At 46.1% G+C, this 57671-nt stretch carries 46 protein-coding genes (1 of these 46 running past the window's edge); 20 read left to right on the forward strand and 26 right to left on the reverse strand.

Annotated features, from left to right (window positions below):
• The 9 genes from AQUSIP_RS00005 to grxD form a co-directional block, all read left to right on the forward strand.
• On the forward strand, positions 1 to 420 hold a 420-nt coding region (locus tag AQUSIP_RS00005), incomplete at its 5' end, for an SUF system Fe-S cluster assembly regulator (RefSeq protein WP_148326067.1).
• On the forward strand, positions 413 to 1855 hold the full coding sequence (gene sufB / locus AQUSIP_RS00010; protein WP_114834973.1) for a Fe-S cluster assembly protein SufB: 1443 nt from the start codon (positions 413 to 415) through the stop codon (positions 1853 to 1855). The genes AQUSIP_RS00005 and sufB, both read left to right, overlap by 8 nt.
• A gap of 54 nt (positions 1856 to 1909) precedes the next feature.
• A complete protein-coding gene (sufC, locus tag AQUSIP_RS00015) occupies positions 1910 to 2677 on the forward strand; it encodes a Fe-S cluster assembly ATPase SufC (RefSeq protein ID WP_114834972.1) in 768 nt (255 codons plus the stop codon).
• Positions 2674 to 3966, forward strand: a complete 1293-nt coding sequence (sufD, locus tag AQUSIP_RS00020; RefSeq protein WP_114834971.1) for a Fe-S cluster assembly protein SufD — start codon at positions 2674 to 2676, stop codon at positions 3964 to 3966. Before sufC ends, sufD begins: the two co-directional genes overlap by 4 nt.
• Positions 3967 to 3969: 3 nt before the next feature.
• Positions 3970 to 5226 (forward strand): cysteine desulfurase, encoded by a 1257-nt coding sequence (locus AQUSIP_RS00025; RefSeq protein WP_114834970.1) that lies wholly within the window; start codon positions 3970 to 3972, stop codon positions 5224 to 5226.
• Positions 5226 to 5666 (forward strand): Fe-S cluster assembly sulfur transfer protein SufU, encoded by a 441-nt coding sequence (gene sufU / locus AQUSIP_RS00030; RefSeq protein ID WP_197737795.1) that lies wholly within the window; start codon positions 5226 to 5228, stop codon positions 5664 to 5666. The genes AQUSIP_RS00025 and sufU overlap by 1 nt, the downstream gene beginning before the upstream one ends.
• A gap of 11 nt (positions 5667 to 5677) precedes the next feature.
• Positions 5678 to 6019 carry a HesB/IscA family protein gene (locus tag AQUSIP_RS00035; protein WP_114834968.1) on the forward strand — a complete coding sequence of 114 codons (342 nt, stop codon included), beginning with the start codon at positions 5678 to 5680 and terminating at the stop codon, positions 6017 to 6019.
• Between the two features lie 8 nt (positions 6020 to 6027).
• A complete protein-coding gene (gene sufT / locus AQUSIP_RS00040; RefSeq protein ID WP_114834967.1) occupies positions 6028 to 6567 on the forward strand; it encodes a putative Fe-S cluster assembly protein SufT in 540 nt (179 codons plus the stop codon).
• Between the two features lie 57 nt (positions 6568 to 6624).
• Positions 6625 to 6939, forward strand: coding sequence for a Grx4 family monothiol glutaredoxin (gene grxD / locus AQUSIP_RS00045; RefSeq protein WP_114834966.1), 315 nt, complete (start codon positions 6625 to 6627; stop codon positions 6937 to 6939).
• Positions 6940 to 7088: 149 nt separating this feature from the next.
• On the opposite strand, the gene AQUSIP_RS00050 is transcribed toward grxD, so the two are convergent.
• The 8 genes from AQUSIP_RS00050 to AQUSIP_RS00085 all read right to left on the reverse strand — a co-directional run bounded on the left by AQUSIP_RS00050 (position 7089) and on the right by AQUSIP_RS00085 (position 14819).
• Complete coding sequence (locus tag AQUSIP_RS00050; RefSeq protein ID WP_114834965.1) at positions 7089 to 7727, reverse strand: hypothetical protein; 639 nt, start codon at positions 7725 to 7727, stop codon at positions 7089 to 7091.
• Between the two features lie 84 nt (positions 7728 to 7811).
• Positions 7812 to 8249 (reverse strand): MgtC/SapB family protein, encoded by a 438-nt coding sequence (locus tag AQUSIP_RS00055; protein ID WP_197737797.1) that lies wholly within the window; start codon positions 8247 to 8249, stop codon positions 7812 to 7814.
• A gap of 126 nt (positions 8250 to 8375) precedes the next feature.
• Complete coding sequence (locus AQUSIP_RS00060; protein ID WP_114834964.1) at positions 8376 to 9044, reverse strand: R-SNARE family protein; 669 nt, start codon at positions 9042 to 9044, stop codon at positions 8376 to 8378.
• A 63-nt stretch (positions 9045 to 9107) separates the two neighbouring features.
• A complete protein-coding gene (gene tgt / locus AQUSIP_RS00065) occupies positions 9108 to 10265 on the reverse strand; it encodes a tRNA guanosine(34) transglycosylase Tgt (RefSeq protein ID WP_114834963.1) in 1158 nt (385 codons plus the stop codon).
• Positions 10266 to 10275: 10 nt separating this feature from the next.
• Positions 10276 to 11334: an agmatinase family protein gene (locus AQUSIP_RS00070; RefSeq protein WP_114834962.1), complete on the reverse strand. Its 1059-nt coding sequence runs from the start codon at positions 11332 to 11334 to the stop codon at positions 10276 to 10278.
• 3 nt (positions 11335 to 11337) lie between these two features.
• A complete protein-coding gene (gene speA, locus AQUSIP_RS00075) occupies positions 11338 to 13227 on the reverse strand; it encodes a biosynthetic arginine decarboxylase (protein WP_114834961.1) in 1890 nt (629 codons plus the stop codon).
• Positions 13228 to 13380: 153 nt separating this feature from the next.
• Positions 13381 to 14424 (reverse strand): 1,9-bis(guanidino)-5-aza-nonane synthase, encoded by a 1044-nt coding sequence (locus AQUSIP_RS00080; protein WP_114834960.1) that lies wholly within the window; start codon positions 14422 to 14424, stop codon positions 13381 to 13383.
• Between the two features lie 146 nt (positions 14425 to 14570).
• Positions 14571 to 14819, reverse strand: coding sequence for a hypothetical protein (locus AQUSIP_RS00085; RefSeq protein WP_147277500.1), 249 nt, complete (start codon positions 14817 to 14819; stop codon positions 14571 to 14573).
• On the opposite strand from AQUSIP_RS00085, the gene coq7 reads away from it, so the two are divergent.
• The gene (coq7, locus tag AQUSIP_RS00090) at positions 14810 to 15457 is read left to right on the forward strand and encodes a 2-polyprenyl-3-methyl-6-methoxy-1,4-benzoquinone monooxygenase (RefSeq protein ID WP_114834959.1); all 648 of its coding nucleotides are present in this window, start codon (positions 14810 to 14812) and stop codon (positions 15455 to 15457) included. The genes AQUSIP_RS00085 and coq7 overlap by 10 nt on opposite strands.
• 34 nt (positions 15458 to 15491) lie before the next feature.
• Here coq7 and AQUSIP_RS00095 read toward each other — a convergent pair whose 3' ends face one another.
• From AQUSIP_RS00095 to proC, 9 genes are all read right to left on the reverse strand, one after another.
• Positions 15492 to 16043: a hypothetical protein gene (locus tag AQUSIP_RS00095; protein WP_114834958.1), complete on the reverse strand. Its 552-nt coding sequence runs from the start codon at positions 16041 to 16043 to the stop codon at positions 15492 to 15494.
• A gap of 166 nt (positions 16044 to 16209) precedes the next feature.
• Positions 16210 to 16527: a hypothetical protein gene (locus AQUSIP_RS00100; RefSeq protein WP_114834957.1), complete on the reverse strand. Its 318-nt coding sequence runs from the start codon at positions 16525 to 16527 to the stop codon at positions 16210 to 16212.
• 65 nt (positions 16528 to 16592) lie between these two features.
• Positions 16593 to 17378 carry an ABC transporter permease gene (locus tag AQUSIP_RS00105; protein ID WP_114834956.1) on the reverse strand — a complete coding sequence of 262 codons (786 nt, stop codon included), beginning with the start codon at positions 17376 to 17378 and terminating at the stop codon, positions 16593 to 16595.
• A gap of 2 nt (positions 17379 to 17380) precedes the next feature.
• Positions 17381 to 18301, reverse strand: a complete 921-nt coding sequence (locus AQUSIP_RS00110) for an ABC transporter ATP-binding protein (RefSeq protein ID WP_114834955.1) — start codon at positions 18299 to 18301, stop codon at positions 17381 to 17383.
• On the reverse strand, positions 18282 to 18893 hold the full coding sequence (locus tag AQUSIP_RS00115) for an XTP/dITP diphosphatase (RefSeq protein WP_114834954.1): 612 nt from the start codon (positions 18891 to 18893) through the stop codon (positions 18282 to 18284). Before AQUSIP_RS00115 ends, AQUSIP_RS00110 begins: the two co-directional genes overlap by 20 nt.
• A gap of 97 nt (positions 18894 to 18990) precedes the next feature.
• Positions 18991 to 19821 carry a helix-turn-helix transcriptional regulator gene (locus tag AQUSIP_RS00120; RefSeq protein ID WP_170131854.1) on the reverse strand — a complete coding sequence of 277 codons (831 nt, stop codon included), beginning with the start codon at positions 19819 to 19821 and terminating at the stop codon, positions 18991 to 18993.
• A gap of 80 nt (positions 19822 to 19901) precedes the next feature.
• Positions 19902 to 20195 carry a DUF167 domain-containing protein gene (locus tag AQUSIP_RS00125; RefSeq protein ID WP_114834980.1) on the reverse strand — a complete coding sequence of 98 codons (294 nt, stop codon included), beginning with the start codon at positions 20193 to 20195 and terminating at the stop codon, positions 19902 to 19904.
• A complete protein-coding gene (locus tag AQUSIP_RS00130) occupies positions 20188 to 20760 on the reverse strand; it encodes a YggT family protein (RefSeq protein WP_114834952.1) in 573 nt (190 codons plus the stop codon). Before AQUSIP_RS00130 ends, AQUSIP_RS00125 begins: the two co-directional genes overlap by 8 nt.
• Positions 20761 to 20763: 3 nt before the next feature.
• On the reverse strand, positions 20764 to 21591 hold the full coding sequence (proC, locus tag AQUSIP_RS00135) for a pyrroline-5-carboxylate reductase (protein WP_114834951.1): 828 nt from the start codon (positions 21589 to 21591) through the stop codon (positions 20764 to 20766).
• A 479-nt stretch (positions 21592 to 22070) separates the two neighbouring features.
• On the opposite strand from proC, the gene AQUSIP_RS00140 reads away from it, so the two are divergent.
• Positions 22071 to 24323 carry a chitinase gene (locus AQUSIP_RS00140; RefSeq protein WP_114834950.1) on the forward strand — a complete coding sequence of 751 codons (2253 nt, stop codon included), beginning with the start codon at positions 22071 to 22073 and terminating at the stop codon, positions 24321 to 24323.
• 80 nt (positions 24324 to 24403) lie between these two features.
• Here AQUSIP_RS00140 and AQUSIP_RS00145 read toward each other — a convergent pair whose 3' ends face one another.
• Both AQUSIP_RS00145 and AQUSIP_RS00150 read right to left on the reverse strand, forming a co-directional pair.
• Positions 24404 to 25291 (reverse strand): putative glycoside hydrolase, encoded by an 888-nt coding sequence (locus AQUSIP_RS00145; RefSeq protein ID WP_114834949.1) that lies wholly within the window; start codon positions 25289 to 25291, stop codon positions 24404 to 24406.
• A 106-nt stretch (positions 25292 to 25397) separates the two neighbouring features.
• Entirely contained in the window at positions 25398 to 26102 is a 705-nt protein-coding gene (locus AQUSIP_RS00150) for a YggS family pyridoxal phosphate-dependent enzyme (RefSeq protein WP_232058669.1), read from the reverse strand.
• Positions 26103 to 26165: 63 nt separating this feature from the next.
• On the opposite strand from AQUSIP_RS00150, the gene AQUSIP_RS00155 reads away from it, so the two are divergent.
• A complete protein-coding gene (locus tag AQUSIP_RS00155) occupies positions 26166 to 26681 on the forward strand; it encodes a hypothetical protein (protein ID WP_114834948.1) in 516 nt (171 codons plus the stop codon).
• Positions 26682 to 26725: 44 nt separating this feature from the next.
• Here the strand turns inward: AQUSIP_RS00155 and AQUSIP_RS00160 are convergent, their stop codons facing one another.
• Complete coding sequence (locus AQUSIP_RS00160; RefSeq protein WP_114834947.1) at positions 26726 to 28300, reverse strand: phosphoenolpyruvate carboxykinase; 1575 nt, start codon at positions 28298 to 28300, stop codon at positions 26726 to 26728.
• A gap of 470 nt (positions 28301 to 28770) precedes the next feature.
• Here AQUSIP_RS00160 and AQUSIP_RS00165 point away from each other — a divergent pair, with 470 nt between their 5' ends.
• Positions 28771 to 30549, forward strand: a complete 1779-nt coding sequence (locus AQUSIP_RS00165) for a M4 family metallopeptidase (RefSeq protein ID WP_114834946.1) — start codon at positions 28771 to 28773, stop codon at positions 30547 to 30549.
• 97 nt (positions 30550 to 30646) lie between these two features.
• Here the strand turns inward: AQUSIP_RS00165 and pyrF are convergent, their stop codons facing one another.
• Positions 30647 to 31423, reverse strand: a complete 777-nt coding sequence (pyrF, locus tag AQUSIP_RS00170) for an orotidine-5'-phosphate decarboxylase (RefSeq protein WP_114834945.1) — start codon at positions 31421 to 31423, stop codon at positions 30647 to 30649.
• A complete protein-coding gene (locus AQUSIP_RS00175; protein ID WP_114834944.1) occupies positions 31424 to 32020 on the reverse strand; it encodes an orotate phosphoribosyltransferase in 597 nt (198 codons plus the stop codon).
• A gap of 168 nt (positions 32021 to 32188) precedes the next feature.
• Between AQUSIP_RS00175 and carA the strand changes: the two genes are divergently transcribed.
• The 5 genes from carA (at position 32189) to AQUSIP_RS00200 (ending at position 39294) form a co-directional block, all read left to right on the forward strand.
• Entirely contained in the window at positions 32189 to 33238 is a 1050-nt protein-coding gene (carA, locus tag AQUSIP_RS00180; RefSeq protein WP_114834943.1) for a glutamine-hydrolyzing carbamoyl-phosphate synthase small subunit, read from the forward strand.
• A gap of 213 nt (positions 33239 to 33451) precedes the next feature.
• Positions 33452 to 36670 (forward strand): carbamoyl-phosphate synthase (glutamine-hydrolyzing) large subunit, encoded by a 3219-nt coding sequence (gene carB, locus AQUSIP_RS00185; RefSeq protein WP_114834942.1) that lies wholly within the window; start codon positions 33452 to 33454, stop codon positions 36668 to 36670.
• Complete coding sequence (pyrB, locus tag AQUSIP_RS00190; protein WP_114834941.1) at positions 36670 to 37602, forward strand: aspartate carbamoyltransferase; 933 nt, start codon at positions 36670 to 36672, stop codon at positions 37600 to 37602. The genes carB and pyrB overlap by 1 nt, the downstream gene beginning before the upstream one ends.
• Positions 37599 to 38057: an aspartate carbamoyltransferase regulatory subunit gene (gene pyrI, locus AQUSIP_RS00195; RefSeq protein WP_114834940.1), complete on the forward strand. Its 459-nt coding sequence runs from the start codon at positions 37599 to 37601 to the stop codon at positions 38055 to 38057. Before pyrB ends, pyrI begins: the two co-directional genes overlap by 4 nt.
• 22 nt (positions 38058 to 38079) lie before the next feature.
• On the forward strand, positions 38080 to 39294 hold the full coding sequence (locus AQUSIP_RS00200) for a dihydroorotase (protein ID WP_114834939.1): 1215 nt from the start codon (positions 38080 to 38082) through the stop codon (positions 39292 to 39294).
• 133 nt (positions 39295 to 39427) lie between these two features.
• Here AQUSIP_RS00200 and AQUSIP_RS00205 read toward each other — a convergent pair whose 3' ends face one another.
• Positions 39428 to 41230, reverse strand: coding sequence for an aminotransferase class V-fold PLP-dependent enzyme (locus AQUSIP_RS00205; RefSeq protein WP_114834938.1), 1803 nt, complete (start codon positions 41228 to 41230; stop codon positions 39428 to 39430).
• Positions 41231 to 41358: 128 nt separating this feature from the next.
• Here AQUSIP_RS00205 and AQUSIP_RS00210 point away from each other — a divergent pair, with 128 nt between their 5' ends.
• Complete coding sequence (locus AQUSIP_RS00210) at positions 41359 to 42144, forward strand: FecR family protein (protein WP_114834937.1); 786 nt, start codon at positions 41359 to 41361, stop codon at positions 42142 to 42144.
• A 2-nt stretch (positions 42145 to 42146) separates the two neighbouring features.
• On the opposite strand, the gene AQUSIP_RS00215 is transcribed toward AQUSIP_RS00210, so the two are convergent.
• Together AQUSIP_RS00215 and AQUSIP_RS00220 are read right to left on the reverse strand one after the other, a co-directional pair.
• Positions 42147 to 44348 (reverse strand): CHASE2 domain-containing protein, encoded by a 2202-nt coding sequence (locus AQUSIP_RS00215; RefSeq protein ID WP_170131853.1) that lies wholly within the window; start codon positions 44346 to 44348, stop codon positions 42147 to 42149.
• 69 nt (positions 44349 to 44417) lie between these two features.
• Positions 44418 to 53936 (reverse strand): autotransporter-associated beta strand repeat-containing protein, encoded by a 9519-nt coding sequence (locus AQUSIP_RS00220; protein WP_148326068.1) that lies wholly within the window; start codon positions 53934 to 53936, stop codon positions 44418 to 44420.
• A gap of 285 nt (positions 53937 to 54221) precedes the next feature.
• On the opposite strand from AQUSIP_RS00220, the gene AQUSIP_RS00225 reads away from it, so the two are divergent.
• On the forward strand, positions 54222 to 55943 hold the full coding sequence (locus tag AQUSIP_RS00225) for a ShlB/FhaC/HecB family hemolysin secretion/activation protein (RefSeq protein ID WP_114835119.1): 1722 nt from the start codon (positions 54222 to 54224) through the stop codon (positions 55941 to 55943).
• Positions 55944 to 56011: 68 nt separating this feature from the next.
• On the opposite strand, the gene AQUSIP_RS00230 is transcribed toward AQUSIP_RS00225, so the two are convergent.
• On the reverse strand, positions 56012 to 57671 hold the 3' portion of the coding sequence (locus tag AQUSIP_RS00230) for a KAP family P-loop NTPase fold protein (RefSeq protein ID WP_114835120.1). Its footprint extends 515 nt past the window's final position; only the last 1660 of its 2175 coding nucleotides appear in the window; the start codon falls outside the window, past its right edge — the gene reads right to left on this strand; its stop codon occupies positions 56012 to 56014.

The following is a 57671-nucleotide window of genomic DNA, read 5'->3' on the forward strand; positions in this document are numbered from 1 at the left end:
ATAGGCAAATTAACCGATTACGCCATGCTCATTCTGAGCCAGATGGCAAGAGAGCCTCATTTAATTATGAGCGCAACGTTTCTTGCAGAAGCACTGCATCTGACTGCGCCGACAGTAAGCAAGGTGCTTAAAATGCTCTCGGAAGCAGGCCTTGTTAATTCCATACGAGGTGCGGAAGGAGGGTATCGTCTCGCGCGTGCTGGCACGGAAATTACCGTGGCCGATGTCATCGTGGCGATGGAGGGCGGCCTTGCCATGACCGAATGCTGCGAAAATACGAATCTCTGCGCCATCACCACCGCCTGCGCAATGCGAGAAAATTGGAATAAAATCAATAATATGATCCATTCACTGCTAGCCCGATTCACGATAACCGATATGACGGCGCCATTGACTATACAAGGGGTTCACGATGGCTAATCAGCTCATTAAAGAAGTCGTTCATAAACAGTACCCATACGGGTTTGTAACGCCCATTGAATCTGAAACCATCCCGCCCGGCTTGACGGAAGAAGTGATTCGCCTCATTTCTGCCAAAAAAAATGAGCCGGCTTTCATGCTGGAATGGCGCCTCAAAGCCTATAAACATTGGCAAACCATGAAGACGCCAGCCTGGCCGCACCTGCATTATCCGGAAATTGATTATCAAAATATTATTTACTACGCTGTGCCCAAAACCACCCAAGATGGCCCCAAAAGCCTGGATGAAGTGGATCCCAAGTTGCTTGAAACGTACAACAAGCTGGGCATCCCGCTGCATGAACAGGGGCGCCTTGCCGGCGTTGCGGTGGATGCTGTGTTTGACAGTATTTCGGTTGCCACCACTTTCAAAGCAAAGCTTGCCGAAGCCGGCGTAATCTTTTGCTCCTTTTCTGAAGCAGTACAAAAATACCCTGAATTGATCGAGCAATACCTCGGTACCGTGGTGCCCTATCGCGATAATTTTTTTGCGGCGCTTAACTCGGCTGTCTTCAGTGATGGTTCTTTTGTCTATATCCCAAAAGGCGTGCGCTGCCCAATGGAACTTTCCACTTATTTCCGCATTAATACCGCCAAGAGCGGACAATTCGAACGTACACTGATTATTGCCGATGAAGGCAGTTATGTCAGTTATCTTGAGGGCTGCACAGCGCCCATGCGCGATGAAAACCAGCTGCATGCCGCTGTCGTGGAACTGGTCGCACTCGATAATGCGCAAATTAAATATTCCACAGTCCAGAACTGGTATCCGGGAGATGAAGAAGGCCGCGGCGGTATTTTCAATTTTGTTACCAAGCGCGGCGCTTGTCGTGGAGTGAACTCGAAAATTTCATGGACACAGATTGAAACAGGATCGGCTATCACGTGGAAATATCCCAGCGTAATTTTGCAAGGCGATCATTCCGTCGGTGAATTTTATTCTGTTGCGCTGACGAACCATTACCAGCAGGCTGACACGGGCACCAAAATGATTCACATGGGTAAAAATACCCGCAGCACAATTATTTCCAAAGGCATCGCCGCAGGTAAAGGTCAAAATACTTATCGCGGCCTGGTACGCATGCTACCGGGCGCTACCAATGCCAGAAATTATACGCAATGCGATTCGTTGCTGCTTTCGCCCACTTGCGGCGCGCACACGTTTCCTTACATCGAAGTAAAAAATCCCAGCGCGCGCGTAGAGCATGAAGCTTCTACATCCAAGATCGGCGAAGACCAGCTGTTTTATTGCCGACAACGCGGTTTGAGTACCGAAGATGCCATTTCCATGATCGTCAATGGTTTTTGCAAGCAGGTTTTCAAGGAGTTGCCGATGGAATTCGCTGTGGAAGCACAGAAATTGCTGGAAGTCAGCCTCGAAGGCAGCGTGGGATAAACGCCGGGTGAGGGGAGAGGTTGTATTAAAGATGTTTATAAGAGCAGGTAAAAAATGTTAACGATAAATAATCTTCACGTAACTATTCAAGACGAAAAACAACAGACAAAACCGATTTTGCGCGGTGTAAACCTGACGATTAAGCCGGGCGAAGTACATGCCATCATGGGCCCCAATGGTTCGGGAAAAAGTACACTCGCGAATGTGCTCGCAGGCCGTGACGATTATCAAATTACCGCGGGTTCCGTCATGATGCGAGGCGAAGATTTATTATCGCTTGAACCGGAAGTCCGCGCGGCGCGCGGACTTTTTCTTGCTTTCCAATATCCCACCGAGATCCCCGGTGTGAATAATATGTATTTCCTGCGTACGGCCTTAAACAGTCTGCGCAAACAAAAAGGTTTGCCGCCACTTGATGCAGCTGATTTCTTGGCGCTGGTGAAAGCTCGCATCAAAGAAGTAGGGCTTTCCGAGGCATTTTTACATCGTGCGGTGAATGAAGGATTTTCAGGCGGTGAGAAGAAGCGCAATGAAGTGCTGCAAATGCTCATTCTAGAGCCGGATTTCATTGTGCTTGATGAAACCGATTCAGGGCTTGATATTGACGCGCTGCAAATGGTCGGACGGTGCGTAAGCAGTTTGCGTAATAGCAATCGCAGCATTTTAGTGGTGACGCACTATCAACGCTTGCTGGATTATATTCAACCGGATGTGGTGCATGTCATGGCCAAAGGCCAGATTTTGAAATCCGGCGATAAATCACTGGCGCTGGAGCTCGAAGCCAAGGGTTATAGCTGGATTGAAAGCGGGCAGCCGTCATGACGAGAGCAGTATTATTACCAACATGGCTTGAACGAAGCGTAGGGAATGAAAATGCGGGCATACCCGGCTGGTTTGCTGATTTTCGTCAACAACAGAGGGAAGCCTTTATACAGACAGGTATCCCGACGCGCCAGGATGAGCGATGGAAATATGCAGATCTTTCTTTTCTGACCCAGCATCAATTCGTTTCTTCTGAACAATGCGTGGAAGCGGAACAGTTGCAGGATGTTATTCATCAACACCGCTTACGGCAAGGCGATAGTATTCTACTAGTCTTGGTAAATGGTTTTTTCATGCCATCCCTGTCTGATCTCGCCAAATTACCGCCGCAAGTCATTGCCTGCTCCATGCAGGAGGCGTTATCTAGCCATCCTGAATTAATCAAGGCCCATTGGCCGCAAGCGGCAGAAACTAAACAATATCCTTTTGCAAGCCTGAATGCAGCGATGTGCATGGACGGCTTGTTCTTCTATCTGCCAGACCAATGTGCGTTGGCTGCGCCGTTGCATCTTTTGTCGCTAGTGATTAACGAACAGGAATGGATTGCCTGCCCGCGTCATCTTTTTATATTGGGCGAGCACAGCCGCTTAACTGTAGCAGAAGAACATTTTTCTTTATCAAGCCATCGTTATTTGATGAACATGGTCACCACGATGACGATTGGCAAACACGCACAACTCAAACACATTAAAATTCAGCAGGAAGGCCGAAAGGCGATTCATCTTGCACACACCTTTGTTACGCAGCAGCAGGACAGCGAAGCAGCTTTTACTTATTTTTCATTTGGCAGCCAGTTTGCGCGCGACGAGCTGGCGGTTAAGCTGGAAGGACCGGGCGCGATATGCGATACGAGCGGATTCTATCATTTGCAGCATGACAATCAGTATATTGATCATCATGTGGAAATTGATCACAACGCAGCGCATAGTCAAAGCCAGATGCTTTATAAAGGTATTCTTGATAAAAAGTCACGCGCGGTATTTAACGGCCGCCTGTACGTCAAACAGGAAGCAAAAAAAATTCTGGCCTATCAAGCCAATCATAATTTGCTTTTATCCCACTCTGCGGAAGTTTATTCCAAACCAGAATTAGAAATTTATGCGGATGATGTGAAATGCAAGCATGGTGCAACGACGGGTCAATTGGATCACGACGCACTATTTTACATGCGCGCCCGTGGAATTGATAAAGCGGAAGCCATCGCCATTTTGTTGCGCGGATTTGCCGAGGAAATTACGCAGCGAATTACGCACCCTGGTATCAAAATGCGCGTGCAGGAGATGTTATAGCGTATGAGAACACGTTTGAATGACAAAATTGATTTTTCCTTATTGCGACACGATTTTCCCATTTTACAGGGAAAAAACCGCAATCAGCCGCTGGTTTACCTGGATAGCGCTGCTTCTGCCCAGAAGCCGCGCCAAGTAATTGAGGCCATTTCCAATTTCTATTATCAGGACTATGCCAATATTCACCGTGGTATTTATGAATTAAGCGAGCGCTCGTCTAAATTGTATGAAGACGCGCGCGAACAAGCGGCCCAGTTTATTCACGCTGCAAGAGCGGATGAAATTGTTTTTGTGCGAGGCACGACGGAAGGCATTAATCTTGTAGCGCACTGTCTGCCTCGCACCGCAAACGGTGCATACATACCCTGGCAGGCAGGAGATGAAGTCATTCTGAGTGCTATGGAGCATCATTCCAATATTGTTCCCTGGTTTCTGCTCAAGGAGCGACTGGGGATCGAATTGAAAATTATTCCGGTAACAGATGCGGGTGAATTGGCGCTGGAGACCTATCTAAAATTATTTTCTCCGCGCACAAAATTGGTCGCCATCAATCATGCATCCAACGTCATTGGCACAATTAATCCTGTCAGTGAAATGACGCGCATTGCGCATGAACACGGTGTGCCTGTTTTAATTGACGGCGCGCAAGCCGTGCCGCACATGCCTGTGGATGTGCAAGCGATTGGCTGCGATTTTTATATTTTTTCAGGTCATAAACTATATGGACCTTCCGGCGCAGGCATTTTGTATGCCAAACAACCTTGGCTGGATGCCATGCCCCCTTATCATGGAGGCGGCGGAATGATCGAAACGGTAGCCTTTTCCAGCGTAACGTTCGCAAAGGCGGCACATAAATTTGAAGCGGGCACGCCAGATATTGCCGGCGCGATCGGTTTGCATGCAGCCATTCAATATGTGCAGGGCATTGGTGTGGAAACTATTTTTGCCCATGAGCAGGATTTGCTTTGCTATGCAGAAGCACGCTTGTTGACCATTCCCGGATTGCGCATCATTGGCACCGCGAAGCCCAAGGTCGGTGTTATTTCCTTTGTGATAGAGGGAATTCATCCACACGATATAGGAACTGTACTGGACCATGAGGGCGTCGCCGTGCGCGCGGGCCATCATTGTGCCATGCCGCTGATGGAGCGTTTTAATGTGCCAGCGACGGTGCGAGCTTCGTTGGGTCTCTATAATACTGAAAAAGATATTGATGCATTGATCGAAGCATTGCTTCTAGCAAAGAGGTTATTTGTCTGATGTCGTTACGTGAATTGTATCAGGAAATCATTGTTGATCACGGCAAGGCGCCGCGCAATTTTGGTAAATTGTCTCATGCCAGCCATTGCAAAGCGGGCCACAACCCGCTTTGCGGCGACAAGTTGACATTATACCTGCTTGAGCGCGACGGCGTCGTTCAGGATATTTGTTTTGAAGGTGCAGGTTGCGCGATTTCAGTCGCGTCCGCTTCACTCATGACAGAGTGTGTGAAAGGCAAAAAACGAAGTGACGTAATCAAACTATTTGAACAATTTCATGATTTGGTGACCGCAGGCAAAACATCGGAAGAAGATTTAGGCAAGCTTGCGGTATTCAGCGGCGTTGCGGAGTTTCCCGTGCGCGTGAAGTGCGCTACATTGGCCTGGCATACGCTCAAGGCAGCACTCGAGCAGGATCCTGATCCGGTAAGCACAGAATAAAGGAGAAGTCCATGAATCCAAACATTATGTTTACTAACGCGGCGAAAGATTACATTAAAAAAGTGCTAGAAAAAAATAAAGGTGTTGCTTTTCGTCTATCGGTTAAAAAAACAGGATGCTCGGGTTATTCCTATTTCCCTGCCGTGGTCGAGCAGATTAATCCGGCGGATTTTTTGATAGAGCTGGACGGATTGAAAATCCTGGTTGATCCATTATGGCTGCATCTTTTTAATGGATTGCAGGTGGATTATTTGGAAGAAGAAAAATCCGGATTAAAACAAAAGCGGCTTCAGTTTAACAATCCAAATGAGTCTAGCCGTTGCGGTTGCGGCGAAAGTTTTCATATTGAGTGAGGCGGATCGTGCATAGACAAACAGTCATCGAGGTCAAGCGGGATGTGGAAGCGACACTCATCCCTTCAGGTGTCAAAGTCAAACTGCAGCAGGGCACGCAGGCATTTATTACTCAGGCGCTCGGCACTTCTTACACGGTGCATGTGAATGGAAATTTGGTACGCGTGTCCGGTAAAGATGGCGATGCGCTGGGTCTTGTGAAGCTAGATTTGCCTGATATTAATCAAGCGGACGGTTCTGTGGAAGATAAAGTCTGGCAGCAATTAAAAACCTGTTTTGATCCGGAAATACCCGTCAACATTGTTGATTTGGGATTAGTGTATGAATGCAAGGTGATTCCGCTAGGCATGAATGATTTTGATGTGGCGGTAACAATGACGTTGACTGCGCCGGGGTGTGGAATGGGGCCGGTATTGGTGGCTGAAGTGGAAGAAAAAATCCGCGAAATTCATGGTGTGGCACATGTCAAAGTAGAACTGGTTTTTGATCCGCCGTGGAACAGGGATTGTATGAGTGAAGAAGCAAAATTGCAGCTGGGGTTATTATAAAAACGCTTATCGAATTGAAACCAACTATTAATTTTTACATCTTAAGAGGAAATCATGATGTCCATACAAGAAAAAATTAAACAGCAGGTGACTGAAAACACCATTGTGCTCTACATGAAAGGCAATTCCGAATTACCAATGTGCGGTTTTTCTGCCCGCGCAGTCAATTTATTGAAATCTTGCGGCGCAAAATTTATGACGGTGGATGTTTTGAAAGATGAAGCAATTCGCCAGGGAATCAAAGTATTTTCCAACTGGCCAACCATTCCACAACTGTATGTGAAAGGCGAGTTTATTGGCGGCAGCGATATCATGGCTGAGATGTATGAGGCGGGTGAGTTGCAACAGCTTGTTAAGGATGTGCAAGGATAAAGCCTATTTCTGTGAGATCGTTGAAGAAGCGTTCTGTATGGAGGGGATGGTTTTTATGGATAAAACTCCATCCTATTCTTGTCATGCGACAGTCCCGCGGATTTTGCCGCGGGAATGGCGCAAAAAATGATGAGTTGATGTATTTAATTTTAATATCTTCGATGATTGTTCGTACCGAGCAGTGGACGTTTTTCTGGATCAACTTTGTTGGAAGGCTCTTTTTTCTCGCCGCCGAAGCATAAGGAAAAAGGAAAACAGCACCTTGACCGAGATTCGGATTTTGGCGTCGTCTTTTTGAATACGGCCTGCTGGCTGCCGAGATCATTAGCCTTTTCCTTAAGCAGATCTACATTCTCTGTGTTACCGATGGTTTTTTTATATTCAGCCTCTACTGCCTGATAGCCAATTGCATCTACCTCATTTGTTAGCTGCTGCACTCTAGTTCGCTGACTGTCGTTGGGCGTTTCTTTTTTAAGCTCGTCAAGCTGACCTAATATTCGCGCTGTCTGGTTGGTAATTTCGCCCGTTTTCTTGGAGGCGGATGTGTGATCCTGGGTTGATTGAGAATGTGGTTTAGTTTCTTTTACCTGTTTTTTATCAGTCTTTTCGTTTTGTTCTCTTTCTTTAGCTTCTTTTTTATGGCGTGACTTCTCTTTCTGACCGCGCTGTTTTTCCTGTTCTGCTTCTAACTGCTGCCTGCTTTGTTCCTGGGCCCGCTTTGCGTCTTCCATCATTTTTTTTGTTCTATCGGCCAGGTTTTGCAAGCTTCCAATGTTACCTCGTTGCATAAAATTCTCCCACGTTTGTAGTTAAAGGACACTAGGCATTCATAAACCAAACTGAGGAAAATCTCAAGGAAAAATAAGATTTGATTATTTCGCGGAAATCTTTTTCCACCAGGCGAGACGCGGGAGATAGAGCAGCAGAAAAATCAGCACCGCGATCAGAATGCCAACAAAATAAAGACCATACGCGATTGCAAGGCCCACGGAGGAGGTCGCCCAGAGTGTGGCGGCTGTGGTAAGGCCGGTGACGTAATCGCCCTGTCGAAAAATAATACCAGCGCCGAGAAATCCGATGCCGGTTACGACTTGCGCTGCAATTCGAGTGGGATCATCCGTTGTCACCAGAAAGCTCAAGATGCCAAACATGCAGGAACCAAGCGCTATGGCACCATAAGTGCGTATACCTGCGGAGACAATATTACGATGACGTTCTCTTTCCCAACCAATGAGGCCGCCCAGAAAGCAGGCGAGAATAACGCGAAAGAAGATTTCAAAATCTGCTTGTAAAGTAGCTGTCATCAACATCGCACGATCCTTGTGGGCATTATCAGTTTTGCTAGGTGGTGCTTGATAAGAAAGTGCCCGCGCGAAATTCCTTGCGTGGGCACAATCTATATTAAAATTTATGCTACACAGATTTTTTAACAGGGTCTAGTTTATTGTCGACCGATTGGGACGAAGAAAAGATTCCCGTTCTTCTGCAGTGCCTTGCGGTTTCCCATTGCAGCATGGCAAGAAGAAGCAGCAAAATATCTTTTTTGCCGCTGCTTTTGCTTGTTCGGAAACGGTCGTATGGTTTTTGTTTAGTTTGAAAGCCTTGGATCGGAAGCTTTGCGTATTCTGTTTAAGCTCTTCAGTTTTTTCCACAAGCTCTTCAAGCTTCGCTCCGCGCTGCAGAAGCTTTTCAATATTATTAACCATAATTTGCCTTGTTTCTTCCACTCCTTGTCTCGTGCGCTTCACGGGGGAAATAAAATAATTTGGGTCAGCAATTTTTTTATCAAGCTCGTTATAACGCACCACATGATCAGTCGAAAGATAAATCTCGTTGATATCAGAGAATTGATCGCTCAGTACCGGATCGGTTGGGTCCAGATTTTCCGGGCTGGATAAAATACGGATGGATCCCTGGCTGCTTTTAAAATAATGGTACAAGCCATATGCAGGAATTTTGTAAATGACATCATTTTTATAGATACCAGTTTTTATCTGGCTAGCAAGTGATTCGTGTGCATTTGCCAGCGCTTCATATTCTTCATGAGTGACAATATGTTCAACAGTGCCATTCTGATGAAAAAGACCAATCGCAAAAAGTTTCATGGATACCACCCTCGTTTATACAGCTAATTTTATAGAGAATACACCCTGAAACTTAACGCCAGCTTAACCACTGCTCAAAATAAGCTCACGCATTCGGGTACAGACCGTTTGCATGACATGTACATTGTGGATGCTTGCCAGATGGAAATAGGCAATCAGGCCTTCCTTGAAAAGATAATGTAAATACGAGCGGCTAAAATGCTGGCAGGTATAGCAGGCGCAGCCGGGCAGAATGGGATTTTCATCCCGGGCATATTGGCTTTTTTTAATCAGAATCCTGCAGTTATCACCCTCGCTTTCAAAACGGAGCCAACCGTTTTGCTCTACGATCTGGCCAAAATAGAGGGTGCCATGACGGGCATTTCGGGTGGGTGCAACACAGTCAAAAATATCAATACCTTTGGCAACCACATCAATCAGGTCCTGAGGGTTTAAGCCCACTCCCATGGTGTAGCGGATTTTATCCTCTGGCAGCATGGGCCGTACCCAGTCAATGATTTCGCCGGTTTTAGGCATGTCAAAACCAATTACTTCACCGCCAATCGCGATGCCGTCCAATGCCTGCTGTAAAACAAATGCCGTGCTCTGTTCGCGCAAGTCCCTGAAACTGCCGCCCTGGATAATGCCGAAGAGGGCTTGTTTTTTGCCGTAAGCGGAATAAGGATTTTTCTCGTGTTCTTCGCGGGAAGCCACCAGCCACCGATGCGTACGGTCCAATGCAGCAAGTGCGGCTTCGCGTCCGCCGGTTTCAGGGGTGCACTGGTCAAAGGCCATAATAATGTCTGCGCCGATGATTTTTTGGGCCTGAATGGAAGTATGGGAATTAAGGTGAATGATCTTCCCCGTGATCGGGTGTTTGAATACGGCGCCCTCTTCCTCAATGAGACAGACGGTCCCTTTTTTGGAAAGACTCAGCACTTGAAAACCGCCGCTATCCGTTAGCATGGCCTTGTGCCAGCCCATAAAAGGATGCATGCCACCCGCTTTTTCAATCACTTCCATACCAGGTGAGCACAACATGTGATAAGTGTTTCCGCCCAGGATGATTTGGCTACCATTTTGCTCCACATCGGCAGGAGTTAAATAATTCAACATGGCACGGGTGCCGACAGGCATGAAAGACGGTGTGAAGACCTCTCCATGCGGTGTTTCAAAGCGCATCACCCTGGCAGGGAGTGACGCATGTTTTTTAACTAGTTCGGAGTGATATGAATTTTTCATGGCCGGGAGTTTAGCCGATACGACTGGTAAGCGTCCACCCGCATAACTTGTAAAGCAGGCGCGCACCCACATTGGCATCCCATTCAGCCGCCGGGTCAACGTTATCTGTTGCCGTGCCCATGCCAGGCGAGACTTCATTCAAGTCAAAACCGACTAGCGTGCGGCCTGAGCGAACCACTTTGCGGATTAGGAAGAGGGCTTCCAGAAAATCCAACCCGCCTGGCACGGGCGTGCCGGTATGCGGACAAAAACGCGGGTCTAGCCCGTCTATATCGAAAGATATATATACTTCCTGCGGCAGGTGCTCAATGATAGTATCGCAAATCATGGCCCAATGATGGCCATTCAGTTTTTGCTCTGAAAGAGCAGAATCAAAAAAAGTAATAATTCGATCGGGATGGTTTCGGATGAAATTGAATTCTTCTTCGCAAAAATCACGAATGCCTACTTGCACCAGTCGGGGAAGCGTCGTATGGGTCATCACATTATGCATGATGGAAGCATGCGAATAGGCAAAGCCTTCGAAAGCCTCTCTGAGATCGGCGTGCGCATCAATGTGTAAAATGCCCATCTGCGGATGTTTTTCCAACAAAGCCTGAATGGCGCCAAAGGGTGTGGAATGATCACCGCCCACGATGCCAACGCATTTGCCTTGCGAAAGTAGCCGTTTTGTTTGTGTATAAACATATTCATTTAATTTTAAACTGTAGGCGTTGACCTGGTCGATCATGGGTTGCAACAAGGTTTCTTCACCGGTGCCTTGCGCGTGAATAACAGTCTCAGCGTGTTTTCGCGCGATGGTGTTCCATTGCCTTACTTCCGTTGATTCTTCCAGCATAGCGATACCTGTTTCATAGAAACGACCCAGGTCAATATCGAAAAGATCCACCTGCTTGCTGGCTTGCAGAATGGCTTGCGGTCCTTTGGAAGTACCGCCGCCATAGGAAGTCGTTGCTTCCCATGGTACAGGAAGTAGCACAAGGTTTGCTTCTTCTGGCGAAAAAGGCAAGCCAAAAATACCGGAATCCTGGCTCGCGGCTGCGTTGGGGTCAAAGTGTTTGATCGTCATGCATCAATCCTCGAAATAAGTGTAACCAGTCAATCCGGTTTTCAAATCCAGTAGAAAGGTTTCACATTCTGTAGGTGTCAATTGAGCGTTTTCCAATTGTTTTTGATAGGAATTGACGAGATCATTCGCATTAAAATCAACATAGCGCAGCGTGGAAGCAACGGTATCGCCGTGGATGGCATGTGTTAATCGATACTTCCCGTCAGGAGTCAATTCCACATGAACGGAATGGGTGTCACCAAATAAATTGTGCAAGTCACCGAGGATTTCCTGATAAGCGCCTACGAGGAAAATGCCCAATAAATAAGGTTTTTCAGGGTCATAAGGATGCATGGGTAACGTGGTTTCGAGCCCATAATTATTGACATATTTTTTGATGCAACCATCAGAATCACAAGTGATGTCATGCAAAATGCCGTGCAGTAACGGCGGTTCTTCTAGACCTGAAAGCGGCATAATGGGAAACACTTGGTCGATGGCCCAGGCGTCGGGAAGTGATTGAAACAGCGAAAAATTGCAGACAAATTTATTGGCCAGCTTTTCGTTCAGTTCATCAATGACTTCACGATGCGCGCGAATTTTGGGCTTGAGAAAGTCGCGCAGCTTGAAACAGATGGCATAATAAATCTGTTCAGCGTAAGCACGCTTTTCAAGATCGATCAGACCATGGATATACATGGTCTGCACTTCGGATATCCAGTGACAAATGTCATGATAAATTTCCAGCACAGTGCTTTCCGATAAATAAGCAAAGCTGTTCCAGAGATTGTGCAGAATAGGCATATCTTCTTCACCAGGCGCCTGCAGATTGGTGATGTCACACGCTGTTTCGGTGGAGATGACATTGGTGATAAGCATCGCGTGATGTGCGGTGATGGCCCGCCCTGACTCGGTGATGATGCCTGGATGAGGCAAGTCATGCTGCTCGCAAATTTCAGCAAGCGTATCCACGATGTTGTTCGCATATTCCTGAATACTGTAATTCATGGAGCAATAGCTGCGTGATTTGGTGCCTTCATAATCCACACCCAGCCCGCCACCCACATCAATGGTATTAATAGGCGCGCCCAATGAACGCAAGCCCACATAGTAGCGCGCAGCTTCATGCATGGCTCGCTGAATATGCGCGATATTGGCTACTTGCGAGCCAAAATGAAAATGCAGGACCTGTAACCAGTGCAGTTTGTTTTTTTGCCGCAGGATGTTGACTACTTGCAGTAATTGAGGCGCGGAAAAACCAAATTTGGATTTTTCGCCGCCCGAGTTTTGCCATTTGCCATGCGCAACGGAAGAGAGCCGCACCCGCACGCCTACAATCGGTTCGATATTTAATTTTTCCGCTTCTTCTAGCACCAGCGGCACTTCAGACAGTTTTTCCAGAATGATAAAAATACGATGGCCAATGCGTTGCCCAATCAAGGCAAGGCGTATATATTCACGGTCTTTGTAACCATTGCAAATAATGGCAGCACTGGTGTGACTGCTCAACGCAAGCGCTGCCAGCAATTCAGGCTTGCTGCCAGTTTCCAATCCCACAGGTACTTTTTTGTTATCCAGAATGGATTCCACCACATGACGCTGCTGGTTGACCTTGACCGGATAGGCGCTGATATACGCGCCCTGATAATGATTGGCTTGAATTGCGCGCGCGAAGGCATCGTTTAAGGTTTGGATTCGTTTGCGCAGGATATCGGTAAAACGCACGAGCACCGGAAATGAGATGCCGGCGTCTTTGATGCTTTGAGCGAGATCGATGAGATCGATGCGGGCATGACTCTGTCTACCATCAGGATAAGCCTGCAAATTTCCGCGTTCACAGACATCAAAAAAACCATCGCTCCATTGCGCAATATGATATGTGTCGCGGGCCTGCTGAATAGACCAGTTTGTCATCGCATCGTACACCTATAATAGACTACTTTCCAAACCCCTTCGTTTTCGTTTTGCATCAGCCATGTTCAAGAAGAAGGGAAAAGCATCGGCTTTAACATGAGGCAAAACAGACCCCGCCGCAGGCAAGGCGGGGCACTGGGTTTTGAAAGAAATCTAGGAAACGGTTTCAGCTGTCTCGGCAAATAATTTGCTATAAGCACGATTTTCGCGCGTGCGCCATGCGCCTTTTCCATAAGCATAGCCAACGACTAGCGGCATGGCGATGGTGGCTTCGCAGAAAACCATTTGTTCATGGACGACAGAAACCTTACCCCAGGAACAGGCTTCACGGAGAGTAGAACCCGACAAGGCGCCGTCACGTTCGTCTGCGACGGTGATTTGTACGGCATATTTATGCAAAGGTACTTCCGCACCTAACAGCTCTGCTGCGACAACAATATCCTGGGCGAAATTTTTAGGTACACCGCCGCCGATCATTAACAGGCCGGTTTCTTTCGCCTTAATTTTGAGTTCGGTGAGTTCACGAAAATCCTTGACGGAATCGATGCTGACATGTTTTTGCGGATGCGCGACCTGATGCATGACAAGGCCAAACCCCGCGCTGCAGTCACTAAAAGCGGGCACAAAGATGGGGATATTTTTTTGATAGGCGCGCAGTACGATGGAATCTTTATTCTTTGCGTGTTTTTCCAGATAACGGCCCATTTCCGCTATAAATTCACGTGAAGAATAAGGCCTGGGCTCGAGGCTGTCGGCAATGACCTTGATGGTGTCATCGCAGATGCGCAGTTCATCTTCATTAATCAGCGTGTCATAAATACGGTCGATGGCGAGGGCCTGCAGTTCTGTATCTTCGAGGCGTGGTGAGCCCTGATAGTGCTTGAAACCCAGCCCTTCGAAGAAGTCCTGGTCAACAATATTTGCGCCGGTAGAAACAATGACATCCACCATATTGTTTTCAATCATGTCTAAAATTATTTTCTTTAAACCAGCACTGATGAGCGAGCCGGCAAGACAGAGAATCACGCCACATTGTTTGTCCGCCAACATCTGATGATAAATTTGTGCAGCTCGCGCAAGGTTTCTAGCCTGAAACGCTGTGCCCTGCATAGACTCAATCAACGTGACGAAATCAAACTGGGTAATGTCCAAATGACGGACTTCAGTGGAAAGCAATTCAGTCTTGGTTTGCCCCATCAAGGTTCTCCTGGTTAAAGTTAATAATAAAGGCAGTATTATGGATTTTTATTCCACCATTGCAAGTGATATTTAAATGTCCAATCTACCCAATGCCATCCTCTTTCTTGCTTCTATGCCATCTGCGCTTATACTACCATCTGCACTCACCACCATTTTCCCGCGCTAACTACTGTCACCATCCCCGCACCCATGCCACTGTCACCCCGCACTTGTTGCGGGATGACAGAGGGGAAGTGCAGGATGGTGGCGTAAATGCAGGATGGTAGTATAAGCGCAAGTGGCGGTAGTTGGGGAGGGGACGACAAGTGTGATTTAGCAGCCAACAGGTAAAAAACGATGATACAATCACAACCAAACAGAACTTTGTTAAATAGAGCATAAGATGACTTCACAAAGGCATTATTCTTTTCTCGACAAACTGTGTCTGGGTGTGGATCAAGCCATTCGCGCATTGACGAATCATCCCAGGACTTCTGGCAAGCCTTACCCTGCAAGTGACGTGGATGAGTATCCATTGAGCGATGTGCAGCGCAGGCAGTCAGCGGCACTGATGCGCATTAACCATGCGGGAGAAATTTGCGCACAGGCGCTTTATCATGGTCAGGGAATTATCTCGCATAGCGATGCAGTGCAGACGAAAATGCAGCAGGCGGCTATTGAGGAAGGGGACCACCTCGACTGGTGCGGGCAACGGTTGGAGGAACTGGGTAGTCATACCAGTTATCTGAATCCGCTTTGGTATGCCGGTTCCTTTTGCATCGGCATGATCGCTGGCATGATTGGTGATAAATGGAGCCTGGGTTTTGTGGCGGAAACCGAGCGCCAGGTTATCCGACATCTGGAAGGTCATCTACATCTTTTGCCTGTGCAGGATCAGCGTAGCTATACCATTCTGGAACAGATGGAGCGGGATGAAGCCAAGCACCGCGATGAAGCTGTAGCGGCAGGCGCCGAGGAGCTGCCTGATTTTATCAAGCGAATGATGGCACTCACGTCCAAGGTAATGGTCAAGACGGCTTATTGGGTGTAGCGCAACGAGGATAATGTCGCGCAGCTTGCTTTTTCTAGTTACCTTTTTTGGGTCCTTCTCTTTTTACTTCCAGCGCGGCTTCAAGTAATGCCTCGCGCAGTCTATTTTTGAAATCTGTTTTTAACATCATATCCGATAAAAACGTGATGGCTGTTTTTGTACAAAGGTCAGTAATAGCCGCTTTGCCTTGTTGAGTTGTTAATTCATGCTTGTCTGCATATTCAATGATTTTTTTCTTATCTTCGGCGTAGATATTAACTTCTTCAGATTTGGGCGCGCCTTCTTTTAAATACTTATTATAAAGCGCTTCCTCGGTGATTTCTTTTCCGTGCGATTTCCAGTACGAATAGAAATCCTGCAGAAATTCCATATTTTCTTCCGCATGGTAGCTTTGCGCGACATCCGTCAGCGCCTGCCACATTCTTTCATCTTGAAATAAAGCGGCAAGAAATGTTTGTTCTTTTCCTTTCTCTAACTTGCTGAATAAACTCGCCACTTTTTTTTCTGCTTCTGCTATCGCTTCCTTAGAAGGTTTTTCAGACTTGTTTTTAAAAAAACCGCTCAATTTTTTTCTTCTTGGTTCCATTTTTTTTCTCCTCGAGTGTTTTTTTATTATAACAGCTAAATCAGTGCTGGGGGGCGGGATAAAACGGCTGAATAATGAATAAGTTAAGCTAATACCTTGTAAATATGCGGTTAACCCGTTCGTGTTTTGAGGCGCACAAACGGGGGTTAACCGCAAACACGCGTGATTATCGCGCCATCACCATTAGCGCGCCTGCCTGAATTAGCCAGACAATCCAGACGATTTCCATGAAGTAGGGAAACCAGCTACGTTTGACTATCCAGTAAATGACCGTCGGGATGAGACCGACCAGAATGGGGATACTTAATAAAGCAATCAGTCCGCGGGCAAGATTGCCCGCCTGTCCGCCCGAGAAAACTTCCGTTAAAATTTGTGATATCCACTCATGCGCGCTCACCAGGGCTTCCATCCCTTGCTGTGCGTAAGACATGGAAAGAACAACGAGGATGCTCAAGCCAATGAGGGCGATAATCTGTTTGATCATAACAAAGTCCTTGTTAAGTTGGATTGCCGTATGATTATGAAGGTTAATCAGGCGTCATGACTATGTCAAACCTTTATCCCCACGCCTTTGTGCAGTAATGCCCAAGCCCAGAAAAACAGGGCGATAAACAGAATGCTGACGAGCGAAAAACCCAGATAAACATTGAGATCAGAGACACCCAACATGCCGAAACGAAAAGTATCCACCATATCAAGGATGGGATTTAGCAGGGAAAGCGTACGCCAGGTAGGCGGTAATTGTTGAATGGAATAAAAGACACCGCCCAGGTAAGTGAGTGGTGTGAGCACAAACGTAGGAATAAAGGAAATATCATCAAAGCGTTTGGCATAGACGCCATTGATGAGGCCGCCCAGTGAAAACACCATGGCCGAAAGGATAGCCATGAGAAGAATAATGAAGGGATGAAAAAGCGGCACATGCGTAAATAGTAATGAAATAAGCATCACGATGATCCCGACCAGAAGACCGCGCAGCGTGCCGCCCAGCATAAAACCAAGCAAAATGACGAAGCTGGGCATGGGGGAAACGACCATTTCCTCAATGCTCTTATTGAATTTGGTAAGAAAAAAAGAAGATGCGGTATTGGCGTAGGAGTTGGTCATTACTGACATCATGACAAGCCCCGGCACGATGTATTGAATATAGGAAAACCCCTGCACATCCCGGATTTGTGAGCCAATAAATTTGCCAAAGATAATAAAGTACAAGCTCATTGTAATAGCAGGTGGCAGCAGCGTTTGTGTCCAGATGCGCATAAAGCGAAATATTTCTTTACGTAAAATAGTTTCAAGCGCGACGAGGGTAGGATATAAACCAGTTCGAGATGTCATTATCATGATCTCTTGTTCGCTGAAATCAGGTAAATAAATAATTCTTCCAGCCGATTGGTTTTATTCCTCAGGCTGGAAATAGTAATGTTTTGTTGAGTGAGCAGATTGATTAATTCATTGATTGATTGGCCGCGAAAAATTTCAATCTCCATTGTGGTTTCATCGACTAACCGACCATGGAAATCCTTTAAGGCAGGCATATCCCATAGCGGTTTTTCTATATCCAAAATCAAAGTTTGGCGGTTGAGGCGGTTGATCAGGGATTTCATGTTAGCATTTTCAATGATTTCGCCGTGATCGATGATCGCGACGTTTTTGCAAAGCTGTTCTGCCTCTTCCAGGTAGTGCGTTGTTAAAATAATCGTCGTGCCTTGCTGATTCAAATTAGTGAGGAAACGCCACAACGTATGGCGCAGTTCAATATCTACGCCAGCAGTGGGCTCATCGAGAATCAGCAGCTTGGGCTCATTCATGAGTGCGCGCGCAATCATGAGGCGCCGCTTCATGCCGCCCGACAGGCGAATGGCAGGTTGATTATGCATTTCCCATAATCCCATTTCTTTCAAATACCGCTCCATGCGTTCCATAGCGATTTTTTTTGGGATGCCATAATAGCCTGCTTGATTAATAAGAATTTGTGAGGTGGTTTCAAACAAATTGAAATTCATTTCCTGCGGGACGACGCCAATCAGCGATTTTGCCTGAGCGGGTTCTTTGTCGGTATCGTGCCCGAAGATAAGCACTTTCCCCGATGTTTTCGTCACCAGAGAGCAGATGATTCCGATAGTGGTTGATTTACCCGCACCGTTTTGTCCAAGCAGGGCAAAAAAATCGCCTTCTGCCACTTCAAGATCAATACCTTTGAGCGCAGAAACGCCATTAGGGTATTTTTTTGTCAGCTGTTTAACTGAAAGCGCATTCATGGATTTTTTCCGGTAACCTTTTTAGTAAAATTTGTAAGGCCTGGCCGCGATGGCTGATTTCATTTTTAATCGTGCTCGGTAATTCTGCAGCAGCTTTTCCTTCGGAGGGAACATAAAAAACCGGATCATAACCAAACCCTTTTTCGCCCTTGGGTTCATGCAAAATAGTACCGGACCAGCTGCCATCACAGACAAGCGGCGTGGGATCTTTTTCGTGCGAAACAAAAACCAGCACGCAGTGAAATTGGGCTTGCCGGTTTCCTTCGGGTACGTCTTTAAGCTCGTGGAGTAGTTTTTTGATATTATCCTGCGCGTTTGCCTGTGTGCCTGCATAACGCGCGGAGTAAATACCGGGCGCGCCATGTAATGCGGAAACAACCAGTCCGGAGTCGTCGGCTATGGCGGGCAGTCCCGTCAACCGGGACGCATGGCGGGCTTTGATCAGGGCATTTTCAATAAAACTTAAACCTGTTTCTTCTGCTTCAGCAATGTTAAAAGCCGATTGTGGAATAATTTCAAGGTGGAAGTTTTTTAATAATTCAGAAAACTCCTGAATTTTCCCCGGATTATTGCTGGCCAGTACGATTTTCATGGCTACTCTTTGTCAGGTGAAAAATGACTATCATTATACCTGTAGTGGTGGGAGTTTAAAGTAATTAACGGCCAAATATAAGGCGATTTATTTTCAATCACATTTCCATCTCATTCATCGCCTTCAACGCAATTTGGCTCTTGGAGAAACAGCCGAATTTTTCGCGCATATTTTCAAAATGACGCTCAATGGTTCTTCGTGATATTTTTAGGATGCTTGCGGTTTCTTCAGCGGTTTTGCCTTTGATGTACCAAAACAATATTTCTTTTTCGCGCGGCGTCATAAGAACAGATTTTTTGGTTTCGCGGGATTGCATTAAACAAAGATCAGTCAGGTTAAATTGCTCTGCATTTTCCTGTTGTTCGATAGACAATTTAATCAGTTGATTGAATTCACAGCGTTTTGTCTTTTCAATTTTATTTTTGCATAAGTTTTTTCGAATAGCGGCAATCTTATTATCAAAATAACCATTAAATTTTTTAAATATATCCAGATTATTAATATACGTATGATTGACGTCTTGTCTTTCAAGTGGTGCATCATACGAATAAAGTTTTAATACGCGCTGTGTTTGCTGGGTGATTTCAAGGATACGAAATGAATGACCATAATCGAAGTGGTTAAGGAGCGATAACACGGGCATGCTGTATTGCTTAAGTTCGACGGGATAAACATCGATAAGATAAAAACCCGGTTTGGGATAGGTTTTTAAGATGCTAAGTGGCGCATCATTCACTAGTTGTTGATGGATGCATTTCTCAAAATAAGCATCATTACTGCCCAGCCAGAAATAGTTTCCGTTTTGATCCATTTCCACATAACTGAAATGGCTGGCCCCGGTGATTTTAAATAGCGGCTTGCAAGTGTCGTTAACAAGATCGGCGTAATTAAGCAGATTTTGCATAGTATGGCAGACGTTGAAAGTCATTATTTCATTTTTCATTGTGTTTTAGAGGCGGTCGCAACAAAACTGTTCAATAACTTACCAGATTTGGCCGGCCTGGTCAATTAGGTGTTTATCAGACTTAAATCTCTTGGGGAGTCAATGCGTATCCATTTTTTACGGCTCTGTTCACCTTTAACCAGCGTCACTTGCCTTTCAGCCACTTTAAAACAGTGGGCAAGATATTTAAGCAGCGCCAGATTGGCCCTGCCTTCAATGGGCGGGGCAGTGAGCCGCACCTTCAGACAGTCTTCGTGCACACCCGTGATTTCGTTTTTGCTCGCTCGCGGCTGTAGATAAATGTGCAGGTAAAGCGCGCTGTCACGCCAGTAATACCAGGGCGCTTCAGGCTTAGCCAAGCGCAACACCCATGCCCGCTGCCATAATGGGATTCGCGAGCAGAATGATGAGAAGCTGCAGCACGATCAAGGCTGGAATAGGGGAGATATCAATGCCGCTTATGGGAGGAATAAGGCGTTGAAAGGGACGCATAACAGGTGAGGTGAATTGATACAAAGTGCGATTGACAGGTGACTGGGGTTGCAGCCAGCTTAAAACGACCTGCAGGATAATGGCATAGAAAAAGGTGACAAGAATCAGTTTGATGAAGTCGCCTATCGCCAGTATGAGCAGACCAACAGGATTGGGCATGCCATAACTCAAAATCGAGATAAGGAAGAATTTAAGGGTCTCGAGCACGAGAACAGCCACAATGGATGCTGTTTCAATTCGCTGTATATTGGGTATCAGGCGCCGAAGTGGTCGAACAATTACGTCAGTCAATTTGACAACAAACTGGGTGATGGTATCGAAATAATTAGCGCCTACATAGACAAGAATGATTCGCACGGTTAAAAGAAAAAGATAAAGATCGAAAAGCGTGCTGATTAAAAAAAGTATCGCGGTATGAAGCGTATTAAACATTGTTCATTCCTTTCCTAATAAAGTAGCTAATTCTTCCGAGCGCAGTTTTGCTGCTTGCAATGCCTGTTTAAACAGGCGACGGATATTGTTTTCTTCTAGCACAGAAATGGCTTTTTCGGTAGTACCGCCAGGGGACGTGACTTTACGTCTTAATTCGGCAAGTGATGTGCCGCTTTCAATTGCCATGCGAGCAGCGCCCAGCGCAGTTTGCAGCGTCAGTAGACGGGCGGTTTCTGTTGGCAGGCCCAGATCTTCAGCTGCTTCCTGGAGTGCTTCCATCATGAGAAAGAAATAAGCAGGGCCGCTGCCCGATAAGGCTGTGACGGTATCCATTAATTTTTCATCATTGAGCCACACTACTACACCCACAGCGCGTAAAATTGATTCGGCAAGATTTCGCTGTGATTCTGTGACATAGGGATTGGCATAAAGCGCAGTGGCACCACAGCCAATAAGCGCAGGCGTGTTCGGCATCGCCCGCACAATCGGTGTCTTGCCGTTCAACCACTGTTGAATACTCGCTTCCCGGATGCCGGCGGCAATTGAAATGACCAGCGGTTTGCGTTCTGCGATCACTTTTTTTAAGGGTAGGGCAACATGGGCAAAAGCCTGCGGTTTAACAGCGAAGATGATTGTATCTGCGGCCTGTATGGCTTGGGCATTGTCACTGGTTGTATTGATATCAAACTTTGTTTTGAGCTGCGTCAGTTTCTCGCCGCTTGGGTCGGCAGCCCATAATTTATCACTGGGATGACCGTCTTTAATCAGACCGCCAATGAGGCTTGAACCCATGTTGCCGGCGCCGATGATGGAGATAACAGGCGTGTGCATTGCGGTGCTCCTGAAAATTCTTTTATTTATCAATCCTATCATGAATTTAAAGACTCAGGGTAACCTGGATTTTGGCCATTAACAAATGATGCTGGTTCTACAGAAATGGCTGATATTCTGAGAGCGTTTTTTGCTCGAGTGATTTCAAAATGCACAACAAGAGATTCTTTGCTGCGCTCAGAATGACAAAACTGCACTAAAATTGCGCTCAGGATGGCAAGTACCTAAACACCGTCAAAAATGGCCAAGATCTGGTCTGTCATCTTCAGAATTGACAAAGAACGCTCTTGACCTTATAACCTTAAGGAAACCTTAAGAGATGAATAAATCTTTTCTTGAGGTTTAGGACTTAAGGAAAACCCCACATCGAGAAAGACTCTCACCCTGGAGTAGTAAAGGAAAAGGGTGAAACAGCCTGCTGTCTTTGCCCTTTTCCTATTAACTCAATCAACGTGGCATACCGTCTTGGAGAAGAAGCGATGAATAAACGTTTAGGGTGGTTATTTTGCGCGTTTGTACTCAACAGTGCGAATGTGTATGCGGGAAATAAGATGGCAGGGCAAATAGTTGCGCCCCAGTCGACGGCTTGTGTAACAGGTCAGTTTTCGATAGCGCCTGGCGGTAACGAATATTGGAGTACAGTTAATTTAACAATTACGAATCACTGCGCCCAGGCGGTGGACATGCAAAATGCAGTGATTCAATTTAATAGCGATAAGTCACTCAATACCAGTGTGTGGGGAGACTTTAGCGCAGTCAGCTATCCCAATCCTTCTCCGGCTGCAGTTTCAGCATCAGAGGGCGATCATTATCGCACTACCATTCGTTTGCAATTTCCGGAAGGAGACGCGTATTGGAAACCGAACACAAAACTTGCGGCAGGCAAAACCATTGTGCTGAATTACGGGGAAGCAAAACCAGGTTATGATGCCGATTCGGTAAGAGTTTATCTTAATCAGCCGCCCGTTGAGACAGGCACAATCGAGCTGATAAACCAATCCAGTCAGCCAGCCGGCGTGAGCACAACGCCCGTAATTGATATCTACAACGGCCAGACGATTACTCAGCAGATATCACTGGGGTGGAACAGCCACAAATCTGTTCCTGTTGCGCCTGGTACTTACACCATCAAGGCAGAAAGTTTTCAGATCGGCAATACCACCTATACAGGTAGCGTGCAGCCGGAAAAGGTGACAGTGGAAGCCAACAAGACAGTGTCTTCAAGCATTCATTATCAGGCAACCGCGAAAGACGGTGTCATTGACATTCAAATGCCGGCGTTGCCTTCGGAGTTAAAAGATTATTCGCAGGATGTGCAGGTTACATTGACGGATGCGCTGGGCGGATCAACTGGACCTAAAGCTGTGAAGTGGAATCAGAGCAATGTCATCCACAATCTGGTTCCTTTACAGCAGTACACGTTTAGCACACCCGTCATCAGTCAGGGTGGATTTCAGTGTACAGCGAGTTTTAATCCGGCAAGTATCACCGCAGCAGAGGATATTTCGCATCCTGCCACTGCCAAGGTCCAGTACCAATGCGCGCCGGTCAAACAGGATGTAGTGAATATTGATGTGAGCGGGTTAAACAAGGTGTCATCAGTTTCTTCTATACAGTTACGCTTTACGCCTAATAATAATTCAAAGCCGGTGGAAAAAGAGGTTAATCTGAATAACGGCGCGGGAACGGCGACTGTCATGTTGGATGACGCTGTTGTCTATAGTGTGGCAAGTAGTGATGTGACGGGATATAGCGTATCCATTAAACCCGCTTCATTTGTTGCACAGGAAGGCATCAAGGTCAATGTTAGCTATGGGAAGATCGATACTAGCCGCGTGGTCGGCCCATTTGTGGATACAACCGCTTGGCCATTTTATCATTTTGCAGATGCAGCAGCTGAGGCAGATAATAAAATTGCACGACTGGGCTTTGTTGTAGCGGACAGAAACAATCAATGCAATGCTACCTGGGGAACATATTATGAGATAGACGGCTTTGCTGATCTTGCAAATGAAGTCACTCGTATGCAAGCGCAAGGTAGAAATGTGGTTCCTTCATTTGGCGGTCAGGCAAATCTTCCACTGGAAGCGGCGTGTACGACACCTGAAAGCCTGAAGGCACAGATTGTGCGTGTCATTGATGCCTTTCATGTTAAACAAATTGATTTTGATATCGAAGGTGATGCGCCTGCTCACCAAGACCGTATGGATCGTTTAGCGCAAGCCATTGTCCTGTTGCAGAAGGATCCAGCTTATAAGGATATAAAAATAAGTTATACCCTTGCTGTTTTGCCGGAAGGTTTAACGGATGGTATTAATGCGTTGAATAGTGCTGCCAAGGTTGGTGCACAAATTGCGTATGTGAATATCATGGCAATGGACTATGGTTATCCCGCATCAAACATGGGTGAACTTGCAGCTAAGGCAGCGGTTTCAACAGTAAATCAGATCAAGAAGATTTATCCTGAAAAATCTGAAGCAGAAATCTGGGCCATGATAGGCGTCACGCCCATGATTGGTAAAAATGACACGCAGGGTGAGACTTTCACACTGAATGATGCCTGTTACTTAAAGCAGTTTGCTGATCAGAAAAATATTGGCCTATTGTCCATGTGGTCAGCTAACCGCGATAATGGCAACTGTCCAAATGGTGGTGCTGCGCCTAATTGTAGTGGTGTCGCTCAAACAACCAATGAATTTCAAAAGATTTTTAGCGGCAAACAAGCTTGCTAGTGTTTAGCGAACTGACAGAAACAAACAAAAAAAATCCCCCCTTGCGGGGGGATATCTCTCATCATCATGTAGCGATTTAATTATTCTGCGGATTTCTTTTGATTTTGTAAGACGTAAAACAAATTTTCATATCGATTGTGCGGACTCCATGCATACCACCCATCAGCATTGGCATCATTGACAGCTTTGATTTGCGCCTTTATGTATGCCAGTTTTTGTGCGCGGGACATGCGGTAGTGATAGTTGGATAGCTCAATATAAGCGTACATCTTCATTGGCATTTTGCCGTCGAACTGTTTTTGAATGCGTGTTAATGAATCATAAACGGTTTCATAAGGTATTTTGTAATGTTTCTGAAAGGGCCAGTAGTGTGACGGATAAACCATGGGGCAGATGGCGTCGACACTTTGTGAGAACATTTTTATATTTTGGCCTATGTGTTTTGACTCACCATAACTTGCGACACCAAATACATCTACTTGTAGTGGGATGTTCTGCCCCGATAGTTTATTTTTGTACCATTGTATGATGTTGTGAATATTCTTCGCATTTTCAGCAGAGGGTTTTTGAGAAGATTTATAACGAATGTAGTCTAATTGAATTTCTTTTGCACCCCAATCAATGGCATGTTTTACCAGTTTATATTTTTTTTGCCAGACATCAGGGTTTGAAATCGCTGCATGGGTACCACCATCAGGAAACATTACGATACGAGCAACATAGCGGATGTTATTTTCCTTCAACAGCGCGACATTTTCCCTGTAGCGCTTGGAGGGAATTTCCAGATCCACCACAAAAGTATCAATCCCGGCTGCTTTGGCATTTTTGATTAACTGATTGAGAAAAGCGGTGTTTTCGAGCGAGTATTGAGTCAGATAAATGCCTTTGACTTTGGCGGCGCTTGCCACAGATGCGAAAATGAAGAGTGACAAAAATAAGAGCGCCATCCTTGTAAATTGTTTGATCATACTGGCAGCCTCTATTGGAAAGTTCCCTATAGTTTATTTATACCCTAAATCGATGTGTTGTGATTATGGTACAATATGGAAGATTTAGCAGAGGTTAGGAATTACCCTATGCTCGGCTACCAAAAATGGCGGTGCCAATGCGAACAAGCGTTGAACCTTCTGCAATCGCAGCTTCAAAATCATCTGACATTCCCATGGATAATGTATCCAGTTCGCATCCCTGCTCCCGAAGTCTTTGCCATAACAAAAATAAGGCATGAAAGCTTTGACGCTGCGCCGCAAAATCTTTTTGCGGCGCAGGGATGGTCATTAAACCGCGCAATTTGATGTTAGGTAAGCCCATACAATAGCGCGCAAGCGGTAATACTTCTTCGGCTCTGACACCGGATTTACTGGACTCATTGCTCACATTCACTTCTATGCAAATATTTAACGGCGGTAAATGGGAGGGCCGCTGATCATTCAGTCGCGTAGCTATTTTTTTATTATCCACGCTGTGAACCCAGGCGAAATGCTCGGCGATTTTGCGTGTTTTGTTGCTTTGTACCGGCCCGATGAAATGCCAGGTGATGGCTTTGTGGGCCAGTCTGTCTATTTTTGAGAGCGCTTCCTGTAAATAATTTTCGCCGAAATCCGGTTGTCCCGCTTGAAAAGCAGCTTCAATTTTTTCAATGGGTTGACCCTTGCTGACGGCGAGCAGGTGAACGGAATCGGCTTTGCGCCCATATTTTTCAGCATAGTCTGCAATCCGTTTTTTAACGGCAGCGAGTTGGGTGCGAATGGTCATCGTCATGTTGTTGGGTAAGGACATATTCAAAAAATAATGCTATGTTTATACCACTATAAGCTTAAATACTGGAATGAGGAACGTTGCATGTTCAGAATAATCAGGCATTATTTTTTCATTATAGTCAGCTTGCTTGGCCTAAGCTTGGCAGGTTTTTCTTTTGCTGTTGACTCTACCAGCATTCAAAAGGCTCATTTGATCGCTCAAAAACAGGAGCCCAGAACGGTTACTTCGGGCGCTCAAGATACGCTAAAGGTGACTTCCACTTCTCCATACAGCGGCGGTAAATTGTCTTGCCCCACAGGTTATGCATTAACCGCGGCAAATGTCGGCCAAAATTATTACTGGAATCCTAAAGCGAATTCCTCAATCAGTTATTCGTGTGATTCCACTTGTAATGGTATTGAGCTGGGTTGTGGTTGCGGAAGGCTTCATTGCCCATCAGGCTGTTTCGCCGGCTGTACGAATGATTGCACGCGATCCAGTACTTCTTATTCAGGCGGTTGGGTGCCCAGTAAAACGATGTTGCCCAATCAATCGAGCGATATGCAGGCGACTTCTTACACTTGCAACAAGATAGAAAATGTATGGGTTAAGTCTTAAGAAGATATTGCCTCGCCCGTTGTGAGGCGGGCGAGGCGCTTGAGTTAATCCAGGCTAGGTCCTGCATTCCTGATCGCTTCACTGACATTAAACCGTTTAAAGTTTTCAATAAATTGTTCGATCAGAATGCGCGCATACTTGTCATGGGCTGCAGTGTCATTCCAGGTTTTGCGGGGATTTAATAATTTAGATTCAACCCCATCTACTGCTTTGGGAATATCAAAATTAAAGCCTGGCAATTTTTCATATTCCGCATCTTTTAATTTGCCATTCACAATAGCGGTTACCACGGCACGTGTGGTAGGAATCGAAAAACGTTTGCCGCCTTCACCGTGAGCGCCGCCTGACCAGCCGGTATTGACCAGATAGACTTGCGTGTCGAAATTTTGCAAGCGCTTCATTAAAAGCTCGGCGTAGACGCGAGGCGGTCGTGGGAAAAAGGGTGCGCCAAAACAGGTGCTGAAGGTAGGTTTGATGCCGCTACCTTGTCCTACTTCTGTGCTGCCAACGAGGGCAGTGTAACCGCTCAAGAAATAGTAAGCTGCTTGCTCAGGCGTCAGCCGGGCGACGGGCGGGAGCACACCATAAAGATCGCAGGTTAAAAAAAGCACCGCATTTGGCTGTCTGCCGCGATTATTTTCCACGCGCTGTGGAATAAATTCTCGGGGATAGGCTGCTCGTGTATTTTGAGTGAGACTGGCGTCACCATAGTCAGGATTTTTGGTTACGGGATCCAGCACCACATTTTCGATGACAGAGCCATAACGTATCGCATTCCAGATCAAGGGTTCCCGCTCTTCAGAGAGGTCAATACATTTGGCATAGCAGCCGCCTTCAAAATTGAAAACGCCGTCATTTCCCCAGCCATGCTCATCATCGCCAATCAAAAAACGCTCGGGATCAGCAGAAAGCGTGGTTTTTCCCGTACCTGACAAGCCGAAGAAAAGAGCCGTATCGCCGTTCTCACCCGCGTTAGCGGCACAATGCATTGGCAGGATGTTATGTTCCGGCAGGATAAAGTTCAGTACGGAAAACATGGCTTTTTTCATTTCACCAGCGTAATGCGTTCCGCAAATCAGGATGCGGCGCTGGCTGAAGTTAAGAATGACCGCGGCATCGCCATTGACGCCATCGCGGGCAGGATCGGTTTTAAAGCCAGGCACGCTTAAAATGGTCCATTGATTGGGAACGACGGTGGTGGCCGGCTTTTCGGGACGTATGAATAAGACACGAGCGAAAAGATTGTGCCAGGCCAGTTCTGTGATAACTTTAACGGGAACGCCCAGTTCTTCGTGGGCGCCTACTTTCAAAAAGGAAATAAAGTGGGCATCCCTGGTATCGAGATAATCCTGCGCTTTTTGCCATAAGGCATTGAATTTTTCAGGGCTGATGGGCTGATTAATCGTGTTCCAGTCCACCTGGTTTTCCGTGATTTCGTCACGGACAATGAAACGGTCTTTGGGGGAGCGTCCTGTTCGAGCACCGGTTTTCACCACTAAAGCCTGGTTGGAAGCAAGCTCACCTTCGCCTCGGGCAAGGGCGATCTCAACTAATTCTTCAGCAGACAGATTGATATGGGCTTTTGTATTCATGGTAACAACCTCGTTGGACTCGACCATTCGGGACTCCTAAGTAGTTATATAAGGTAATGGCTTTTGTGGTTCTTATTTAAGCCATCAAAGGCCGGCTTATTGTACATAATATCCTGTCTATATCCTAGTCGATGCTGTAAAAAAATAAAGCAGCGGTGGTTGATTGGGGAGAGTGGCATTGAGATGCCAAGTTGGCAATGACGAGGGGGAAAGTTCGCAATTGTCATTTATATCGGGCCAACAAACAAAATGGACAGACTTCACAATGCTGTCATCCTCAGGATGACAGCGTTATTGAGCATTTTGTAAAATGGCCAAAGCCCGGTTTATGAGATGTTATTTCAATGCTTCCCGGCAACTAGCGCCGACTAAGGCTTTACTTTTTTTTTCACCTATGCAATAAGTTTTTTCTACGTAACGCATAATTAAAAAATTCATTTTTAATTTTTACGTAAAGGAATTTCAGTTCAACTCCTAAATCTAGCGAGGATGGAACCATGTCTAATTTTGTAAAAGCTGGTATTTTTTCTTTGTTGTGCCTCAGTGCACTGCCCGCATTTTCAGCGCGGCCAGTGGACCTCAGTCAGCAGGATATGTCATTTCTACGATCATTTTCTTCTCCCGTTGCATTGAAAGCGGGCGCAACCGCTGGTGTGTCGGACCTGGAACAGGTCAGCCAATCTACCGATTTCAATCAAACGCTGCATGTTCGCGTTAAACAAACTTATAACGGCTACCCGGTATGGGGCGGCGATGCTGTGTTACACATTCCGCATGGGCAGCGCACAGAAAGTTTTCGCAAGACATTAGCAGCAGCACCCAGCGCAAAGACCACGATGAATGGAGTGGTGTATCAAGATCTACAAACTGATTTGCAAAATGCACCCGCTTTTATTTTTAATCAGGCACAAGCAGATAAAGCCATTCAGGAAGCTGTCGCCTATTACGAAAAAAATCTGGGCGCTAAGGCGACAATTGAAAATAAGCGCAGCAAGTTAATCGTCTATGTTGATGGAGAAAACAAGGCGCGCTGGGCATTTCATGTCCGCTTTTATGCTAAACCGTCCGTATCGCGGCCAGCCATACCCAGTTTTATCATGGATGCAGAAAACCTGAAAATTTATCGCGAGTGGGATGAAATCAAAACACTAGATGTTGGAAGTGATCCCAAGTTATTGGACAATGCGACGGGCGGAGGCTTTGGTGGGAACCGAAAAATGGGACAGCTGGTATACGATGGATTAACAGGCCATCTTTCTCAGTGGGATATACAGCGCGATTCAGCCAAAAAACTCTGCTATCTGAGAAATCATGAAGTCACTGTCGCGGACTACCGTAAAGGCGAGAATAAAATCGCTTCTTTTTCCTGTGATAAACCGGACCCTCAGCATAATAATGTTTATTGGGATGGCGCAAGCGATGAAATTAATGGCGGTTATTCACCTAATCATGATGCGCTTTATGCCGGTAAAATTATTAGCGATATGTATCAGGCTTGGTACAAGGTGCCACCGCTGGTCGATCCTTATAACAAACCATTAATGTTAACGATGGTCACGCACTCACCTAATTATGACGAGTATGGCAACGCCGACCCAGACAATGCTTATTGGGATCCAGAAAAGGAAAAAATGTATTTTGGCGATGGTGAAACCTATTTTTATCCTTTGACTTCATTGGGCGTCACGGCGCATGAAATCAGCCACGGTTTTACTGAGCAGCATGCCGGACTTATTTATGATCAGCAGTCAGGCGGCATGAATGAAGCGTTCTCTGACATGGCAGCACAAGCGGCAGAGTATTATTCATTGGGCAAAAATAGCTGGCAAATTGGGCCTGAAATCACTAAAACCAGCGTGCTTCCTGTGTTGCGCTATATGGAAAATCCAAGCGATGATTGCAAATTTGTCAGGGATCCTGAAGAAGGTAAAAACTGTTCCTTACAAAATGCCAATGATTACGATGCCTATGTAAAGCGGCATAAGGATGACGTAAGCTCACGTTACCGTATTCCCAATGTGCATTTAAGCAGCGGCATTTATAACCGTGCATTCTATCTGCTTTCAAAAGAAAAAGACTGGGATGTCAGAAAAGCGTTTGATGTGATGGTAAAAGCAAACCAGCACTATTGGACGTCGAGCAGTACGTTTGCTCAAGGTGCCTGCGGTGTGATTAGTGCGGCGATGGATTATGGATATGATCTCGAAGGTGTGCGCAATGCATTCAATGGAGTAGGTATCGATACCAGAAAATGCAAATTAGTTGCACAGGCTTAACCTCCATAAGCAAAAAGCCCGGCTTCATGCCGGGCTTTTTTTTGCAGATGAAAATCCTGAAGATCAATGTTTTCGTGGAGGAAATCCAGAAGCCGAACTATTTTTCACATCGCTTCAAATAAGCATTCCACCCGCTTTCGCGATATTTGCGCGCTTCAGCAACCGGATCTGTTGCAGCGATGATGCCTCTTCCAACAATAATGATGTCTGTGCCGTGCTCAAGAATGGCTTTTTTAGGCGTGATATATTGCTGACCTAAGGCATCTTTTCCTGTTTCAAGCTTGATGCCAGGCGTCATATGGATCCAGTGCGGATCGGCGGACAGTGCATGCTGCGTAATAAAACCAATGACAAAATCTGACGTGTGCTCTGCCATTTTTAATGTACTTCGGATGTAATCCACATTCATAAAATGGCCTGCAGAGCTCATTTCTGCAATGAGCACCAATCCGCGATTTTTTTTACGGCCCACTTGAGCAAGGCCTTGCACAATCCCAGGCCCTGGCAGACTGTGTGCGTTAATGATGTCAGCCCAATCAACAATGTGATAAATCCCGCCTTCATATTGATGTTTGACTGTATTGCCTATGTCTGCAAATTTTCGATCTTCAAATAGAAGAAAATGATGTTGATGCGCCAGTTTACGCAGTGTATGCGTAAGATCGGGAGTGAAATCAGAAATGATATCTATGTGTGTTTTCAGCATACAAATTTCAGGGCCCAACTGGTCAGCAAGTTCAAGTAGCTTCTGGGCGGAGGTGACATCAGCCGATATGGTGAGGTTAGTTTGCTTCTCATCCATTAATTGCAATAGCCGTTTCGCGAGAGGTGAAAGGCAATAATTTGCGCGCTCGGTATAAGATAAATGTCTCATTTAGATAGCTCTCGTTCGCAAAAAATCTTCCAGGATCTGGCGTTCTGTCTTATTTAGCAGGGTGGAGCCCAAAAGCGACTGTAAAATATCAGACAAAGACAAGATGGCGTGGAATTGAAACTTTTGTGATAACGTTTCGCCGCCGCCTTGCTGGCGGTCGATAAGTGCCACCACATCTTTGACTTCAAGGCCTGCTTGTTCCAGATCATTCGCTGTTTCAATAATGCTGCCTCCTGTGGTCACCACATCTTCTATGATCAGGCAACGCTGTCCTGCCTGGAATTCGCCTTCAATCAGCTGTTTCGTCCCATAATCCTTTTTTTCTTTTCGACGCATGATCATGGAAATGTTGTGTTCAAGTGAAATACAAGTGGCGATGGGCAGTGCCGTGTAAGGTACGCCGCAGACGAGATCGAAATGGCAGCCGCGAGTTTTTTTCCACATGGCGTTTGCAATCACCCGCAAAATATCCGGGTAGGAAATGATTTTACGCAGGTTAATGTAAATAGAAGAAGTTTGGCCGCTTTTTAATTTGAATTCGCCGAACTGGATGGCGCCGATTTGATAAAGGGAGTAAATGAGCGATTCCTGTTCCATCTAAATGACCTCACGGTAAGCCTTGAGTTGATAAGGAAAATACTTGATATCAATGAGGTTGTAAATGCTTGAGTCTCGCTTTAACCTTGCGCAGAGGGATCAAAAGACCATTTGCACGGCTAGCTTAAAAATGGTACAAATACGCGACTATAAGATATATATGAAAATATGCTCCCTAATGCACAGCTAGTTCTACAATCAGGAGAAGTTTTTTACGGTACCATCCCTGACAATCAGGAGCATCCCTCTTTTGGGGAAGTCGTCTTTAATACTGGCATGGTAGGTTATGCCGAATCGTTGACCGATCCCTCCTATGCTGGCCAGATTCTTGTCTTTACCTATCCCTTAATAGGTAATTATGGTGTAGCCGAGCGGGCGACCTGGGAATCACAAAAAATTCATGTACGCGGAGTCATTGTATCCGAACTGTCTCCTTTTTATTCCAATCACGCTGCACAATCCGGGTTAGCCGAGTGGCTTGCGGATCAGAAAATACCTGTTTTAACCGGCGTTGATACCCGAGCTGTGACCAAGGTGCTGAGAACCCAGGGTGTTGCCCCGGGAGCGATTGCCCCGCTGCATGCCAAGCTGGATCATTTCGAGAATTTTGATCAGCATGACTGGGTCAGAGAAGTGTCCATTAAGGAACCTTGTTACTATGGTTCGGGAACAAAGACGATCATTGCGATTGACTGTGGAATGAAAGAAAATATCCTGCGTTCGCTGTTAGCTTTTCCTGTGCGTATCAAACGAGTCCCTTATGATTATGATTTTACCCAGGAAGCGTTTGACGGTGTCTTTATCTCCAACGGACCGGGCGACCCAACGCGGTGCGGTAAAACCGTTGAAATTATTCGCAAGGCCATGGCGAAACAGAAACCTGTTTTTGGCATTTGTCTCGGCACACAATTAATGGCGCTTGCTGTAGGTGCGACAACCTATAAACTTCCCTTTGGACACCGGTCGCACAATCAGCCCTGCTTGGACCTTTCAACCAATCGCTGCTATCTCACTTCCCAGAATCATGGCTATGCCATTGATGAAAACAGCTTGCCTGCCGACTGGCGGGTTTCATTCCGTAATCTGAACGACAACAGCGTTGCTGGCATTGAACACCAGCATTTGCCGTTTTTTTCTGTACAATTTCACCCTGAGGCAGCGCCCGGGCCTGAGGACAGCAAGTGGTTGTTTCAGAAGTTTTTTGATTTACTGAATTAATATATTAACTGGACTTTGGCCGTTTGACAGATTCACGAATTTGTCATCCTGAGCGCAGCGAAGGATCTCCTCTTGTGCATATAGAGATCCTTCGCTGCGCTCAGGATGACAGCGGTTTCTGTAGAATCAGCATCATTTGTCAACAATGGCTAAAGCCCAGATTAAAAAACGCTTTTGAATTTTATTAAAAAAATTAAATATCGAGGCACACGTATGCGGTTTAGTGGAAAGAAAGTCTTGCTCCTGGGGTCTGGCGGATTACGCATAGGCCAGGCTGGCGAGTTTGATTATTCCGGTTCTCAGGCCATTAAGGCACTGAAGGAAGAAGGGATCCATGTCGTCCTCGCCAATCCTAATATTGCAACAGTGCAAACCGATGCCCATATGGCAGATACACTGTATTTGCAGCCTTTAAATATAGAAGTCATTACGCAGATTATCAAAAAAGAAAAACCGGACGGCATTCTGCTGGGATTTGGCGGTCAAACAGCGCTTAACCTCGGTCTTGCCCTGGAAAAAGCGGGCATTCTAGCTGAGCATCATGTTGAGGTGCTCGGTACCCAGGTTCGTTCTATTCAGCAGACAGAAGACCGGGATTTATTCAAGCAGGCGTTGGAAAGCATTGGCATTCACACACCGCGAAGCATTTGCGTGACCAGCGTGGAAGCGGCGCTCGCTGCTGCTGAAGAAATCGGCTACCCCATTATGATGCGTTCAGGTTTTTCGCTTGGCGGCCTTGGTTCAGGAAAAATTACCAACAAGGGAGAGCTAACGAGACGTGCAAAAGAATGTTTTGCCACGGTGCCGCAGATTCTGATTGAAGAATATCTCCTGGGCTGGAAAGAGTTTGAATACGAAATTGTGCGCGATGCGGACGGCAATGCGCTAACCATTTGCAATATGGAAAACCTTGATCCCATGGGCATTCATACAGGTGAAAGCATTGTCGTAGCGCCTGCCCAAACATTAAGTAATCGTGATCATCAGCATTTGCGTAACATGTCTATTGCCATTGCCAATCACTTCACTATTGTCGGTGAATGTAATATCCAGTTCGCTGTCAATCCAGAAAATGGGGATTACCGCGTGATTGAGATGAATGCACGATTATCACGCTCAAGCGCGCTTGCTTCTAAAGCAACGGGTTATCCGCTCGCATTTGTCGCAGCAAAACTCGGATTGGGTTATTTGCTGCATGAGATAAAAAATAGTGTCACTCAACAAACTTGCGCCTTTTTCGAGCCTGCGCTGGATTATGTCGTGGTGAAAATTCCTCGCTGGGATACACATAAATTGAAAGCAGCGGAACGCACGATTGGTACGGAAATGAAAAGTGTAGGCGAAGTCATGAGCATTGGCCGCTCTTTTCCGGAGAGTTTGCAAAAAGCAGTGGGTATGCTGAATATCGGCGCATCCTGTCTCAGTGATTATCCGCACGCTATTCCTGACGCTAAAAGGGAAATTGAATTCCCCACGGACCGACGTCTTTTTGCGCTCTATCAGTTCTTTATGAGCGGCGGTACAGTGGCAGAGGCACAACGACTCAGTAATATTAATTTCTGGTTTTTATCGCATATTCACGCGATCACCGAGGTTGAAAAGCGTCTTGCTGCTGAACCGCTTTCCCCGGAATTGCTTTTGCATGCCAAGCGCATGGGTTTTTCCGACCGCGCTATTGGAAAGTTAACAAAACAGTCTGAAGAAGACGTGCGCATGCTGCGCTTATCAAAACAGATTGTTCCCTATGTGAAGCAGATTGATACACTTGCTGGTGAGTTTGCCGCACAAACCAATTACTTGTATCTGACTTATCATGCCGCTGAACATGATATTGAAGCGACTCCCGAAAGGCCTATTCTAGTATTGGGTTCAGGGCCTTATTCCATTGGTTCCTCCGTTGAATTTGATTGGTGCGCGGTAAATACTTCACGTTCACTGCGTGAGTTAGGTAAAAAATCCATTCTGATCAATTCCAATCCCGAAACAGTTTCGACTGATTATGATGAATCAGACCGGCTTTATTTCGAGCAGTTAACTCTTGAGCGTGTGCGGGATATCGCTGACTTTGAAAAAGCGGCTGGTATTATCGTGTCGGTGGGCGGCCAGGTCGCAAATAATCTGGCATTGCCGCTTGCCAAAACAGGCTATCAACTGTTGGGTACCTCCGCTCAGTCTATTGATAATGCGGAAGACCGGGAAAAATTTTCGGCCCTGCTTAATCAACTGAATATCGATCAACCTGCCTGGCAGCGCGTGACCAGTCTTGAAAATGCAAAACAATTTGCCGAGATGATTGGTTATCCCGTGCTTATCCGCCCTTCTTATATACTCTCAGGCTCAGCCATGAACGTGGCTTATGATGAACGTTCGCTCGAGCAATATTTACTGGAAGCATCACTTGTCTCGTCAGAGCATCCTGTAGTGATTTCAAAATTCATTCTAGATGCAAAAGAATTGGAAGTGGACGGCGTGGCCGATCGCGGTAAAATTATTATTGATGCCATTGCTGAGCATGTAGAGAATGCAGGCATTCACTCGGGCGACGCGACGCTTGTCATTCCGCCTCAGCGTCTTTATCTTGAAACGATTCGCAAAACCAAAAAAATTACCAGCCAGATTGTAGAAGCTTTAAAAATCACGGGTCCTTTCAACATCCAATTCATTGCGAAAAATAATTTTATTCAAGTTATTGAATGTAATTTGCGTGCATCGCGCTCTTTTCCCTTTGTTTCTAAAGTCACAGGATACAATTTCATCAACATCGCAACGCGCGCAATGCTGGGTCAGCATAAGCCCATGATTTATGAAACATTAGAATTGGATTATGTGGCGGTGAAAGTGCCTCAGTTTTCCTATCATCGCCTAAAAGGTGCGAACCCGGTTGCGAACGTTGAGATGGCTTCTACCGGCGAAGTGGCTTGTCTGGGCGAAAATCTTTATGAAGCTTATTTACGCGCCTGGCTTGCTACCGAACAGGCATTGCCGGAAAAACGCATACTTGTTTCGATCGCGGATGTACATAAGGCAAAGCTGTTGCCTTACCTGCTGCAGCTGGAAGAACAGGGCTGGGTATTTTACAGCACCAGCGGTACGCACGCATTTTTGTCAAAAAATGGAATAGGCTCCTACTTTGTCCATAAAGCCAGTGAAAAAAGTGAGCCCAACATTCAAACCTTGATTGCGCAGCGGAAGGCCGAGCTCATTATCAACCTTCCTACGGCGAATGGCATCAATACCCTGACGGATGGTTATATGATCCGGCGAATGGCAGTGGACCATCACATTCCTTTGATTACCAATCTGCAGATTGCGCAAATCATGCTGCAATGTTTAATTGACTTTAAGGGAAAAACACCGGAGACCGTATTATCATGGCAAGAGTACATACAGAGGCATGTTCCTTATCAACAATCAATCAGAATGATAGCATAATGAAAAGTTTACTTTATGGTCATGATGTTCTTTCCATGAAAGAATTGTCATTAGCGCAGATTCAGCAAGTGCTCGAGCTCGCCGCAACATTCAAATCAGAAGACGTACCTGCGTTATTAAAAAATAAAATCATTGCTCACTGTTTTTTTGAACCTTCGACGCGCACGCGCCTATCTTTTGAGACAGCGACGCTACGACTGGGCGGTCAGGTCATTGGTTTTTCGAGTGATGAAAGTCTTTCAATCAAGAAAGGCGAAACGCTGCAGGATACCATTCAGGTTTTATCCCATTATGCAGACCTCATCATCGTTCGCCATCCCAAAGAAGGGGCTGCGCGGCTTGCGGCCGAGACGTCGGCAAAGCCGGTAATCAATGCGGGGGACGGGGCGAATCAACATCCTACGCAGGCGTTGCTGGATTTATTTACCATACAAGAATGCCAGAACAAGATTGATGGACTGGCGATTGCACTGGTTGGTGATCTTAAATATGGCCGCACGATACACTCATTTGCCCAGGCATGTACATTGTTTGATATACGATTATTCCTGGTCTCTCCTGATTCATTGACCTTGCCCGATTTTATCTGCGATGAATTGAAGCGCAACGGCGTTCGCTTTTCATTTCATCAGTCGCTGGAAGAAGTCGTTCCCAAAGTAGATATTCTGTATATGACACGTATTCAACAAGAGCGTTTCAACGATGCAGATTATCAGCTGATTAAAAAACGCTGCATCCTGACACCCGATTTGCTCGCCACAGCAAAGCCTAATTTGAAAATTTTGCACCCTTTGCCGCGGGTAAATGAAATCGACGCGGAAGTGGACAAAACGCCGCATGCTTATTATTTTCAACAGGCAGCGAATGGCGTATATGTGCGGGAAGCGCTTTTAGCCTTGATGTTAAATGAGAATGTGCAGGTGTTGACATGAATAAAACATTATCTGTTTCAGCCATTCAAAACGGTACGGTGATTGACCATATTCCTGCAGGCCAGGCCTTGCGTATTCTGCATTTATTGCGCTTGTTAAACAAGAAATGCCAGGTCACAGTGGGGTTTAATTTATCCAGCCAACGCATGAAATTAAAAGACCTGGTGAAGGTTGAAAATTATCTTTTAACAAAAGAAGAAGCCGACAAAATTACGGTTTTTGCACCGGATGCAACCATCAATATTATTAAAAATTTTGATGTCGTCGAGAAAATTATTACGCAATTGCCACCAGGTATAGAGGGTGTGTTTTCGTGTCCCAATCAGGCTTGCATCTCGCATGTAGAGCCTGTGGAAAGCTTTTTTATAATCAAAGAACAGAGCAAGCGTGTCCATGTGATATGCAAATACTGCGAAAAAATATTTGACCGGAATCAGGTAAAGGTAAAAATATAGTAAAAGCGGATTTCAAGTTAAAATGACGATTATAAAAGACATCAAAACTTATCAGGGAAATACCATTGACTTGGTGTTGGCAGATAATAAAGATCATATTATTCAGGCGGACGGATTGACAGCTTTGCCTGCTGTGATCGACCCGCACGTGCATTTTCGTACACCCGGGATGGAATACAAGGAAGATTGGCGAACCGGCGCCAAGGCGGCTATTCGCGGCGGCTGCACGACTGTGTTTGACATGCCTAATACCAAGCCACCCACGATTACCCAGTCCCTGCTCGATGAAAAAAAAGCACTGATCGATCGACAGCTGAAAGAAGCAGGCATTCCGCTGCGTTATAAACTTTTTTTTGGTGCCGACAAAGGCCATCTGGATGAAATTGCAAACATTGAGAAGGACTGTGTAGGTATCAAGGTGTTCATGGGATGCAGTACGGGCAACCTGGTCATTGATGATGACGAAAGTTTGCATGCTGTTTTCTCGCTTGCGGCAAAGCATCATATGCTAGTAGCAGTACACGCAGAAGATGAACATTTAATTCGGGAACGTAAGGCAAACTATCAAGGAGAGTGGAATTATCCTGTGCATTCCGTTATCCGTAATATTGATGTTGCTGCGAAAGCGGTCGAAAAAGCGATTGCGCTAACAAAGCGCTATGGCACGCGCTTATATATTTTGCATGTGAGCAGCGCAGAAGAAGTTGCGCTAATTAAAACGGCAAAACAGGCTGGTTTGCCCGTATTTGCAGAGACGACACCCCATCATTTGTTTTTTGATACGACGCTTTATGATGTATTGGCGGGCAAAGCAGTAGTAAATCCGCCGCTGCGTGATCCAAGGCATCGCGAACATTTGTTTGCCGCGATACACGAGAAAGTAATTGATACCATTGGTTCAGATCATGCGCCTCATACACCGGATGAAAAAGCACTACCTTATGGCGAATGCCCCTCAGGTATGCCGGGAATCGAATTTATGTTGCCTATGCTGCTTAATGCCTGCTCCCGCGATTTGCTCAACCTGGATGAAGTAGTTGCATTGACATCAGCAAACGCTCGCCACATTTTCCATATGCCTCCTTCAGATGACTGGGTATTAGTCAATCTCGGCGAAACGCGCACGGTTGAGCGTACGGAAAGTAAATGCGGCTGGTCACCCTATATGGGTCTTACTTTAAAAGGTTGGCCTGTTTATACGATTTTGAAAGATACTTGTTATAAAGTGAATAATTAAAAGTTCTCTCTGCTTTCCGTCATTGCTCTCGCCGTCGTCCGCTATGCGCAAACTTGAAGATACACATAGCGGACGACGGCGAGAGCAGAAATTTACCGGACAGTAATGGAGGACAGCATGTGGATAGCAATCGCTACAAATTTTTTTTGGTATAGCGCTTCTCTTCTTCTTTTTTATCCGTTTCAGTTATCGCCGACTGCGGCGTTGCCTTTGGCCAGAAATAGCCGGGATAATTGTTGCCGGGCAGCGATTGATCGATGCGGACATACATATCACCTATTAAATCCTGCACAACAGATGGCACGAAACCGGTTGCGAGCACGCCATAGGCTTTAGCAATGCCTTTCGGTTTTTGATGCGGATTTTGTTTGACATAATCCACCGATTTTTTTAAATCGGTTACGAAGTCTTTTACAAAATCAGGCACCTTGGTATGCAGGGCAGTCAGGCAAAAGTGAAAACCATCAGCTTGATAATCCGATGTTAATAAACAGTTTAATTCCCATCCGTGTGACTTCATTAATTCAGCGACTAAAAGAGGATTGATTCCAGATGTCGTGCGCATGCCAACTACAGAGAGCTGAGTGGAATAGGGAACGATGATGCCGTCAATTTTTTTAACTTCATCGGTTAATTCTTTGGCGAGCGCAAGAATAGCTGCTGTATCTTTAACATAACCGTTTTCACCTTGATAAAGCATTACTGCATGGGCGGTGACGACTTGCACGCCTGTGCGGGATCCAGGAAGACCTGGCGTGACATAAGAACCGACAGAAGAGGTAAGATAAGTATGTGTCGGTGTGGGAGCAATCAATACTTCCGCGCGTCGCCTGAATAAAATAATAGATACGCCCTTGGGGCCTTCACCATATTTATGAATATCTGCAGAAACACTGCTAACGCCCTCATTTTGAAAATCACACCAGGGTAATTCGACGCCTGCTTTTTTAGCGAAAGCTGTTAAAAAACCACCAAGACACGCATCAACATGGAAAGGAATGGGTTTGGATCTATGAAGCCAATCTTTATTATTTTGAGCTATCTCTGCTAATTCCTTGATGGGGTCGATGACGCCAAATGGAAAAGAGGGAGCGGAAGCTGCCATCATGCAAGTATTACGGTTAATGGCAGCTTTCATCGCATTAACATCAGCCCGGCCTGTGTTTTTATCAACGGGCACAACGACTAATTTGGCGTTTAATATTTCTGCGGCCTTCCAAAAAGCAGGATGTGCACTGCTCGGCACAATGATTTCAGGCGCTTGGTTTCCATTTTTTCGGGCGTGCAAAACGTAGGCCTTGCAGGCTTCAAAAATACTTAACGTACCGCCTGCGGTAATAACGCCATGTGTGCCATCAGGACCATTAAACAATTTTCTGCACCAGGAAATCACTTCTGCTTCTTTTTTCTTAATGTCTTTGAAGACAGGATGCATTGGGTTGGTTAATGCAGTTTCTCCATAAAGTTTTTCTAAAAACGCAGAAAATTCGGGCGGATATTCTGAATAGATGGCGCCAGACAAACGGCCTTTTTTATTTTCTATTTGCTTTTTGGGATATACTTTACGTATTTCCTCAATACTATATCCTTCTGGCGGCAGCGAATGGATCGGCGGCGTTGCCGATTTTTCTCTGTCTGCTTCTATTTCGACTTTATAACCATTCAGGTTTTTTGTCACTTCACCTCTGATTAATTTATCAGCTATCCGGCCTACCACGGGCACCTGCAGTGTTTTTTTAACCGCATTATTCATGAGGGTTTCTTTAATTTTTTTAGTGTCCCATTCGTGGTAGAGCGAATAAGTTTGATACGCGAAGCGTGGCCCATATTGGAGTAAAAGCAGGGCTGTAATGATCGTTACAGGGGAATAGTCCTCCAGCGTTTCATTGACATAATTTCCTAGCCAGTTTGCCATTTGCAGAGAGCCGCTTAACATGTGAGAGATCCTTTCTAATTGATTAGTCAGGTATTTTTGAGGAGGGCGGGTGTTGCGTCAAGCGGGTTTTTTTCAAAATATCGACTATACTTAAGAAAAATGAACGAGTTACCAACGAGAGAGTGGGCATGATAATGATAAATTTCCAAAAAATGGGAATCGCGCTTATAGCGCTACTATTTTTATCATTTATTCAGCCTGCTTTTGCCGAAGATCCACCACTACCAACACCCGTTGGCCGCGTTATTTGGGTGCAGGGAACTTTAAAGGCCATTATGCCTAACCAGGAAGAGCGTCTGCTGAAAAAAACGTCGGTTATCTATTTGAATGATACATTAATTACGGATAGCAAAAGTAAAGCTCAAATTGCTTTCACTGATAACACATTGATGACGTTTCGTCCCGACACAAAATTTTATATTGATAAATATCAGTATAATCCCAAGGCGAAAAAAGGCTCGGTGGGCAAATATATAATGAATTTGATCGAAGGCGGCTTTCGCACAATTACTGGCCTTATCGCGAAAGGTAATCCCAGTGATTATAAAGTCAATACACCTGTTGCTACTATCGGCGTGCGTGGTACGGATTATACCGTGTACGTTAATCCCAAAGGTCAGTTATATGTAGGCTATTATAGCGGATCACCTTGCGTTGATAGCAAAAAAGGATCCTTGTGTTTAAGCGAGAAAACAAAATACGCTTATGTACCAACATCGGGAGCTGTTCCTGTTCCGCTTAGCCAGCAGCCGGCTGTCTTTCATGAAAAACTGGATATTGTTCCTACTAAAATCACACCATTTTCTGCCGTGGGCGGTGGTGTGACAACAGCTGGAACAGCAGTAGGCACAACGGGTACTTCAACGCCACCCGCACGCTCGGGAACAGTTTCAAGCTTTTGTATCACCAACTGAACCTATTTAGTCGCATGCACATACACCCCATCCCAATCTGGCGGCAGGGGGTGCGCCTTGAATTCCTTAATTCGATCCAGGTAAATTCGATAGATTTTCGTTTCAGCGTGCGTTTGTTGTAGTTGCGTTAACAAGGCTTCTGCTTCATCCCATCGCTGAGCGAAATAATGTTCAAGGGCCTTATGATAAGAAGCAAGTTCGATTGCCTGTTCTGTTGTTAATTCTGTTTTTTTGCAGATGACTTCATAAATTGCAACACCAGATTTTTTTCCTTTTACCCTGACACGATCTAATAAGCGAAAAACAAATCTTGATTGGTGCTGTTCTGTATTTTCAGTAACAATGATATTCACACCATAGAATTTGGTAAGACTTTCAACGCGCGACGCCAGATTAACTGCGTCGCCAAGCACAGTGTAATTACGGCGGAAGCGTGACCCCATGTCGCCTACACTCATGAGGCCACTGTTAATGCCAATACCGATTTTAATTTCTGGCCATTTTCGCTCTGCCAGCATCGGCTGCAAAGTAATCAGTTTTGTTTGCATATCAATTGCGGACTCAAGTGCGTGGCGCGCATGATTTTTATCTTTTAACGGGGCGCCCCAGAAAGCCATGATAAGATCACCCACATACTTGTCTATGGTGCCGCGATGTTTAAAAATAATTTCTGTCATGGGCGTGAAGAAAGTGTTTAACATATCAACCAATTCGGCAGCTGACATGCCTTCTGAAATGGTGGTGAAATTACGAATATCCGCAAATAGAACAGACATCTCTCTGTCTTCACCATGCAGGCCATAATTGCCGGTCGTTTTTAACATTTCATCAATATGTTTTTCTGGAACGTATTGTCCAAACATTTCCTTAAGCCTTTCACGGCGCCGTGTTTCAAACAGATAACCGTAGATGATATTTAAAATGGCAATGGCGAAAATTAAAAAAATCGGCAGAAGAAAAGATAAAATATAACCGGTTTGGTGCCAAATCCAATTATTGAGAAGCAGTAAACTAGGCGGTACCAGAATAATTAATAAGGCAAGTATTCGGGGACCAAAATAGGGAAACATAAAAGCAGCTATCAAACCAAATAAAACCGTGATGACAAAGTTGGCGCCAAAAGTCCAAGCGGGTTTATAAGAGAAACTGTCTTCGAGCATTCCGTTGACCAGCGTTGCCTGTATTTCAACGCCGGGGAAGGGATTTTGTACTGCTGTTGCGACAAGATCACCCAATCCTGTAGCAGAGGTACCTACAAAAAGGATTTTTCCTAATAAGGCATTTTTGGGTATGTTGCGATTTAACACATCGATCGCGGAGTAATAGGAGAAGGTATAACTTTTACCAATGAAAGGAATTAATACTTGTCCCTTATCATCGGTAGGGATCATACGTGTCCCAAAAACGATGCCTTCCAATTCTTTCGTGTGCCCATAAGTGGGTGTAACAAGCTGTATATTTTCGCCAAGAAAAACTAGCACCGCCTGCAGTGACAAGGCAGGATAAACGCCGCCCTTATATTGAATCAGTAATGGCGCGTGTCGGATGATGCCATCGCTATCGGCAAAAATATTGATGAACCCAGCGCCTTTTGCTGCCTGCTGCAGAATAGGTATGTTACTGATATAGCCCAATGCTTTAATAATATGGAGTTCTCGGCTTTCTTCAGGTGTTAAGGTTAAAAGTGGTTTTGGTAGCTGGTTTTGCGTTTCAGGGCGCGGTAAAAAACCAATGGGAAGCACAGTAGGATTTTCTGCGAGGCTTTTGGCAAAGATAGAATCTTCATCAAACAATGGCTCGCTTTTTCTCAAAATCGATTCCAGTGCTGTGTTAGCCATATTTTTTTTGCTTAAGGTATCAAGTAGCGCTTTGGCGATATTAATTTCTTTTTCAGAAAAAAGAATATCAAAAGCTATGACGGCGGCGCCTTCTTCTTTTAATCGGTCTGTTAACTCGGCGAGCTTACTTCTCGGCCAGGGCCATCGACCGATAGCTTTGAGGCTTTTGTCATCAATATCAATAATCGCCACGGGGCTGACCGGTGTGATTTTTTCAGTGAGAATACGCATGCGTAATTGCAAATCGTAGCCCAGATTATCAAGGCGTTCGATGAATAGGCGAACAAATCGGGTGGGGGTGATTAATAACCAGATGGCGATAGCTACCAGAATCAGGCCTAAAAAAATGGGAATGCGCTTGCTCATGCCTTGTCCTTTATTCGTCCCTGCTTTCATCCTGCTACAAATGCGGTCTTAAATCAATTTACTGCAAACTTAATTTGCCTGAGAACAATAGGGATTGATTTTAACTTGAGTTAATGTTTCATAGTAATCTTCCGCTGCTTGCGTAATCATGTCGGTAATATTCTGGTTGACACTGGTCATCGTCCAGTTTGTCGTGGAAGTGACTGTACTGGTGGTAGGATTGCCTTGTTGAATGACATCGGCGATATCCGTAGTACTGGTGCCTCCGGTGAGTGTGAAGTTTTCAAAGAACATGGTAGTCGATCCAACCATCACCTCGTTAGAAGAAGCATTGACGACGGCATTGGTATTAAAAACCACGGTATCCCGGCCGCTTGAACTGCGGAACCGCTGGAAGCCGTCGAAGTAAATAGGATCGTTAACAAAACCTAATTTGGCTCCGGTGATGGTCAATGTATTTGCCTTGTTAGGTAAGGTGAGTTCATTTAATTGTCCATTGTTGATTAAGTTAGTAATGTTATCAAATGCAGTGATGAGCCCACCATTGGTGGCACTGCCGGTATTGGTGTTGGTTAAAGTGACATTGACTGGAGAACTGTATTGGGCGAAGTTCAGGGTATTGGTGCCAGCAAGTGATCCGCCGTTGACAATGCCAGTGATGCGGGCGCCGTTAGCGAAGACGAAGGTATCATCACTGCTGCCGCCGGTTAAGTTCTGGATGTTACTGAAGGTGCCGCCCACGCCGGTGACGGTGCCGCCATTGGTGCCGGAGACCGTCCAGTTGTTAGCGGAGTTGTCTGCAGTCAAGGTATTAACGCCGCCGCTGCCATTGATGGAGCCTGCGAGTGATCCGCCATTCAGCTTGAAGCTATCATTGCCACTGCCGCCGGTTAAGTTCTGGATGGAGCTGAACCCGCCGGTGATGCCGGTGACGGAACCGGCGTTAAGCGCAGTTAGCGTCCAGGTGTTGGCGGTATTACCGCCGACTAAGGTATTGGTACCGCCGCCGCCACTTAAAGCACCTGCGAGCGAGCCGCCGTTTAAGGTGAAGGTATCCCCATTGCTGCCACCCGTGACATTCTGGATGTTGGAGAAGCCGCCGGTGATGCCGGTAACGGAACCGGCATTGGCAGCGGTAATGACCCAGGTGTTGGCGGTATTAGCGCCGGTCAGGGAGTTCGTGCCCGCGCCGCCGCTTAAGGCGCCGGCGAGCGAGCCGCCGTTTAAGGTGAAGGCATCATTGCCGCTGCCGCCGGTTAAGCTTTGGATATTGCCGTAAGTGAAGCTGCCGGTCACGCCTGCGGTGGCGAGGCTGCCTGCATTGGCGCCGGTGATGTTCCAGGTTTGGGTGTTGCCGGTATTGACCGTGAGGCTATTGGAACCACCGCTGCCAGCGACAGTGACATTGTTGGCAGCGATAGCGCCGCTGATCATGTAGGATTCATTGCTGCTCATGCCGCCGGCGAAGGTGACGTTGCGGTTGCCGCCGATGCCATTGTTGATGGCGACGGTGACATTGCCTGAGCCTGCCGCAGTAGAGAAGATGGTGTCAGCGCCGAGTGTGATGGCGCCCGTATAAGTCTGGTTGCCGACAGTGGCGACACTGCCGCCATTGATGTTAATGCCGCTTGCGGTGACAGCTAGACTGCTCAGTGCATCGGTTGCACCCACTGTGCCGGCGAACGTGGTGGTACCGCTGCTATTGACGGTGAGATCAAAGTCGCCATCACCATCCACTATACCATTAAAGGCAATATTGCCGCCGGAGCTATCGAAGGTCATGGCACGGCCGACGAGGACGGTTCCAGCATAAGTCTGGTCGCCGGTAGTACGAATGAGAGGTGCGTCAATGACAGCCGTGCTGTTGGCAGTGACGGAGCTAAGCCGTGTCAGGTTACCGATATTACCTGTCAGAATGACACTGCCTGCGCCTTCCAGCGTTAATGCTGCTGCACCGTTGATGGTGTTGCTAAGTGTCAGTGTATCGGTCGGATTGATGGCGCCTATCGTTGTATCAGATCCGAGTGTGATGGCACCGCTTGCGGTTGCAGCGCCCGTGCCAACTAATGCGCCTTCCGTGCCTGCAGCGCCGCTGCCGTTTAATGTTAGTGCATTGGCGACGGTAATACCGTCATTGATTTGCAGCGTACCACCGCTATTGACGGTGGTAGAAGCCGTGCCTAATGCATTGTTATTTTGTGCGGCTAATATACCAGCGCTGACGGTTGCTCCACCGGAGTAGGTATTAGCGCCTGATAGTGTTACTGTACCCGTGTCTGTTTTTGTTACTGTTCTTGCGCCGCCCGTTTCACTGATGGTACCGCTCAGTGTTAATGAACCTGTGCCGCCAATGGTTGTATTACCGGTAAGTGAAATTGCGCCAGAAAGCGAACCGGTGCCTGTACCTATCAATGCACCGTTACCGTCAATGCCTGTGCCCGTCACTGTGACCGCTTCGTTGCCTATAGTCGCATTATTAATTTGCAGCGTTGCGCCATCACTTACTGTGGTGCCTGCGCTGACGCTTCCTAACGCTGTGTTATTATTTGCAACTAAAGTGCCAGCGTTAATTAAAGTCGTGCCGAGATAAGTGTTTGCGCCCGATAAAGTTAATGTACCGCTGCCCGTTTTGGTAAGCCCACCGGTGCCACTGATGATACCACCAAATGTTTCGGTACCTGTCTCATTCACAGTTAATGTGCCTGCACCTAAGGAAATATTACCACCCGTTGTGCCGCCGCCGGAAAGACCCGCGATGGTTTGGCTGTTTCCATTAAGATCCAAGGTGGCGCCTGCGACATCGGCGAGAATAATACTGGATGTACTGGCCAATGAAGCGCCACTGCCGAGCCGTAAAGTGCCGCCATTAATTGTAGTAGTGCCCGTGGTATTCGCGCCGGAGAGCTGGAATGTGCCGGCGCCTTCTTTGGTCAGCGTGACACCAGTGATGGTGCCGGCAGCGAGACTGGAAAGGCCTGCATTGTTGATCGTAAAGCTGGTTGAGCCGCCACCGATGACATTGCCGCCTACAATAGGTCCGCCAATATCGGTAGTCGTGAAGATGATATCACCCGCGGTTGACGTGAGCGAAACAGGGTTATCCAGATGAACATCATCGCCATAAGTTTGATCGCCAACCGTTGTTACATTAATAACGTTGGCAGGATTAAGCGTATCCTGGAAATGTATGCTCATTGTGGCTGCAAGCGGTGTAGAAGTTAAGCTTGCTAAAGGAACGCCTGCACCTATATCGGCACTGAAGTAGTTATCATTGCCGAAATAGACAGTTAACGCACGTGGTGTCAGAGCATTATCCGAATCAATGGTAGAGGTATGGGTGGCGTCAGATATAAAAGATACATTCCCGGTTAAGCTTGATAATACGGTATCAGCTCCCAACACAGTCGCGCCGGTATAGGTTTGGGTGCCTAATGTATCAATAGTAGGATTGAGTGAAATATCTGTTCCGCCGTTGATGTTAATAGTGTTAGCTGTTGCTGAAAGTGATGTAATGCCCCATGTCAAAGGAGCCGTGCCGATTTTGCCACCCAATGTTAGTACATCATTCGCGTTAAGTGTAAGCGCATAGCTACCTGTTGCCGCTATGTCTGTATCGATAGTGTCTGTAAAATTAATATCGCCGCTGGTGCTGGTGAAGGTCGCATTATTGTTGTTAATGGTGACAGGATCATTATAAGTTTGAGTGCCAGTGGTTCGGATGAGACCGCCATTCACTTTTATTGAACTGCCAGAAACGTCCAATGTCCCCAGTGCGACGCCGTTGCCAACCATTCCTGAAAAAGTGGTAGCGCCTGTTGTATTAAGTGTTAAATTCCAGTTAGTCGCAAACCCATCGAGTGTGCCGGCAAAGGAGATGGGACCTGTATTGGCTGAAAATATACTATTTGCGTTGATCGTGACATTATCACCATATACTTGCCCAGCAGCACCAGTTGTTGTAACTGTGCCGCCATTAATTTGAGTCGTACCACCGCTATTTGTCGCAAGGCTGGCTGCGGAGATGGTGCCGTTTAATGTCGTGGTGCCTGTACTGTTTAACGTGATGGCGCCCAAAGCAAAGGTATTGCCAACATCACCCAATAAACCAATTTGGTTTGAACCAGTGTTAATGGTCAAAGCACGTGGCGTGCTGTTACCATCACTATCTACAGTCAGGCCAAAAAAGAGATTACCAGAATTGATAGTGGTATCAGCGCCTAATGTTATTGCGTCTGAAATATCGATCGTTCCTGTGGTGTTAATGCTGCCGCCGTTAATAACAGTAGAGCCGCCTGAATTAGCAGTTATACTTAATAAATCCGAGCCTTCGCCCACTGCGCCGCCAAAAGTCGTGGTTCCTGAAGAGTTAATTATTAACGCACGCGCAGAAACAGATGAGTCAAGTGTGTCGTTAAAACTAATATTACCCGTAGCAGTGGTGAGAGTAGGATCAGCACTTAATAGTACTGGGCCATTGAAGGTAAGCGCTCCTGTTCCACTGGCGGTGATGTTGCCGTTGATGTTATAAGTTGTCGTTGCTGTTGTAGCTAAGCTCACATTGGGGTTTGTAACATTGCCTAATGTCAGATTATTGCTGGAGACTGAATATAAAATATCAGCATCAGAAAGGCTGCCTTTGGCCGTATCCAGCAAGGTATTGCTAAAACTAGCTGATGCGCTATTGCCGATTTGAACGGTATTAGCCGTGAGCGCAAGTTGGGTGCTGCCAGAGAGACTGCCACCACTTCCCGGTGTAACAGCAACCACATTTGCTTGCGTTGCTGCGTTATCAAGATAGACAAGAATGCCGGTGCTATCGGCGATGGTATTATTGGTGCCGATTTGATTATCTCCCTCTAGGAAATAGAAGAAGCCGTTTGCGCCTGTATACGTGCTATCAAGAATAGAACCATCGACAACCAGGTTGACAACTGAATTGGCGCTCGATGAAGTGCCGGAGATAGCACGGGGAGTAGAAGTATAAAAAGAACGAAGGTAGGGATACGATTGTCCCTCAATAACACCCCAGACATCGGTAAAGTCCCATCCACTGAAGGTCGCTTGCGCCATCATTTGTGAAGTCGTTCTACCGGTGCCGCCACTACTGGATGCTCGACCAGAGGTTTGCGTATCCCAATAGCTATTGGACACCGTACCTGAATTATTCGTGCCGATTAATCCACCGAGATTGGTATTAGCCGTTCCTGTTACACTACCGAAGCTATAACTTCGAGTGGTTGTTGTAGAAAAATTATTAAAACCCACCAGGCCGCCAGCATGGCTTCTGTTTCCTAACGTGCGGGTGCTGTTTGAAACAACGTTTGCAAAGCTGTAACTATCTTCAATATAACCTGTGCCTGAACCTACGCCAAAACTGGCTAATTCGTTGTAACCAACCAAGCCGCCCGTAGCAAAACTCACAGCACTGCCTGTCATCAGGCCTCCGCTATATGACTGGGCAATCAAGCCCTGGTTAATACCTACCAGACCGCCTACGGCACCTGAGCCCGAGACACTGCCGATACTATAAGCATTGGTAATTGCTGCGGTGGAGGTACCGCCTGTCAGGGCGCCGGCCAGCCCGCCTGTTCCGCCTGCACCGCCGGTGATACTGACATTCGTTAAGCCAATATTAGAAATGATCGCATTGGTTGCTACACCAAATAGACCCACGTAAGTGGGTGTTGTACCTGCTCCGCCTGCGCCAACTTCACCGAAGTTGCCAAGACCGCTTAATGTGGGCAGCGTTTGCGTAATAGTAAGGTTGTCTATCACATATCCATTGCCGTTTAGGGAGCCAGTAAAAGGTGCACTCGTTGTACGGCCCACTGGAACAAAACCTGTGCCGCTGGTGCCGCCCCAAACATCCGCGCCATAAGTTGTCGAAGAAATAGTACTGCTCGCATCAATATCATTAGCCAGGGTGTATTCTGCATCCAGCGCCATACCCATTAATTGCAATTGATGCGCATTTCTGACTGTTGTACTCCATTCCGCGGCGAGCATAGGACGTGTGGCATCATCAAAGATTAGCCAGGTTGCGGCGGGAGCTGTGGTTCCTGTGGAAGGGGTGCTGCTGATATTCCAGCCATCAGTGTCATAGGTAGTGAAATCGAGTAATTGAGCAGTGGTTAAGCCGGTGCCACCATCACTCGTTAATTGACCTGATGTGTCGGTATCCCAATAACTGGCTGTGACAGTACCTCCAGTATCTACTCCAATTAAACCGCCGGTATTGAGTGACCCAGTAACCAAGCCACTGCTATAAGAATTACTGATCGTTCCTCCCGCATCCAACACCCCTACCAGCCCACCGGATACATCGCCTGATATACTGCCAATATTATAGGAGTTGCTAATCGTGCCATAGTTATAACCAGCGATACCTCCCGCTTGAAGGTCACCCACGATGCTAGCTGCATTATAACTCTGATCGATCAGTCCATAGTTATCGCCAACAATACCGCCGACTGGGCTATCCAGACCTGTCACTGTGCCGGTCACAGAGACGCCGCTAATGCTGCCAGTAAATAATCTTCCTGCTAACCCGGCAACACGTTGAAGCCCCGTAATATTGACGTTGGTTAAAGCGACATTTTGAACCGAGGCTGCCGCATCATCGATTAATCCAAATAATCCTACATATTGTGATGAGGGTCTGTTTATATACAGATTGCTAATCTCATATCCCTGACCATTCAATGAACCCGTAAAGGCGGCGCTAACTGTTCCTATTGGTATAAACCCGGAACTGCTGCCGCCCCAAATATCCGCCGTGTTGTTTATGCCCGAAAGGTCAACATTACTAGTGAGTGTGTACGCAGCATCGAGTGCTGTAGACATTAATTGTACTTGATGGGCTGTATTTAAATTGGTAGACCATTCTGCACGAAGCATAGGACGCGTTTGTCCGTCTAGAATTAGCCATGTACCAGCAGGCGGGGTAGCACCTGTAAAGCCTGAGCTTGCGATACTCCATCCAGCATCGCTAAACGTTGAGGCTGTCATCATTTGAGCAGTTGTTCTGCCTGTGCCGCCTGCACTGGTAGATTGTCCTGATGTTTCCGTGTCCCAGAAACTATTTGAAATGGTTGCGCCGCCTGCACCGATGGCGCCGACCAATCCTCCTGGCGTGCCAGATCCCGTTACAAGACCTGTGCTGAAGCTATTGCTAATGCTTCCGCCTGAACGAATTGTTCCAAATAAACCGCCTATACTGCCCGGGCCTGAAACAGCGCCGGTGCTATAAGTGTTGCTGATGGTATTATTGCCGGAAGTACCTACCAGTCCACCTATATCACCACTTCCAGAGCCAATGACAGTTGTGCTGCTATAAGAGTTGGATAAGGTCACAAAATCCCACAGGAATCCGATTAGACCGCCTAAGGACCAGTCGCTTGTGTTGCGTACCGTACCGCCTTCGGAAAAGAGATTAGTTAATGTTCCGCCAAATACGATACCAATCATGGGTCCTACCTGCGATTCACCTGTCACATCCGGATTAATAAGACCGAGATTTTGAATAGTGGCATTATCGGCAACCGAAAAGAGGCCTACATTGACTGTGGTCGGGCGATTGATATAGAGGTTTTGAATAACATGTGATTGACCATCAAAGGTGCCGGTGTAATCGCCCATGGGAACGAAGCCACTGCCGCTGTTCCATTTGGAAGTCACCGTTGCATCAATATTATTGTTAAGTACATAGTAATAACCCAATGTTGTAGTGGTGGAGCCCGCACCTTGTAAACCATAAATGTCTACCAGTTCGACAGGATTACTGGCTTGTCCAAGGTTAGTGGATGAAGCATTCGCTGCACGAATGAAGGCCGCATCGGTATTGGCAGCGCCCATCGTGCCGGAATTGATCTGGAAATTGTTTGAAACATTAAAGCTGGGAAGTGTGGTTGAAACCTGGCTCCATGTTCCACGAAGTAGATTGAAATTTTTTACATTAATCGTGCCGCTCGCGCCGGTGGTAATCGTATTAGCCAGGTTGCCTGCACGCAATTGCAATGTGCCGGTTAATCCAGTGATGCCTGCGTTAATAATAATATTATTAGCAGCATCTAAAAGTAATGTATAAGGCGAAATCCAGGTGATAGCACTTGAAACCGTAATATCACCCGCTTCGGCGCCGGTTGAGCCTGTGGTGATCGTGACATTGGCGGTATTTAAATTACTGGCAATCGTGCTGGCGGAAACAGTTGCGGGGCTTCCTGTGGGTGTGAAGATATTAGGACTGCCGCCATCAAAGGCACCATTTGCTGTGCTGCCAGTGATTGTGACGTTCCAGGGATCTAATAACCATTCGCCGGTTTTACCGTAAGGCGCGCTGACATCAACGGCGATGTCGCCGACTTCCAAAATATGATGACCGGATGTTTCAATGAATCCGCCGTCACCGCCCTGTGCACCGCCCCGAGCACTCAAGTTGCCATATACTTTTGTCACCTCATCAGACCAGACAATGATGTCACCACCTTTGCCATCAGTAAGGGCATCCGCAATTAATTTAGTGTTCGGCATAACGACCGTTGCGTTGGCATTTGGCAGCGGGCCTTTGCCTTGATAATTACCGCCAATTAAAATTTCACCGCCGCCTTTATCACCACTGACATCAATCTCTGCGCCGGAGTCGACTAAAATTTTATTGCCGGTGATATGAATCTTGCCGCCTTTTTCACCCGCGCCTTTACCAGACGCATCCATTTTTGCAGCAACACGTACAACACCTGCATCCGTGTCACCGGATAAAATAATTTCACCATTTTGTACGCCCACTGATCGTGCCTGTACGATACCATCCATATTAATGACATGATCGAGCACACCTTGCGCTGCTTTAGCTGTGACAATGACTTTGCCGCCATCGGCTGAAATCATGCCCGTGTTACTGACACCTCTTAGATCACCCACAGCTTTTTCATCGACAGTGAAGCTAATCAAATTAGAACCATCGAAATTCATCGTGAAAGCACTGCCTGATGCTAATACGACTTTTCCCATACGGGCTTGTATGAGACCTTTGTTTTGTACGTTGTTACCGACGAGCGCAATGAGTCCGTGCTCGGCTGCGATAATTTGTCCTTCGTTAATGATGGAACCGGAATAAGGCGATACATGGGTGAAGCGATAATTGCCATTTAAAAAATCCTGATTGGAAATATTTGCTGTTGTCGCAATCAAACCACCAACATTGACATAGGCAGAAGGTCCGAAAAAAATACCAGCGGGATTCATTAATATAATTTGCCCTGTTGCGGTCAGTCTGCCGTAAATAGAGGAGGGGCCTTGGGTCGGACTGATCCGATTCAGGGTGACACCACCCGCTGGTTGTTGAAAATGTGTTGATTCAGGTTGGCCGATATTAAAACTTCGCCAATTAATAATAGCTTTTTGACTGGATTGATTGATAACAGTGGAGTTAGGGGATTGTTGAACAGAGACATTACCAGAGGCAACATTATCCAATACAGGATTAGCAGCCACAACGGATGTTAAAAAAACGGTTGCGATAGCTACTATTCCCTTTATCAATTGGTTTTGCCAATAGCCTATGGTTTTACTTTTAAAGGATTTTTTCATTCACCCACCCCTCCCCAGGAGTAGATTTTTTATCCATATATATTAAGTTTAGTACATAGATAGCGCTTTTTTGGCTTTTTAAAAAAGAAATAAAATGTTTTTATTAATTATTTCAATAAGTTTGATTATGATGTTTTAAAGGGGAGCGGGTTTTACGTACCAGGAGGAATAACTAGCTTTATTAAAGATTAAAAGCGCCCACATAAGCTAGGGAATAAGTTGAATAAATAACCCTGGCTTGTTATTTTTTCCTGATAACGGAAGATAAAATGAAAGGAATTCAGAATGCGTTCAATACCATTCAAGCTCGTGGGCATTGTTTCTTTGATCGTACTGGCTGGTAAAGCATGGTCAGTAGGCGGAGAATCCATTCCAGCTTCAGCCAAGCCTGAAACCGTTAGCCGGGCTTTGACAGAAGAGCAGCCAGCTGCGCCTGCGCGTGGTGCTCCCCCTGTTCTTGAGCCTGCGGAAAAAGCGCCTTCCCCACTCGGCGCCGAAGCGGAAAAAATCAAATTTCAGTTGAATGGTGTGATACTCGACGGTAATCGCGTTTTTAGCGATCAACAATTGAAGCTGCTCTATCAGGATAAAATTGGCAAAACAATCAGTGTCGCTGAACTATTTAATATCGTGCAAAGCATTACCAATTTCTACCGTAACAATGGATATATTATTTCCCGCGCTATTTTACCGCCGCAGCATGTGAAAAATGGTGTGGTTCGCATCCAGATCATTGAAGGCTTTATTGACAAAGTGGATGTAGCGGGAAATCCACGCGGTGCAAAATGTTTGGTTAAGGCATATGGTGAAAATATTCGGGCATGCCCGCCTTTAGCCATCAAGCGAATGGAAAAATATTTACTGCTTGCCAATGAAATTCCAGGCACAACTGTTAGGGCAGTATTATCGCCGTCTAAAACAACTACCGGCGCGGCAGACTTGTCGCTGGTAACAGAGAATAAGCCGATTGGCGGTTATGTATCGTATGACAATTACGGTACACGTTATATTGGTCCCCAGCAAATGACAGGTAATATCGCTTTGAATTCCATGATTGCTTCAGGCGATGCGACGCAGTTCACCTATACCAAAACGCCTAAAGGAAAAGAATTAACTTATACCGATTTGAATTATAATCTTCCGGTGGGCGATGAAGGCATACGCGGGTTATTTGGCTACACACGCGCCGGCACCCATCCACTGTTTGTGTTGCAGCCTTCTCAAATTGACGGTTTGACAAATAACTACTATACAACGTTCCAGTTCCCCATGATTCGTACACGCACAGAGAGCTTTACCTTCCGCACAGGATTTAATTATCTGGATAGCCGTGTCACGACTTTTGATGAACCATTATATGCAGACCACCTGCGCAATCTTGATTTAGGATTCAGTTACAATTTTGCGGACAGATTTTATGGAGCAAACCTTATCAGCGCAGATCTGCGCCAAGGGTTGCCTATCCTGGGTTATACGTCTGATACCAATGTCGCAACAGCCGAAACATCCCGCCCTGGTGGTCGCGGTGCTTATACTAAAATCATGCTGCAATTAAGCCGGCTTCAGGCGGTCAAAGGGCCTTTTTCTGTTTATGGCATATTTAGCGGTCAATGGGCTTTTAATCCGCTGTTATCGTCAGAACAGTTTACGTTTGGCGGACCGATTTTAGGACGCGGTTACGACGTGGCTGAGCTGATTGGTGACCGCGGCGTTGCCGGCAGCTTGGAAGCGCGCTATGACCTTGCGATTACGCGTCTTCTTACGAATTTGCAGATTTACATCTTTTATGATGCGGGCATGATCTGGAATATGCTGAATATCGAGGGCACGCCAAGGAAACAAAGCGCTACGTCCACCGGCATTGGGACGCGTTTCTTCATCACAAAATATATCAGCGGCAACCTGATGTGGACGCAAACGCTTACCAAGGAGGTGGCTGCAGAAGAGTTAATCGGCCAAGGCCGCAGACCACGCGTGTTCTTCAGCTTGGTGGCGTCGTTGAATTAACCAGCTGTCATGCGTTACGCTCAGAATGACAGCCATTCTGTAGTCCAGTTTACATAACGTACCGCATTTCAAGGAGATGTTTGCGGAATGATTTTGGAGGTGCTGGCTTTTATTAAATCCAAGAAGATCATTAAACCAAGTTGCTCCCTTTCTTTTAATTTTTCAAAATAAGGATCTTCAAACAGCGTTTTGGCATGTGGTTCTAGTTTTTTGGTGGGAATGAAGGCTTCAATATCTTTCAGGTATTCTTCCCATTCTGGTTTTTTTTCATATTGATGCATGGCTTCTGTGATTGGTTTATCCAGTGTTGCGCTCAGAAATGTAATTAATCCGCGATCAGAGTCCGTCATTTGCTCTACAAAATGGCGACAGTTTTCTTCGTTGCCCCAATCCAGCCAGGCAAAAAGAATGGGCAGCAGGCGCGGATGTTCGCTGAGGCGTCCCGTTTTGGCCCAGGACTCAATTCGACTGGCCGCTAATTTTCGCAGTAAATTCAATTGTTCTGGTGTGACATCCCTGAATTCAATGGGTAGAAAAGTATCTTCTTCTTCGGTATGCTCACGCGCCTGCTCAGTTAATTCATGCACGATGATATAAAGACTTTTGCTTGCACGGGCAATCGCGTTTTGCAGCATGGCAAACCGATCTTCCGATGTATTGATGCGTTGCAATAAACGGTGAATGATGCGATGAATACGCATGGGGGTGCTAAGGCTGAGCGGGCCGCTGATGCCTTGTGGAAAAAGATCGCCGTTATCAATCAGCGAATTAACAATACAGTGAATGTGTTCGTGTGGTATGTGACTGATAACCTGGCTATCTAGCTGGTCAAGAAATTTTATAATTCGATCGTCCTGATTTAACCGCGTTAATACCTGATCAAATTCTTCGTCATCGGCGGCAAGCGCCAGTATGGTTTTAAATTCAGACTCGGGGATTTGCCCCGTTTGCAAAGACAGACGAAAATAAGCATCAAATAAATCTGGGCTGCAAATGCGCTTGAGCTTTCTTGCGACCGTAGTGGAGTGGAAAAAAGGCAGATCGGGCTGATAAATTTGGCGTAACCGCGGGAAAAGTAGCAAGAGTAACTCAAGAAGAATTTCACGTGGTACACGTTTATTGCGCGCAAGAATTTCATCGCAACGCAGGCGATCTTTGGCGCGCTTTTCCTCATCCAGGACGTAGACGTTGTCCATGAGGTCGGTGAATAAATCTTTATTGTCTCGTATCCCAAAATAAACATCCGGCATAAAAACTTCGATCGCTGTAAGCGCAAAAAAATCTACCGGATTGACCACATCACGCAGGCGGGAATAGCTGAAATTGAGCGTGTTAACATAGCGGGTGATGTCGCGACAATTCTGGAAGAAAAATTTTAATGAACTATAAAACACATCTGCCCAATATTCCGTGTTCCATGCATCTTCAGGTATGGTAAGAATAATTTCTTCCAGGCGATCAGCTAAAATATTTTCAAGATCCTGTTGTAGAATGGGCGGTACTTCAAAGGGTAATTGAACTATTTTCTCAACATATTTTTCGCCGTCGTGACTATCATCTATTTTGTTGATAGCGTGAATGACTTGTTCCTTGTCAAACGCCAACAGATAGATCGTATTTTCATAATCACCCATGGATTTCACAATCTGAAAAATTTGTTTTATTTCGTAGTCATACAGGCGTGAAATATTATCAATAATGATAATGATTTTATGACGCTGCCGGCGA

The organism is Aquicella lusitana, assembly GCF_902459475.1.
Lineage (GTDB): Bacteria > Pseudomonadota > Gammaproteobacteria > DSM-16500 > DSM-16500 > Aquicella > Aquicella lusitana.

What these genes read in the sequence shown, in the direction of transcription:
- sufB (WP_114834973.1), top strand. Translation starts at nt 413, where the DNA reads ATGGCTAATCAGCTCATTAAAGAAGTCGTTCATAAACAGTACCCATAC.
- sufC (WP_114834972.1), top strand. Translation starts at nt 1,910, where the DNA reads ATGTTAACGATAAATAATCTTCACGTAACTATTCAAGACGAAAAACAA.
- sufD (WP_114834971.1), top strand. Translation starts at nt 2,674, where the DNA reads ATGACGAGAGCAGTATTATTACCAACATGGCTTGAACGAAGCGTAGGG.
- AQUSIP_RS00025 (WP_114834970.1), top strand. Translation starts at nt 3,970, where the DNA reads ATGAGAACACGTTTGAATGACAAAATTGATTTTTCCTTATTGCGACAC.
- sufU (WP_197737795.1), top strand. Translation starts at nt 5,226, where the DNA reads ATGTCGTTACGTGAATTGTATCAGGAAATCATTGTTGATCACGGCAAG.
- AQUSIP_RS00035 (WP_114834968.1), top strand. Translation starts at nt 5,678, where the DNA reads ATGAATCCAAACATTATGTTTACTAACGCGGCGAAAGATTACATTAAA.
- grxD (WP_114834966.1), top strand. Translation starts at nt 6,625, where the DNA reads ATGTCCATACAAGAAAAAATTAAACAGCAGGTGACTGAAAACACCATT.
- AQUSIP_RS00050 (WP_114834965.1), bottom strand. Translation starts at nt 7,727, where the DNA reads ATGCAACGAGGTAACATTGGAAGCTTGCAAAACCTGGCCGATAGAACA.
- AQUSIP_RS00055 (WP_197737797.1), bottom strand. Translation starts at nt 8,249, where the DNA reads ATGTTGATGACAGCTACTTTACAAGCAGATTTTGAAATCTTCTTTCGC.
- AQUSIP_RS00060 (WP_114834964.1), bottom strand. Translation starts at nt 9,044, where the DNA reads ATGAAACTTTTTGCGATTGGTCTTTTTCATCAGAATGGCACTGTTGAA.
- tgt (WP_114834963.1), bottom strand. Translation starts at nt 10,265, where the DNA reads ATGAAAAATTCATATCACTCCGAACTAGTTAAAAAACATGCGTCACTC.
- AQUSIP_RS00070 (WP_114834962.1), bottom strand. Translation starts at nt 11,334, where the DNA reads ATGACGATCAAACACTTTGACCCCAACGCAGCCGCGAGCCAGGATTCC.
- speA (WP_114834961.1), bottom strand. Translation starts at nt 13,227, where the DNA reads ATGACAAACTGGTCTATTCAGCAGGCCCGCGACACATATCATATTGCG.
- AQUSIP_RS00080 (WP_114834960.1), bottom strand. Translation starts at nt 14,424, where the DNA reads ATGGGGCAAACCAAGACTGAATTGCTTTCCACTGAAGTCCGTCATTTG.
- coq7 (WP_114834959.1), top strand. Translation starts at nt 14,810, where the DNA reads ATGACTTCACAAAGGCATTATTCTTTTCTCGACAAACTGTGTCTGGGT.
- AQUSIP_RS00095 (WP_114834958.1), bottom strand. Translation starts at nt 16,043, where the DNA reads ATGGAACCAAGAAGAAAAAAATTGAGCGGTTTTTTTAAAAACAAGTCT.
- AQUSIP_RS00100 (WP_114834957.1), bottom strand. Translation starts at nt 16,527, where the DNA reads ATGATCAAACAGATTATCGCCCTCATTGGCTTGAGCATCCTCGTTGTT.
- AQUSIP_RS00105 (WP_114834956.1), bottom strand. Translation starts at nt 17,378, where the DNA reads ATGACATCTCGAACTGGTTTATATCCTACCCTCGTCGCGCTTGAAACT.
- AQUSIP_RS00110 (WP_114834955.1), bottom strand. Translation starts at nt 18,301, where the DNA reads ATGAATGCGCTTTCAGTTAAACAGCTGACAAAAAAATACCCTAATGGC.
- AQUSIP_RS00115 (WP_114834954.1), bottom strand. Translation starts at nt 18,893, where the DNA reads ATGAAAATCGTACTGGCCAGCAATAATCCGGGGAAAATTCAGGAGTTT.
- AQUSIP_RS00120 (WP_170131854.1), bottom strand. Translation starts at nt 19,821, where the DNA reads ATGACTTTCAACGTCTGCCATACTATGCAAAATCTGCTTAATTACGCC.
- AQUSIP_RS00130 (WP_114834952.1), bottom strand. Translation starts at nt 20,760, where the DNA reads ATGTTTAATACGCTTCATACCGCGATACTTTTTTTAATCAGCACGCTT.
- proC (WP_114834951.1), bottom strand. Translation starts at nt 21,591, where the DNA reads ATGCACACGCCTGTTATCTCCATCATCGGCGCCGGCAACATGGGTTCA.
- AQUSIP_RS00140 (WP_114834950.1), top strand. Translation starts at nt 22,071, where the DNA reads ATGAATAAACGTTTAGGGTGGTTATTTTGCGCGTTTGTACTCAACAGT.
- AQUSIP_RS00145 (WP_114834949.1), bottom strand. Translation starts at nt 25,291, where the DNA reads ATGATCAAACAATTTACAAGGATGGCGCTCTTATTTTTGTCACTCTTC.
- AQUSIP_RS00150 (WP_232058669.1), bottom strand. Translation starts at nt 26,102, where the DNA reads ATGTCCTTACCCAACAACATGACGATGACCATTCGCACCCAACTCGCT.
- AQUSIP_RS00155 (WP_114834948.1), top strand. Translation starts at nt 26,166, where the DNA reads ATGTTCAGAATAATCAGGCATTATTTTTTCATTATAGTCAGCTTGCTT.
- AQUSIP_RS00160 (WP_114834947.1), bottom strand. Translation starts at nt 28,300, where the DNA reads ATGGTCGAGTCCAACGAGGTTGTTACCATGAATACAAAAGCCCATATC.
- AQUSIP_RS00165 (WP_114834946.1), top strand. Translation starts at nt 28,771, where the DNA reads ATGTCTAATTTTGTAAAAGCTGGTATTTTTTCTTTGTTGTGCCTCAGT.
- pyrF (WP_114834945.1), bottom strand. Translation starts at nt 31,423, where the DNA reads ATGAGACATTTATCTTATACCGAGCGCGCAAATTATTGCCTTTCACCT.
- AQUSIP_RS00175 (WP_114834944.1), bottom strand. Translation starts at nt 32,020, where the DNA reads ATGGAACAGGAATCGCTCATTTACTCCCTTTATCAAATCGGCGCCATC.
- carA (WP_114834943.1), top strand. Translation starts at nt 32,189, where the DNA reads ATGCTCCCTAATGCACAGCTAGTTCTACAATCAGGAGAAGTTTTTTAC.
- carB (WP_114834942.1), top strand. Translation starts at nt 33,452, where the DNA reads ATGCGGTTTAGTGGAAAGAAAGTCTTGCTCCTGGGGTCTGGCGGATTA.
- pyrB (WP_114834941.1), top strand. Translation starts at nt 36,670, where the DNA reads ATGAAAAGTTTACTTTATGGTCATGATGTTCTTTCCATGAAAGAATTG.
- pyrI (WP_114834940.1), top strand. Translation starts at nt 37,599, where the DNA reads ATGAATAAAACATTATCTGTTTCAGCCATTCAAAACGGTACGGTGATT.
- AQUSIP_RS00200 (WP_114834939.1), top strand. Translation starts at nt 38,080, where the DNA reads ATGACGATTATAAAAGACATCAAAACTTATCAGGGAAATACCATTGAC.
- AQUSIP_RS00205 (WP_114834938.1), bottom strand. Translation starts at nt 41,230, where the DNA reads ATGTTAAGCGGCTCTCTGCAAATGGCAAACTGGCTAGGAAATTATGTC.
- AQUSIP_RS00210 (WP_114834937.1), top strand. Translation starts at nt 41,359, where the DNA reads ATGATAATGATAAATTTCCAAAAAATGGGAATCGCGCTTATAGCGCTA.
- AQUSIP_RS00215 (WP_170131853.1), bottom strand. Translation starts at nt 44,348, where the DNA reads ATGAGCAAGCGCATTCCCATTTTTTTAGGCCTGATTCTGGTAGCTATC.
- AQUSIP_RS00220 (WP_148326068.1), bottom strand. Translation starts at nt 53,936, where the DNA reads ATGAAAAAATCCTTTAAAAGTAAAACCATAGGCTATTGGCAAAACCAA.
- AQUSIP_RS00225 (WP_114835119.1), top strand. Translation starts at nt 54,222, where the DNA reads ATGCGTTCAATACCATTCAAGCTCGTGGGCATTGTTTCTTTGATCGTA.